This is a genomic window from Tistrella bauzanensis (assembly GCF_014636235.1).
GTDB classification, from domain to species: domain Bacteria; phylum Pseudomonadota; class Alphaproteobacteria; order Tistrellales; family Tistrellaceae; genus Tistrella; species Tistrella bauzanensis.
Genome location: NZ_BMDZ01000050.1, coordinates 1 through 43,006 on the forward strand (window position 1 = coordinate 1; position 43,006 = coordinate 43,006).

A 43,006-nucleotide genomic window follows, 5' to 3' on the forward strand; every position below is an offset into this window, starting at 1 on the left:
CATCGCCTCCATCCGACGCACCGCACGGTTCATCGCAAGGGCTTGAAATCAATGGGTATTAGTTTTGAGTCCGACTCTGAGCCAGACGATCTTGATCCAACCTCGACGTCGCATCGGCCTGCGCGACACGGTCGGCGATCAGATCCTCGACACCGATGAAATCGACACGAAAACCAGGTTCAAATTCAACCTGAGAAATGTAATCTATAGAATCCGCACCATCCAGAAGGCGTGAGCCGACCACCTCAACCCCGATATTCTTTGCATAGTGATGCAGGCCGCGTGTCCCGTCGCATTCTTTGCATAGTGATGCAGGCCGCGTGTCCCGTCGCGCGGTGTCTCGAATCCCATCTCGCGTAGAACGGCTTCGAGTTTGGCTTGACTGGGAATGACGATATCGAAATCGCCCGAGACGAAATGTGAAGCGGTGTAGAACTCCACCGCCGCACCACCAACCAGCACCGGCCGCGCGATGCCTGCCTCTTCCAATCGACGCGATGCATCGGCGAGGACGAGCAAGGCGTCCTGAAAGAACGTCCTGCCGCCCCGCAGCGCATCATCCGTCATGATCACACATCCAGATTGGACACGTTCAGCGCATTGTCCTGAATGAAATTGCGGCGGGGCTCCACCACGTCGCCCATCAGGGTCGTGAAGATCTCGTCGGCCTCGTCGGCATGGTTGACGCGCACCTGAAGCAGGGTGCGGCTGTTGGGGTCCATGGTGGTTTCCCACAACTGGTCGGCGTTCATCTCGCCCAGACCCTTGTAGCGCTGCACCTGAATGCCGCGCCGTCCGGCTTCCAGCACCGCCTCGAAAAGCTGGGTCGGCGTGGCGACACGCACCTCGCGGCCCTTGTCGAAGGCGATGCGGGCCGGGCCGTCGAACACGCCGGCAAGCTCCGCCAGATAGCGGCTGATCAGCCGGGCCTCACCACCGCGCGACAGCGCCGCCTCGATCGTATAGCTCTCCTGCATGCCGCGCAGTTCGCGGCGCACCCGGATGCGGCGCACCTCACCCGCGCGCGGCACCGGGCCGGTGCCGCCGGCCTCGCCTTCCGGCGCGCTGGTCTCCACCGCATAGCTCCAGCCGCGGTCATGCTCGTTCGACCGCGCGTCCAGCCGGGCGATCAGGATCCGGCCAGCCTGTTCGGCCGCGACCGCATCGGCGAAAGAGGCTTCCGACAACGCGCCCGACAATGCCGCTTCCTCCAGCAGCCAGAGCGGCGCCCGCCGTGCGATCGCCTTCAACTGATTGGCGACGTCGCGGGCACGCTCCACCACCGTGCGCAGATCGCCGCCGGCACGCTGGGCGCCCGAATGCAGGGTCAATACGGCATCCTGCAGCGACTGGCCGATCAGGTGGTTTTCAAGCGCCAGCTCGCCCTTCAGATAGACCTCGCTGGTCCCGCGCTTGATGCGGTACAGCGGCGGCTGGGCGATGTACAGATGACCACGCCGGATCAGTTCAGGCATCTGACGATAGAAAAAGGTCAGCAGCAGGGTGCGGATATGGCTTCCGTCCACGTCTGCGTCGGTCATGATGATGATCTTGTGATAGCGCAGCTTGTCGGCGTTAAAATCGTCCCGGCCGATGCCGCAGCCCAGCGCCGAGATCAGCGTGCCGATTTCAGCGGAACTCAACATCTTGTCGAACCGCGCCCGCTCGACATTCAGGATCTTGCCGCGCAGCGGCAGGATCGCCTGATTGGCGCGGTTGCGGCCCTGCTTGGCCGATCCGCCTGCCGAGTCACCCTCGACCAGGAAGATTTCGGATTTGGCGGGGTCGCGTTCCTGACAATCGGCCAGCTTGCCGGGCAGGCTGGTGATGTCCAGCGCGCTCTTGCGCCGGGTCAGTTCGCGGGCCTTGCGCGCGGCCTCACGCGCCACCGCCGCCTCGACCACCTTGCCCACGATCGCGCGGGCGTCCTGGGGATGCTCCTCGAACCACTGGTCGAGCCGTTCGCCGACCAGATTCTCGACCGCCGGCTTCACCTCGGAACTGACCAGCTTGTCCTTGGTCTGCGACGAGAATTTCGGGTCCGGCACCTTCACCGACAGCACGCAGGTCAGCCCCTCGCGCGCATCCTCGCCCGACACCGACACCTTCTCGCGCTTGGCGATACCCGATGACGTGGCATAGGCGTTGATGGTGCGGGTCAGCGCCGCGCGGAACCCGGCCAGATGGGTGCCGCCGTCACGCTGCGGGATGTTGTTGGTGAAACACAGCACGTTCTCGTGATAGCTGTCATTCCACTGCATCGACACTTCGACCATGATGCCGGCGCGCTCGCCGGATACCGTGATCGGGGTGCCATGCATCGGCGATTTGCTGCGGTCCAGATAGCGCACGAAAGCCTCGATGCCGCCGTCGTAATGCATACGGTGGCTGACCGGGGTATCGGTGCGGCTGTCGACGAATTCGATGGTCACGCCCGAATTCAGGAAGGCGAGCTCGCGCAGCCGACGCTCCAGCGTCGCCGCATCGAAATTCACCTGGGTGAAGATCTCGGTCGACGGCATGAAGGTGATTTCACTGCCGGTCTTGTCGCCACTCTGGCCGACAATCTCCAGCGGCTGGACCGCCTCGCCCATCTTGAAGCGCATATAGTGTTCATTGCCGGCGCGCCAGATCCTGAGTTCCAGCCATTCCGACAGCGCGTTCACCACCGACACGCCCACGCCATGCAGGCCGCCCGACACCTTGTAGGAATTCTGGTCGAACTTACCGCCGGCATGCAGCTGGGTCATGATGACCTGAGCCGCCGACACGCCTTCCTCGTCATGGATATCGACCGGGATGCCGCGGCCATTGTCGCGGACCGTCACCGATCCGTCGCCGTTCAGCACCACATGGACCTGATCGCACCAGCCGGCCAACGCCTCGTCGATGGCGTTGTCGACCACCTCATAGACCATGTGGTGCAGGCCCGAGCCGTCGTCGGTGTCGCCGATATACATGCCCGGGCGCTTGCGCACGGCATCCAGGCCACGCAGAACCTTGATCGAGTCGGCACCATAGGACGTGGCTGCGATGGCAGTCTCGGACTGGGAGTGTGCGGGCTGCTCTGTCATCGAACCGGTTCCATCATCCTCGGCCATGGGGCTTCCTCGGTCTGGGGCATGCGCGCGCGTCGCCGGTCATGAACGGGCCTCCGCCGTGGAGACGCCCATGATCCTGCCGGACGGCCGGGAGACCAGCCATCCATGACGCGTGCTCATTCGCGCATCGCCGAGGCATCGGCGATCCGCAAGAATTGAGCCCGTCCCTCCAGCCCCGCAAACAGCGGTCGGTCGGTGCCGGTGAGCCAGGCCTGGGAACCGAGCGTCACCAGCACGTCATAGAGTGCTGTGCGCCGCTCGGCATCGAGATGGGCTGCGACCTCGTCCAGCAGCAGGATCGGGGCCGATCCCTCCACTGTCCGTTTCAGCCGCGCCACCGCCAGCACGATCGCCAGCAGCAGCGCCTTCTGTTCGCCGGTGGAACACCGCGCGGCCGGCATGCCGCCGGCATCATGGGTCACCACCAGATCGCTGCGGTGCGGGCCGACCCGGGTGCCCCCGGCCTCGGCATCCTGACCGCGGCACTCGGCCAGCCTTGCGGCCAGCCGGTCTTCAACCGCCAGGGCGGGTTCCACGGCCAGAGCCGCCTCCACCTCGCCCTCAATCGCAATCCGCGCGCGTGGGAAAGCCCCGTCGCCCGCAGCCAGAACCGCCTTCAACTGGCGCATGAAACCCAGCCGCGCCGCCGCGATCGCAACCCCCTTGGCCGCCATCGTGGCTTCCAGCGCAGCCAGCCATGCCGGGTCGCGGCGGCCGTCGCGCAACAGCCGGGCGCGTTCGCGCATCGCCTGCTCATAGGCGGCGATCCGCCCGGCATGGTCGGGATCCAGGCCATAGACCAGCCGGTCGAAGAACCGCCGCCGGTTGCCGGCGCTATCGATGAACAGTCGGTCCATCAACGGCGTCACCCACAAGACCGACCAGCGCCGGCCGAGTTCCGCGGCACTGGCATTGCGGCCGTCGATCCGCACCACCCGGCGTTCCCGCTCCCCCCCGCCGCCGGCCAGACCGGTGCCGGCCTCGACCGGCCCGTCGCCGGTCCGCACCGTTGCCGCCACCGCCCAACCGGCACCGGTATGGCCCGTTCCGCCCAGATGACCCGTCTCATCCCGATGATCCATCGCGGCCAGACGGTCCATATCGGCCAAGCGGTCCATATCTGCCAACCGGGCACCGCGCAGGCCGCGCCCGGGCGCCAGCATCGACACCGCTTCCAGCAGATTGGTCTTGCCGGCGCCATTGGCGCCGGTCAGCACCACCGGCCGGGGATCGAGCGCCAGCCGCAGCCCGGCATAGTTGCGAAAGCCGGTCAGCACCAGCCGGGTCAGCGCCGGCACAGTATCGCCTGCGCCACCGGGCACTGCGGACCCGCCGGGCTGATATGGGGTGTCGGGAAACGTGGGATCGGACGTGATCAAATCCGCATCGGCATCAGCACATACAGGGCACCGGCATCCGCGGTGTCGCGGATCACCACCGGCGAGGCTCCGTCGGCGATCGCCATCTCCATCAGGTCGCCGTCGATCTGACCGGCCACATCGAGCACATAGCGCGAGTTGAAGCCGATCTCGATGTGCTGCCCCTCGTAATCGACCGTCAGCTCTTCGCTCGCCGAGCCGTGATCGGGGCTGGTCACCGCCAGATCCAGCCGGCCATCGCTGAGCGCGAAACGCACTGCCCGCGACTTCTCGCTGGAAATCGTCGCCACCCGGTCGACCGCGGCCGCGAAGGGCTTGCCGTCGATGCGCACGATCTTGTCGTTGCCGGCCGGGATCACCCGCTCATAATCCGGGAACGACCCGTCGATCAGCTTCGAGGTCAGCACCACGCGGCCGAAGGCGAACCGGATCTTGGTTTCCGACAAGGCCACCGCCACCTCGTCCTCGATCTCGTCGATCAGCTTGCGCAGCTCGCCCACCGCCTTGCGCGGCACGATCACGCCCGGCATGCCGGCCGCACCCTCCGGCACCTCGCTCTCCACCCGCGCCAGACGGTGACCATCGGTCGCCACCGCGCGCAGCCGCCGGCCATCCGGGCTTTCGGCGACATGGAGATAGATGCCGTTCAGGTAATAGCGGGTCTCTTCGGTCGAAATCGCGAACCGGGTCTTGTCGATCAGCCGCTTCAGGTCGGTGGCCGACAGATGGAAGGCAAACGGCAGATTGCCCTCGGCGATCTCAGGGAAGTCTTCGGCCGGCAGCACCGACAGCGCCGAGGCATAGCGCCCCGCCGACAGCTTCATCTGGCCCTTGGCGGCATCGAGCGCCAGCTCGATCTCGGCGCCGTCGGGCAGCTTGCGGACAATGTCGTGAAGGGTATGGGCGGGCACCGTGGTCCGCCCCGCCTGGACCACCGTCGCCGGCACCTCCTCGACCACCGACAGGTCCAGATCGGTCGCGGTCAGGCGCAGCGCGCCCGATGCGTCGGCCTCGAACTGGACATTGGCCAGGATCGGTATGGTGTTGCGGCGCTCGACGACGCTCTGCACGTGAGTGAGCGCACGGAGCAAGGCGGCGCGTTCGATGGAAAGCTTCATGTGCGCTCCCGGTGAGGGCTGTTTCCGCTTGGGTGGCGGGAACGGACGTCAATCGGCTTGGGGCACGCCCGGCCGGCAGGTTCAGGGGTTCGTGGCGGGCCGGAACTCCAGGCCCGCCGGGGCCTGAGAGTATAACTGCAAGCCAGTTGCATCGCCAGCTTTGCGGGCATTCCCCGCGCGCTGCGGTTCAGCTTTCCAGCATCCGCCGCAGCAGCTCGATATCGTCGGCGAAGCTGCTGTCCTGGCTGCCCAGTTCCTCGACCTTTTTCACCGCATGCATCACGGTGGTATGGTCGCGGCCGCCGAATTTTCGGCCGATCTCCGGCAGGCTGGACTGGGTCAATTGCTTGGCCAGATACATCGCCACCTGCCGGGGCCGGGCGATCGCCCGCGAGCGGCGGGCGGAATGCATGTCCGACACCCGGATGTTGAAGTGCTCGGCCACCCGCTTCTGGATGTCCTCGATGGTCAGCCGGCGCTCATTGGCACGCAGCAGATCCTGCAGCACCTCCTGTGTGGTCTCAAGCGTGATCGCGCGGCCGACCAGGGTGGCATGCGCCACCACCCGGTTCAGTGCGCCCTCAAGCTCGCGGACGTTGGAGGCGATCTTGTGGGCCAGGAATTCCAGAACCTTGCCCGGCACCACGGCACCCAGCTGATCGGCCTTCTGCTGCAGGATGCCCAGCCTGAGTTCATAGGTGGTGGGGTGGATATCGGCGACCATGCCCCAGCCGAGGCGCGAGCGCAGCCGCTCCTCCATCCCGTCCAGATCCGATGGCGAGCGGTCGCCCGACACCACGATCTGCCGGTTCTGGTCCACCAGAGCGTTGAAAGTGTGGAAGAATTCCTCCTGAGTCGAATCCTTGCCGCTGATGAACTGCACGTCATCGATCATCAGCACGTCGACCGAGCGGAACTGCTCCTTGAACGCCATCGTATCCTTGTAGCGCAGCGCCCGGATGAATTCGTACATAAACTTCTCGGCCGACATGTACACCACCTTGCGCCGCGGGTTGCGGCCGCGGATATGCCATGCGATGGCATGCATAAGATGGGTCTTGCCAAGGCCGACACCGCCATACAGGAACAGCGGGTTGAACTGTACGGTTTCGCTTTCCGCCACCCGGAGCGCCGCGGCATGGGCCAGTTCGTTCGGCTTGCCGCAGACGAAATTGTCGAAAGTGAAGCGCGGATCCAGACCGGCCGACCACTGATCGATGCGTTCCGCCGCGCGGTGGCTGGCCTCGGCATCGGCTTCGGCCTCGGACATCGGCGCCGCCTGGGCACCACTGCGGCCGTTGCGGCCCGCCCCATAGGCCACGGGACCGGAACCTGTGCCGTCATGGCCGGACGGCCCGCGCCCCGAAGCGTTATGGCCCGTGGACTGGTGACCTCCGGACTGGTGACCTCCGGACTGGTGACTTCCAGGCTGGTGCCCCGGGGGCTGATGGCTGCCCGGCTGATTCGCCGGCCCCCCGCCCGCCCGCGACTGGCCGGCCGGCACCGGCGACGGCTTGCTGCTGCGCGGCGGCAGCGGCGCGCCACCGCCATAGCCGCCGGTCACATAGCCGCCGGAAATGCCGCCACGGCCCTCGCCGTTGTAACCTTCACCGTTATAGATGGCAGCCCCGCCCGAGCGGGGGCCGTTGGCTGCCGGCGGCACAACCGGAGCGACGGCATCATCGTCGGCAGCCTTGGCACCGGCGGCCCTGGCGGCGGCGGCGGCCTTGGCCGATGCCGGATCGGCAGCCCCCCAGGCACCGGCGACCGAGATGTCCACCCGGCGGACCGCCGGATTTTCCCACGACCACAGCACGCGGATACGATCGGCATAATGCGATACGACCCAGTCGCGCATGAACCGCGTCGGCACCGCGATCGTCACGCGGCCCTCGGTCACGGCAGCCAGCGACAGGGGCTTCAGCCAGGAATAAAAGGCGGCGTCGCCGAATTCGCTGCGGAGCGCATCACGAACGCGGCCCCATTGCGCCTCGTATTCGGCAAAGTCGGCGGGATCGGAAACCGGGGTCATGGGCAACGGCAGTCGCAATTGGCGGGGGTCGCCCGGCTTCATGCGGACGAACGGCAACCACGCCGCCCCCTTCCGGACAGCGGCGCGGCGGTGACGGGCGGTGGCGTCAGTTCTGGAACCAGGGCAGCCCCGCCGCCTTCCAGCCGTTCACCGTGCCGCGATGCCCGTCTTCACCCACATCGCCTTCGAAGCCGCCCTCGATGTTGAAGGCCGCGGTATAGCCGGCGCTGGTGGCGGCCATCGCCGCCGCCCGTGACCGCCCGCCGCTGCGGCACAGAAACACCACCGGCTGATCAGGGCCGATACCGGCCTCGGCCAGGGTGCCGGTGAAATCGTGGTTCTGTGCCATCTGCGGCCAGACCTGCCACGAGATCAGCCTTGGTTCCTTGCCCAGAGATTGCAGGGCCGGCAGACCCACGAACATCCACTCCTCACGGGTGCGCACGTCGACCAGAACAGCATCGGGATGCTGCTCAAGAAGCGACCATGCCTCTTCAGGCGTCACGTCGCCGGCGTAGCCGGCATGGGCACCGGTGCGGGCGGCGGCATTCAGGCGGATGTCATCGGTGCTGGCCATGGCGTCGCCTCGTGGCTCCTCTGGCAGATCTGGACGAAAAGGATGAAGGATGGGCCGAACGATGCCGCGACAGCCGGCAACTGGCAATCGGTCTGCGGGCAAAGCGTATCCGGCGAGGCTCAATGCCACTGCATCGAACCGCGAAGCGCCTTCATCCACTTGTGTCTTGGGGAGCAGGTCGGCTTGTGACCGGGCATCCCCGGGCCGGCAGCCGCATGCCGGATGATACCCCGGCTGTGCGCCCGGGCCGCCCGCGACCATAAAGGCCAAGGCTGCCGGCCGCTCAGGGCATCGACGACATCGGAACCAGTGGGCCACACCCGCATCGGTACGGACCTGCATTCGATGAGGCTAGACTAGCCCCCGCCCGTCCGGCTGGCAATGGGACCGAAATGTGAACGCGGTCATTTGCTACAAGACGACGCCCAGACGCGACAACGCACGGCACGCGATGAACGCATGCCGTGCGTTGAACGGCTAGGTCCGGCCTGCAGATTCCAGCCGGCCGCAGGCCTGATTCAACCGGACAACGCCGACGAATCAGATGCCTGGACGACGGGAACCGATGCCGGCCCCGCAGGACAGATCACAGTCTGACGCAAGCTCGAAACCGGACCAGGTCTGCACCCGGCCGGCTCCGGGGCCGGATCAGGCCTGGGCCAGACCCTTCACCCGCGCGCTGAGGCGCGAGATCTTGCGAGACGCGGTATTGGCGTGCAGAACGCCCTTGTTGACGCCACGGCGCAGTTCCGGCTCGGCAACGGCGAAAGCGGCAACGGCTGCATCCTTATCGCCCTGAAGCAGGGCCTTCTCGACCTTCTTCACGAAGGTCCGGATGCGGCTGATACGGTCGCCATTGATTTCGGCCCGGCGCGCGTTGCGGCGGATACGCTTCTTGGCGGAGTCATGATTGGCCATAAGGGGTCGGCCCTTCGGATCGGTCTGGGAACAAAAGGAAACTCAGGCGGCAGACGATAGGTGCGCGCCGGACATGAGTCAAGACGTTATCGGCAAAGCCGAAACCGGCGCCGACGGAGCGGCGCCGATTGTGGCAATGCCACCGCAGCCTTTCAGCATACGGCCGTGGCGGCGGCTCAGCGGTTCCTGAACTGCGGCTCGCGCTTTTCCGAGAAGGCGGTCATGCCCTCGCGGCGGTCGTCGAGGGCGAAGCTGGAATGGAACAGGCGGCGCTCGAACCGCACACCCTGGGTCAGCGTGGTCTCGTAGGCGGCGTTCACCGCCTCCTTCGCCATCATCACCGATGGCAGCGACTTGGCGGCGATGGCCTGGGCCACCTTCAGCGCCTCGTCCATCAGATCGGTCACCGGCACGATCCGGCTGACCAGCCCGGCCCGCTCGGCTTCCTCGGCATCCATCATCCGGCCGGTCAGGCACATTTCCATGGCCTTCGACTTGCCGACGAACCGGGTCAGACGCTGAGTGCCGCCCGATCCGGGAATGGTGCCCAGATTGATTTCGGGCTGGCCGAATTTCGCATTCTCGGCCGCGAGAATGAAATCGCACATCATGGCCAGTTCGCAGCCGCCGCCCAGCGCATAGCCCGACACCGCGGCGATGACCGGCTTCTTGCAGCGGGTGATCCGCTCCCAGCGCGAGATGAAGTCTTCCATATAGACGTCCTGGAACGACTTCGGCAGCATCTCCTTGATATCGGCACCGGCGGCGAATGCCTTCTCGCTGCCGGTGACGATGATCGCGCCGATCTCGGGGTCCGCCTCATAGGCGTCCAGCGCCGCATTCAGTTCCTCGATCAGTTCGGCACACAGCGCGTTCAGCGCCTTGGGCCGGTTCAACTGAACGATGCCCACGGCGCCGCGCGTGTCGACGATGATGGTCTTGTAGGACATGGGGTCTTGCTCCCTCCGCGATCCCGCCTGACGTCTTGAGGAGCGGGGCACGCCCGCAGGCGGCGGCTCCCTCTCGACGGCTGAATTGTCTGGCAAGTCCTGTGGTGCCGGCGCCGTCGATCCACCGCCGTCAATCCACGGGCCGGCCGGCCGGCCCCGTTTCAGGCGCCAGCACGAAATGCACCACCAGCCGGCCCGCCGCCTGTTGGGCGGTCTCGATGGTCAGGCGCTCGGCGCCGCGCAGAAACACGACGCCCGGCCGCGCCGGCACTTCCCGCCAGCCCAGTTGGGGTAGTGCCTCACGATAGAAGCTCATCACCTCGGCACCGGTTACCCGACCAACTGCGTAAGCCTCTACGATACGCCCGTCGGGCTTGTCAAACGTAAAGCCCCCATCGCCCTCGGCGAGACCCGGCGCCAGGGGCAGATCTTCGACCTGGGCCAGGAAGCTGGCATCCGCATCCGCCGCCGATGCCGGCCGCCCCGGGCCGGCGGCGGACAGGGCCACCAGCAGGGCGGCGGTCAACAGCGTCTTCGATCGGGCAGAGATCATACCTGGCACCGGGAACAAAAATAGGTTGCACGGTTGGACTGGACGATCCGGTCGATTCTACCGTCACAATCCGCGCTGGAACAGGGGGCGCCGGCGCGGTCATAGACCCGGAAACTGTGCTGGAAATAGCCCAGTTCCCCCGAGGCGCCCACAAAATCCTTCAGGCTGGACCCGCCGGCCAGGATCGCGCGGTTCAGCGTGGCGCGCACCGCCGTGGCCAGCCGCTCGCAATCGGCGGCGCGAAGGCTGCCGGCCGCGCGCTGCGGCAGGATGCCGGCCTCGAACAGGCTCTCGCTGGCATAGATGTTGCCGACGCCGACCACGATCCGCTGGTCCAGCAGCAGCGCCTTCACCGGCGCGCGCCGCCCCTGGAAGGCCGCCGCCAGATAGGGGCCCGAGAAGCCGTTGCCCAGCGGCTCCGGCCCCAGATGCGCGAACAGGTCATGGGTATCGAGCGCCGCGGTCGCCGCCAGATCCATCAGACCGAAGCGGCGCGGATCGGCGAACAGCACCCGTGTCGCATCGTCCAGGGTGAACACGACATGGGTGTGCGGGGCATCCGCCGTGGCAGTGGCGGGGCCGTGCACGAAGGCGACCGGCGGCGGCGCATCCTCGATCACCAGCCGGCCCGACATGCCCAGATGGATGATCAGGGTCTCGCCGCCATCCAGATGCAGACGCAGATATTTCGCGCGCCGATCGGCGCCCAGCACCATGCGCCCGGTCAGCCGGGCCGCGAAATCCGGCGGCAGCGGCCGGCGCAGGTCAGGGCGCCGCGCCTCCACCCGGGCAAGGCGGCGGCCGATCAGGCGGGGGGCGATCCCCTTCAGCACGGTTTCAACTTCGGGCAACTCTGGCATGGGGGGTGAGGGTAGCGCAATGCCGGTGCCCGCGCTATGTTCCGCAAGCATAGCCCTGCGAAGGACCGCCCGATGCCCGTCCCAGATCCCCGTCATTCCCGTCCCGACGGCGCCGAGCCGGCAAGGCCGCGCGACGATGCCGGCGACGCCCGCCCAGCCGATTTCGGGTTCCGGACCGTCACGGTCGGCGACAAGCGCCGGATGGTGCGCGGCGTGTTCGACAGCGTCGCCACCCGTTATGACCTAATGAACGATCTGATGAGCGGCGGCATCCACCGCTTATGGAAGGATGCGATGATGGACTGGCTGGCCCCCCGGCCGGGCCAGCATCTGCTGGACGTGGCCGGCGGCACCGGCGACATCGCCTTCCGCTTCATCGAACGCAGCCGCCGCAATGGCGGCCACACCCCCGCCGGCATCGCCGCCCCGACCCGGGTCACGGTCTGCGACCTCACCCCCGCCATGCTGGCGGTGGGGCGCGATCGCGGCGTCGACCGCGGATTGGTCGACGGTCTCGACTGGGTGGCGGGCAATGCCGAGATGCTGCCGGTGGCATCGTCCTCGGTGGATGTCTATACCATTGCCTTCGGCATCCGCAACGTGGCCGACATCCCGGCGGCGCTGGCCGAAGCCCGGCGGGTGCTGAAGCCCGGCGGCCGGTTCATGTGCCTGGAGTTCTCGCACGTTCAGGCGCCGGTGCTCGACCGGCTCTATGACCTCTATTCCTTCTCGATCCTGCCCAGGATTGGGCAGGTGGTGGCACGCGATGCCGCGAGCTATCGCTATCTGGCGGAAAGCATCCGCAAGTTTCCCACAGCCGACCGCTTCGCCGGCATGATCGCCGAGGCGGGCTTGCGTCAGGTGAAGGTCCGGCTGCTCTCCGGCGGGATCGCCGCCCTGCATTCGGCCTGGAAGGTCTGACGGCGCCCGCCCGGCCCTGCCGCGTCCCCACCTTGATCCTCTTCCTCTTATCAACCTCTTCCCCTTATCGTCCCTGACGCGATCGGACCCCGATGCTCTCGACCCTGCGCCACCTGCTCCGGCTGTCCCGGATCGGTCTGGTCCTCGCCCGTCACGGGGCGCTGTTTCCGCTGGAGCAGCTGCGCAGCCAGCATCCGGCAGCCGGCTTCGTGGGGCAGGCCGCGCGCCGGCTGATGCGCCGGGATCTGGCCGATATGCGCGACGGCATCCGGCTGGCCACCGCGCTTACCGCCCTCGGCCCCAGTTTCGTCAAGCTGGGCCAGGTGCTGTCGATCCGCGCCGATCTGATCGGCGAGGACGTCGCCCGCGATCTGGCCCGGCTTCAGGACCGGCTGCCGCCGTTTCCCGCCGCGGACGCCCGCCGGATCATCGAGGCCGAATTCGAACAGCCGGTGGACAGCCTGTTCAGCCGGTTCGACGATGTGCCGGTGGCGGCGGCATCGATCGCGCAGGTCCATTTCGCCGAGACCACCGATGGCCGCGAGGTCGCGGTCAAGATCCTGCGTCCGGGGGTCGAGGAGGCGCTGGCCACCGACCTCGCGCTGTTCGGCTGGATCGCCCGCTGGCTGGAACGGCTGCTGCCCGGCAGCCGGCGCCTGAAACCGGTCGAGGTGGTCCGCACGCTGGCCGAGGTGGTGGCGATCGAGACCGATCTGCGAATGGAGGCATCGGCCGGCCAGGAGCTGCGCGAGAACTTTGCCGGCGATGACGGCTTCATGGTGCCGGAAATCGACTGGATGCGGACCTCGGCGCGGGTGATGACGCTGGAGCGGGTGGTGGGCGTGCGCGCCGACGACACCACAGCCCTCGATGCCGCCGGGCTCGACGGCCGGACCATCATGGCCAATGCCGCGCGGTTCTTCTTCCTGCAGGTGTTCCGCGACGGCTTTTTCCACGGCGACATGCATCCGGGCAATCTGTTCATCCTGCCCGACGGCCGGATCGCGGTGATCGATTTCGGTATCATGGGCCGGCTGGACCGCCAGACCCGGCTGTATCTGGCCGAGATGCTGCGCTCGTTCCTGGCACGCGACTATGTGGCGGTGGCCGAGGTGCATTTCGCCGCCGGCTTCGTGCCCGAAAACCAGTCCCGGCCGCTGTTCGCCCAGGCGGCGCGATCGATCGGCGAGCCGATCCTGGGCAAGCCCCAGAACGAGATTTCGATCGGCCGGCTTCTGGCCCAGCTGTTCCAGGTCACCGCCACGTTCCAGATGGAGACCCAGCCCCAGCTGCTGCTGTTGCAGAAGACCATGGTTCAGGCGGAAGGCATGGCCCGTCTGCTCGACCCCGGCGCCAATATGTGGGTGCTGGCGGAACCGCTGGTCCGCGAGTGGATGATCGCCAATCTGGGCCCCCGCGCCCGCGCCGAGTCCGCAGCGCGCGAGGCCGCAGCCTTCCTGCGCCGGCTGCCGGTCGCGCTCGACCGGCTGGAAAAACTGACCGACCCTGAACGGGCCTGGCCGGTGAAGGCCCGTGGCGGACGCACCGCGGCGGCGCTGGGCGGCGCGCTGTGCGTGGCCCTGCTCTGGCTGATCCTGGGCTGACCCGCCGCCATCAGGTTCAACGCTCCCGGTTCAACGCCCCCGGTTCAACGCCCCCGGTTCAACGCCACTTGGCCGGCCATCAACATTCCGGCGAGAGGACTTGCGCCCACGCGTCGGGACGCCTAGTTTAACCACAGCTCAGCCTGCGCAATTGCGCAGGTTCCACATGACGGCCCCCGCACGCCGTCGGACCACAGTCAGGAGGGTCCGGTGCTCACCGGCAAGCGTATCCTGCTCATCGTCACCGGCGGCATCGCCGCCTATAAGGCGCTGGAACTGATCCGCCTGCTGCGCAAGGCGGGCGCGGGGGTGCGGGTGGTGATGACCGCCGCCGCCGGCGAGTTCGTGACGCCCATGTCGCTGGGCGTGCTGTCGGGCGAAGAGGTCCACACCGACCTGTTCTCGTTGAAGGACGAAACCGAGATCGGCCATATTCAGCTGTCGCGCGCGGCCGATCTGGTGGTGGTGGCGCCGGCCACGGCCGATGTCCTGGCCAAGATGGCCGGCGGCATCGCCGACGACCTGGCGACGACCCTGCTGCTGGCCACCGACAAGCGGGTACTGGTGGCGCCGGCGATGAATGTCCGGATGTGGTTCCATCCCGCGACCCAACGCAATCTGCGCCGGCTGGCCGAAGACGGCATTCTGATGGTCGGCCCCGATGAGGGCGACATGGCCTGCGGCGAGTTCGGCCCCGGCCGGATGAGCGAGCCGCCGGCGATCGTCGAGGCCATCATCCGGGCGCTGGCGCCGGAGCCCGGCCAGCGGCTGATCACCGGCGGTCAGCGCCGGCTGGACGGCGACCCCGACATCATCGATGCCGCGCAGATCGACCAGCCGGGACCGCTGTCGGGCCGCCACGCCATCGTCACCAGCGGCCCGACCCACGAGCCGATCGACCCGGTGCGCTATATCGCCAACCGGTCATCCGGCAAACAAGGGCATGCCATCGCCGCCAGCCTGGCGGCTTTGGGGGCGCGGGTGACCCTGGTGTCGGGCCCCACCGGTCTGGCCGATCCGGCCGGTGTCACCACGGTGCATGTCGAGGCGGCGCGCGAGATGCTGGCGGCGGTGGAAGCGGCCCTCCCGGCCGATATCGCGGTCTGTGCCGCCGCGGTCGCCGACTGGCGCCCGGCGCTGGAAGCCGGACAGAAGCTGAAGAAGCAGCAAGGCGGCGCCCTGCCACCCGATATCCGGCTGATCGAGAACCCCGACATCCTGCGCCGGCTGTCGGAGCCAGGGCCGGCGCGCCCGGCCCTGGTGGTGGGCTTCGCGGCCGAGACCGAGTGCGTACTCGACCATGCCGACGCCAAACGGCGGCGCAAGGGCTGCGACTGGATCCTGGCCAACGACGTCGCCACCGGCACCAGCACCTTCGGCGGCGACGACAATGCCGTGCATCTGCTGGACGATCGGGGCGTCGAAAGCTGGCCGGCCATGTCGAAACAAGCGGTGGCCGACCGGCTGGCCCAGCGCATCGCCGATCATTTCGCCGCCCCCGATCCGTCGGGATGCGGCCCTGGTTCAAGGCCCGACCAATGACCCAGCCCCTGTCCATCGCCGTCACCCGACTGGATCACGGCCGCGATCTGCCCCTGCCGCGGTTGGAAACCCAGGCAGCGGCAGGGCTGGATCTTGCCGCCGCCGTGCCGGAAGCCGCGCCGCTGATCCTGGCGCCGGGCGCCCGCGCCCTGGTGCCGACGGGGCTGGCGATCGCCCTGCCCGAGGGGTTCGAGGCGCAGATCCGGCCACGGTCGGGGCTCGCCTTCAAGCATGGCGTCACCGTGCTCAACAGCCCCGGAACCATCGATGCGGATTACCGCGGCGAGGTGAAGGTGCTGCTGATCAATCATGGCGATGCCGCCTTCACCATCACCCGCGGCATGCGGATCGCCCAGATGGTGGTGGCGCCGGTCACGGCGCCGCTGCTGGCTGAGGTGGACGCCCTGCCCGCGACCGTGCGGGGAGCGGGCGGTTTCGGCTCCACCGGGGCCTGACCATCCGCGCGCCGCCGCCGATCGGATGGCCGGATCTTCCACCGGCCGGCCGGCGTGGTTCACGAACAGGATCGAACGGACAACAAGCCCATGCTCAGGCTGTCGAAAAAACTGCTGTTCGCGTTGGAAGCCGTGGTCGACATCGCCCATAACGGCGGCGCCGAACCCGTGCAGAGCAAAGAGATCACCCGCCGCCAGGGCATCCCACAGCGTTATCTGGAACAGGTGATGCAGCAGTTGGTTCACGCCGAGATCCTGGAAGGCGTGCGCGGACCGCGCGGCGGCTATCGGCTGGCGCGCGAGCGGCGCAAGATCACCATCGGCGACATCGCCCGCGTGGTGCGCGCCATGGAGAAGGCCGACGACCCGATGGCCGATCCCGCCGGTTCCGACCTTGGCCACATGGTGGTCCGGCCGGTCTGGCAGGAGGTCCAGGACGAATTGATGGCGCGGCTGGACGGTATCACCGTCGCCGATCTGTGCCAGCGCGCCGTGGAACAGGGCATCCGCAGCGAAGCGATGACCCGGATGGATTTCTCGATCTGAGCTGGCGCGCCGCACCCGCGCGCCACGCCGCGCCCGGGCCTTGAGACCGCGCCCCCCTGACAGGAGAGCCGATCATGACCGATACACCCGCCACCTGGCACCCCACGCCCACCCAGGGCCGCGGCCGGATCTATGACAACATCATCGACACCATCGGCGACACGCCGCTGGTGCGCCTGTCGCGCCTCGGCGCCGAGAAGCAGGTGAAGGGCGAGGTTCTGGCGAAGCTGGAATTCTTCAACCCCCTGGCCTCGGTGAAGGATCGCATCGCCGGCGCGATGATCGCCGCCGCCGAGGCGGAGGGCGCCATCGGCCCCGATACCGTTCTGGTCGAGCCGACATCGGGCAACACCGGCATCGCGCTGGCCTTCGTCTGCGCCGCCAAGGGCTATCGCCTGATCCTGGCCATGCCCGAGAGCATGTCGGTTGAACGGCGCAAGATGCTGAAGCTGCTGGGCGCCGAGCTGGAACTGACCCCCGCCAAGGCCGGCATGAAGGGCGCCATCGCCCGCGCGCAGGAGATTGTCGACAGCAATCCGAACGCGGTCATGCTGCAGCAGTTCCGCAATGCGGCCAACCCGGCCGTGCATCGGGTGACCACGGCCGAAGAGATCTGGGCGGATACCGCGGGCCGCGTCGATGTGGTGGTGGCCGGCGTCGGCACCGGCGGCACCATCACCGGTATCGGCCAGGTGCTGAAGCAGAAGAATCCGGCGATCCGCATGGTCGCGGTCGAACCGGAAGACAGCGCCGTGCTCTCAGGGGGCCTGCCCGGCCCGCACAAGATCCAGGGCATCGGCGCCGGCTTCGTGCCCGAGATCCTGGACCGGTCGGTGATCGACGAGGTGCTGACCATCGCCAACGAAACCGCCTTCGACTATGCCCGCCTGCTGGCGCGCAGCGAAGGCATCCCGTCGGGTATCTCGTCGGGGGCCGCGGTCGCGGCCGCGGTGGAGATCGCCCAGCGGCCCGACATGGCCGGCAAGATCATCGTCGCGATCGTGCCCTCCTTCGCCGAACGCTATCTGTCGACCGACCTGTTCAACGGCCTGGACTGATCCGACGGACCCGGCAGGCGGGCGGCGGGTCATCCCGCCGCCCGCCCCGCGCGCGGCCCCTCTTCCACACAGACCCGACACCTCCACCAAGGCCGATATCACCGCCATGAGCGATGACGACGAGCTTACCGACGCCGAGATCGAGCGTTACAGCCGCCAGCTTGTCCTGCCGGAATTCTCGGAAGCGGCACAGCTGGCGCTGAAGCGCGCCCGCGTGCTGCTGATCGGCGCCGGCGGGCTTGGCGCGCCGCTGGGCCTGTATCTGGCGGCGGCGGGGGTCGGCACCATCGGCATCGTCGATGGCGACCGGGTCGACCTCAGCAATCTTCAGCGCCAGATCATCCACCGCACCAATGATATCGGCGTACCGAAGGTGGACAGCGCCGCCCGCGCGATCCGCGCGCTCAACCCGCTCACCCGGGTGGAAACCCACGACATGCCGATCAGCGCCGCCAATGCCGAGGCCCTGATCGGCGGTTATGATCTGGTTGCCGACGGTTCGGACAATTTCGACACCCGGTTTCTGGTCAACGACGCCTGCCACCTGCTGGGCCGGACGCTGGTGTCGGCGGCGATCCTGCGCTTCGACGGCCAGGTCTATACCTTCGCCTCGCATCGCCACCGCGAGGGTCCGACCGGCGGCCCCCGTCTGCCCTGCTATCGCTGCCTCTATCCGGCGCCGCCGCCGCCGGGGCTGATCCCCAGCTGTTCCAGCGGCGGCATCATCGGCGCGCTGGCCGGCATGGTCGGTTCGCTTCAGGCGCTGGAGGTGGTGAAGGAACTGACCGGCCTCGGCGAGGGGCTGGCCGGGCGGATGCTGATCATCGACGCGCTGTCGAACCGCTTCCGCAGCGTGCGCCTGCCCGCCGATCCCGACTGCCCGCTCTGCGGCAGCCATCCGCGCATCACCCGGATCGGCCAGGAGGCGGGCTGATGCCGGATGGAGAGGTGACGCCAGCCGGCGGGCCGGTCACCGGGCTGATCCTGCAATCCGGTGCCGTCGACCGGGTGCATTACGGGTTGGCGATGGCTGCTGCGGCGCTGGCCCTGTCGACGCCGGTGGTGCTGTTCTTCACGAATGCCGCCCTGCTCAGCCTGCGTGCCGCCGGCCCCGACGGGCGTCCCGGCTGGGCCGATGCGCCGCTGGGCGCCGACTTGATTGCGGCGGGCATCGCCACCGATGCGGCCGGCTATGACGCCGGCCTCACCAGCCGCGGCGCGGCCGGCATCGAGGATCTGATCGAGGCGGTGTCGGAACTGGGCGGCCGGTTCATGATCTGCGAGATGGGCCTGCGCGCCATCGGCCTGGACCGCACGGCGCTGCGCACCGATATCGGCTTCGAAGAGGGCGGTCTGGTCACGCTCTATCGCATCCTTGGCCCCGACGGCCGGCTGGTGGTCATCTGATCCGGCCGGCGCACCGGTCCGGCGCGGGCGGGCGGCGGCGCCCATCCGATCAGTGGCGCCCGATCAGCGGCGCCCATCCGGCGCGCGGCGGCTTTCCTCGAAATCGCGCAGCGCCATGGGCTCGAACGGGCCGGCGCCGTTCTCGGCCTCGTTCGCCTCCCGGCGGCCGGCGGCCCGGCCGGATTTGAAGGTCTGCTCGTTGACGAAATCGATCAGCGCCGCGATCAGCCGGTCGCCCTGAGCTTTGTCGACGATGCCGGTGTCGCGCAGGGCCGCGCGCAGATATTCATCGAAGCGGCGCTTCACCTCGGGCGTGCGCTGTGCCCAGTATTCGACCGAGCCGGTGAGATAGCCCAGCATGAACACCTGTTCGGCATGGACATTGCCGAAATCGGGGTTGGCCAGCGCACGCGCCAGCGCCACCACCCGGCTGACCCGCAGCAGGACGTCGTCGTTCTGGATGGTCGGCGGCCCCTCGGCCAGCTTCAACTGCCGGCTGGCCAGTTCCGCCTGCGGGCGGGCCAGGGCATCACGGGCGGAGGTCAGCACCTCACGCCGGCGTTCGCGGGCATGCGGGGTCTTCGGCCGGGTCCAGAACTCCACCCGCTCGATCAGCTTGGCCAGGCTTTCCGACTTGATAATATAGTCGTCACCGCCGGCTTCCAGGCAGGCACGCACGGTTTCGCGCGTGTCGAGCGAGGACAGGAAGATGATCGGCACCGTGCTGCCCAGAATTTTGCGGATCCGGCCACAGGCCTCGATACCGTCCATGCCCGGCATCATGATGTCGAGGATGAGCAGCTTGGGCGTGTTCGATATGCACAGCTGTATGGCCTGTTCGCCGTTATTGGCGGTGAACACCGAGAATCCATGCGCCTCCAGCACATCGCGATAGAGCTTTCGCAGACTGTCCTGGTCCTCGGCGAGGACGATGAGGCCGCGGCTGGTGACGGTCATGATCTGCCTGTACTGTCGCCGCCGCCTGCTTCCCGTGACAGGGAGACAGAACGCCGGCCGGGATCGAGGGCCGTTCGGATCAGGCGCCGGTACGCCGTCCGGTTCAGAACCGTCCGGATCGGGGCCATCCGGAGTGGGGCCGTCCGGATCGGGGCCATCCGGATCGGGTTCGGGGACGGCCTTGCCTGTGTGACAGGGTGCTGCAACCACCAAGTGTATTCTTGAGGGAGGCACCATCCACACACGTCCGTGGCGGACCTTCATATATGATGTGAGCGTACACCGTGCGATGTTCGCGCACCAAGGAAATCCGCCGCTTCGGCGCTGTGCTGCGCGATTGACAGCACCGGTTCCACACCGGATACTCGCCCCTTTCCGTCGTGTCCGCCACAGTCCGTGTGCGGATATCCAGACGGATCCCCACACGAGGAGCGAGGGACGATGATCCCGGCCGTGATGCCGACCTATGCGCGGACAGATCTGACGTTCGACAAGGGCGAGGGCGCATATCTCTACACGGCGGACGGGCGACGATTCCTCGATTTCGCCAGCGGCATCGCCGTGAATGCTCTGGGGCATTCACATCCGCATCTGGTGTCGGCGCTGACCGGCCAGGCGGCGAAGCTGTGGCATGTATCGAACCTGTATCAGAGCCCCGGCCAGCAGCAGGCCGCCGAAAGGCTGGTCGCCGCAACCTTCGCCGATACGGTGTTCTTCTCCAATTCCGGCGCCGAGGCGATCGAATGCGGCATCAAGATGGTGCGGCGCTATTTCGACCTGTCCAACCAGCCTGGTCGTTACCGGATCATCACCGTTCAGGGCGCCTTCCACGGCCGCACGCTGGCGACGCTGGCAGCGGCGGGCAACCCGAAATATCTCGACGGCTATGATCCGGTGGTCGACGGCTTCGACCATGTGCCCTTCGGCGATCTGGACGCGGCCGCGGCCGCGGTCACGGCCGAGACCGCGGCGATCCTGATCGAGCCGGTTCAGGGCGAGGGCGGCATCCGGCCGGCGGCGCTGGACTATCTGCGCGGCCTGCGCAAGCTTGCCGACGAACATGGCCTGCTGCTGTTCCTAGACGAGGTCCAGTGCGGCTTCGGCCGGACGGGAAAGCTGTTCGCCCATGAATGGGCGGGTATCGCCCCCGATATCATGGCGGTGGCCAAGGGTATCGGCTCGGGCTTCCCGATGGGTGCGTGTCTTGCGACCGAAAAAGTCGCCAATGTCATGGGCCCCGGCAGCCACGGCTCCACCTTTGGCGGCGGACCGCTGGCGATGGCGGTGTGCAACGCCGTGCTGGACGTGATGCTGGAAGACGGCTTCCTCGATCAGGTGCAGCGCGCATCCGACCGCTTGTGGGGCGAGCTGTCGCAACTGGTGCCGAACTATCCAAACGTGCTGACCGAGGTGCGCGGCGCCGGACTGATGCTGGGCCTGAAATGCGCCGCCGCCAACGGCCGCATGGTCGATGCCTTCCGTGCCAACGGGCTGCTGACCGTGCCGGCCGGCGACAATGTCGTGCGCCTGCTGCCGCCGTTGATCATCGGTGATGCCGAGATCGACGAGGCGCTGGACGCCATCCGGCGCGCCTGCGATCAGGTTGCCGCCGAGATCGGAACAGAGGAGGCCGCAGGATGACGGCCGCTGACATGACCACCCTGATCCGGCTGCGGCCGGCCGGGGCGCCACCGCGCCATTTTCTGGACCTGGACGCCATGGCGACCAGCGATCTGCGCGCGATGCTGGATTTCGCCCATGCGCTGAAGGCGCGGCGCAGGGCGGGCATACGCCCGCCGCTGCTGGCCGGGCGTACCCTGGCGATGATCTTCGAAAAGCCGTCGACCCGCACCCGGGTGTCGTTCGAGGTGGGGATGAACGAGCTGGGCGGTTCGGCCCTGATCATCAGCCCGCAGGACAGCCAGCTTGGCCGCGGCGAGACCATTGCCGACACCGCCCGCGTGCTGTCGCAATATGTCGACGCGATCATGATCCGCTGCCATGCGCATGAAACGCTGGAAGATCTGGCGGCCCATGCCACCGTGCCGGTGATCAACGGCCTGACCCGCCATTCGCATCCCTGCCAGCTGATGGCCGACCTGATGACCCTGGAGGAACGCTGGGGCGCCGGCGGGCTGGCCGGACGCCGGATCGCCTGGGTGGGTGACGGCAACAACATGTGCACCACCTTCATGCAGGCGGCGGTGCATTTCGGCTTCGAGCTGACCGTGGCCTGCCCCGCCGCCTATCAGCCGGCGCCGTCGATCGCCGAGGCGGCCCGCGCCCGCGGCGCCCGCATCCAGGTCGGCACCGACATCGCCGATGCGGTGACCGGCGCCGATTGCGTGGTCACCGACACCTGGGTGTCGATGGACAGCAAGGATGCCGAGGCTCGCCAGCGGGATTTCCCCGCCTATCAGGTGAATGATGCGGTGATGGCGATGGCGGCGCCGGGTGCGGTGTTCATGCATTGCCTGCCGGCCCATCGCGGCGAGGAAGTCACCGATGCGGTGATGGACGGCCCGGCATCGGTCGTGTTCGAAGAGGCCGGCAACCGCCTGCACGCCCAGAAGGCGGTGCTGGCGTGGTGCCTGGACGTCATGGAGCCTGTCAATGACTGATCCGCGAACCCGCCCCGGCCCCGATGCGGGGCCGGCCGCGGGCGGCGAGGACGGCGAGACCGGCGAGCGGTCGACTTCGGTCGACCGCTCGTCTGCGTTGCGGCCGGATGTCGACATGTCGCAGCCCTTCCGGCTGGATGTCGACATGTCGCAGCCCTTCCGGCTGCCGTGGGGCCAGGCCCGGGGCCGTCTGGCGCGGATCGGGCCGGCGCTGGACGAGATCGTCACCCGCCATGCCTATCCGGTGGCAGTGTCGATGGTGCTGGCCGAACTGGTGACGCTGGCCGCCATGGTCGCCCATTCGCTGAAGACCGAGGGCGTGTTCACGGTGCAGGTGCGCGGCGACGGGCCGGTGGCGCTGATAGTGGCCGATGCGACCGCGTCAGGCGCCTTGCGTGGCTATGCCCAGTTCGATGCCGATGCGGTGGCGGCACTGGACCAGCCGGTGGCGGGGGTGCGCCACAGCGGCGCACCGTCGATGCCCCGGCTGTTCGGCCGCGCCTATCTGGCCCTGACGCTGGACCCCGGCCAGGGCATGGAGCGCTATCAGGGCATCGTCGAGCTGGATGGCGAGCGGCTGGCCGATGCGGTCCATGGCTATTTCCGGCTGTCGGAGCAGATCGAGAGCGCGGTGCGCTTCGCGGTCGCCCCGCCCGCCGATGGCACCGCCACCGGCTGGCGCGCCGGCGGACTGCTGCTGCAACGCATGCCCGACGAAGGCGGCATCGGTGCCGCCGGCGTCGAGGATGAGGAAGATGGCTGGCGGCGCGCGGTGCTGCTGGCCTCCAGCATCCGCGACGCCGAACTGACCGATCCGGCGCTGCCTCTGGATCAGGTGCTGCTGCGGTTATTCCACGAGGACGGCGTGGTGGTCTATGATCCACTGGCGCTGGCCTTCGCCTGCCGCTGTTCAACCGGCCGCGTGGAAGGGCTGATCCGCAGCCTGCCCGCCGACGATCTGGCCGATCTGACGGTGGAGGGCAAGGTCGACGTGGTCTGCGAGTTCTGCGGGACGTCTTATGTCTATGACGAGGGCGACATCGCGCGGCTGCGCGCCGGCGACCATGATCACGACCACCCCTGACCCGCGCTGAGCAACCGGCCCGGCGACACTGCCGGCCCGCCCAATGATGGACATGCCGATGACATTCCCCGTGTCCCACCTGTCGCGCCGCCGCCTGCTGGGCCTGAGCGCCGCCATTGCCGCCGGCGGGCTGGTGACGGCCTGTGCGTCCGAGCCGCTGCCCGAGGGGCCGAAGCCGATCCGCTTCGACGACAAGCCGAAATTCCGGATGAATGTCGCCCGCGTCCAGCTGCTGGACAATTACCAGCCACCGCGCGCGGCCCCCAATGTCGAGCATCTGTTTCCAACCGCGCCCGCGCGCGCGGCCGGCGACTGGGCCCGCGACCGGCTGGAAGCCGCCGGCGTGTCTGGCACCGCGCGTTTCGTGATCCGGGATGCCAGCGTGGTCGAGGAACCGCTGCCGCAGACCGGCGGCATCCGCGGCACCTTCACCGACGAGCCGACCGACAAATACAATTGCACGCTGATCGTGGCGCTGGAGATCCTGTCGGAGGCCGGCGAGCGCCTGGCTTATGTCGAGGTCGAGGCGCGGCTGACCCGGTCGATCGATGCCGCCGGATCGCCGCTGGCGCGGGAACTCGCCTTCAACCGTATGACTCGCGACCTGATGACGGCTCTCGACCAGAGGTTGGATGAAAACCTGCGCACGACCCTGAAGGACTACGTCCTCTGACGGTATGGCTGCAGGACGTCATGACTTTATCGTTGCCGAATACAAAACCTCTGGTGGTTTGACACCGGCGATCATATCCCATAGGTTCATTCCACCGTCGGCTGACCGGTCGTCACCGGCGGCCGAGGGTGTGGAGGACCGGGGCATGAGCCGGATGACGGGTATCGATGAGGGAACGCGCGTCAGGCGCGACAATGGCACAGCCGTGGCCGCGCCGATGGCCGCGGCCGGGCGCGCCGCACATGAGGGCGGGGCGGTCGCGGACGCCCCGCCGCCGCCCGCCACGCGCCGCACCGCCGATGCCGGCAATGTCCAGAGCGTGGCCCGCGCCGCCGCCATTTTGCGGGTGCTGGCCGGCCATGTCGGCGAAGGCGCACGGCTGTCGGAAATCGCGGTCTCGACCGGGCTGCACAAGGCCACCGCCCACCGGCTGCTGGCCGCGCTGAAGGAACAGGGGCTGGTCGACAAATCGACCGATACCCACCGCTATCATCTGGGGCTGGAACTGTTCCTGCTGGGCTCGTCGGCATCCAACCGTTTCAGCATCCGCGACATCGCCCGGGCCTCGCTGCAACGGCTGGCCGAACAGACCGGCGACACGGTCTATCTGTTCGTGCGCAGCGGCATGGATGCGCTGTGCGTCGACCGGGTGGAGGGCCACTTTCCGATCCGCACGCTCAGCCTGGATATCGGCGGCCGCCGGCCGCTGGGGGTGTCGTCGGGCTCGCTCGCGCTGCTGGCGGCGCTGGGCGACGACGAGGTGGAACAAGTGCTGTCGGCCAACAGCGAGCGCTATGCCCGCTTCGGCTGCCGCCCCGAGGATGTGGGCCGGATGGTCAGCGCCACCCGCCGCGACGGCCACGCGATCAGCGACGGCATGGTGGTGCCGGGAATGTGCGCGGTGGCGGTGGCGGTGCGCGACCGGTCCGGCCTGCCGGTGGCGGCGATCACGGTGGGTGCGATCAGCCAGCGCATGGACGCCGTCCGCCGTGTGCAGATCGTCGCCCAGATGGCGGCCGAGGCCCGGCGGATCGAACAGGCCCTGCAACCCCTGGCAACCCCACAGCGCAAGCGCCGGGCCGCCCGCGCCACCTGAGGCGCCTGCTGCCTGCCCCCTCCGCTGCCTGCCCCCTCCGCTGCCCGCCCCCTCCGCTGCCTGCCCCCCGACCACTGCCTGGCCCACGGGAACCTGCCAGCGCCGGCGCTGCCGGGGCTTGACAGATGGCGGCCAGTGAGTCACAAGCCTGTCTTCGCGTGAAACCGGATGGCTTCGGCCGTTCGGGCCCGGCCATATGGCCTTGCGCGGATCGTCACGCCGGATGATTGTCGAGCGGGAGCCCTGGTGCCCCGGCATGGCGATCGGCCGGCGCTACGCCCGGTCGGGCGGTGGCGCCTTGGGGGAGCGATCCTTCATTGCTGACACCGACCGCCGATGGGAGCATCGACAGGGTCACGATCCCCGTGGCCCCGGCTCCGAGCGAGACGGTGAGACAAAGAGATGTTCGAGAATCTGTCCGGCCGGCTTGGCGAGGTCTTCGATCGCCTGAAGCGCCGTGGTGCGCTGACCGAAGCCGATGTGACCGCCGCCTTGCGTGAAGTGCGCATCGCGCTGCTGGAAGCGGACGTCGCCCTTCCCGTCGTCAAAGATTTCATCAATGGTGTCCGCGAGCGCGCGGTCGGCCAGGACGTTCTGCGTGGCATCAACCCTGCGCAGATGGTCGTCAAGATCGTCCACGACCACCTGACCGAGATGCTGGGCGGCGACGCGGTCGAGATCGACCTGAACGCCGCTCCGCCGGTTGCCATCATGATGGTCGGGCTTCAGGGCTCGGGCAAGACCACCACCTCGGCCAAGCTCGCCCGCCGGCTGCGCCTGCGCGACAAGAAGCGCGTGCTGCTGGCCTCGCTCGACGTCTATCGCCCGGCGGCGCAGCAGCAGCTCGACGTGCTGTCGAAGCAGGCGGAAGTCGGCTGCCTGCCGATCGTGTTCGGCGAGAAGCCGGTGGCGATCGCCCAGCGGGCGATGAAGGTGGCGGCGCGCGAAGGCTATGACGTCGTCATCCTCGACACCGCCGGCCGCCTGCATATCGACGACGTGCTGATGGATGAGGTCGCCGCCGTCAAGGCCGCGACCCGCCCGCACGAGACCATTCTGGTCGCCGATGCCATGACCGGCCAGGACGCGGTGACCATCGCCCGCACCTTCCAGGACCGCGTCGGGCTGACCGGCATCGCGCTGACCCGGGTCGACGGCGATGCCCGCGGCGGTGCCGCACTTGCCATGCGCTCGGTCACCGGCCGGCCGATCAAGCTGCTGGGCGAAGGCGAGAAACTCGATCAGCTTGAGACCTTCCACCCCGAACGGATCGCCTCGCGCATCCTGGGCATGGGTGACGTGGTGTCGCTGGTCGAAAAGGCGGCCGAGACCATCGACCGCGACGAGGCCGAGAAGCTGGCCGCCAAGATCCAGAAGGGCACCGGCTTCGACCTCGACGACATGGCCAAGCAGCTGCGCCAGCTGCGCAAGATGGGCGGCATGAAAGGCATGCTCGGCATGCTGCCCGGCATCGGCAAGATGAAGGCGCAACTGAACGACGCCAAGCTGGACGAAAAGCTTCTGGTGCGGCAGGAGGCGATCATCATGTCGATGACGCCCACTGAACGCCGGACCCCTGAAATCATCAAGGCGTCGCGCAAGAAGCGCATCGCCGCCGGATCGGGGACCAGCGTGCAGGACGTGAACCGCCTGCTGAAGCAGCACCAGGACATGAGCAAGATGATGAAACAGGTCGGCAAGCTCGGCAAGAAGGGCATGATGCGCGGCGGCCTGAGCAACCTTCTGCCGCGGATGTGATGTGCGCCGCCGCCCTTGCGCGCCGCATCACCCGCCGGCGATACCGACCCTGACCCCGATTTCCGAAACACCCAAGCAAGCCAGGACCAGAACCCCATGTCCGTGAAGATCCGCCTGACCCGCCTCGGCGCCAAGAAGAGCCCGGTCTATCGCATCGTGGTCGCCAATTCGCGCAACGCCCGTGACGGCGCCTATATCGAAAAGATCGGCATCTACAATCCGCTGGCCGCGAAGGAAGATCCGTCGCGCGTGGTGCTGAATATCGAGCGCGCCCAGTACTGGGTTGCCTGCGGCGCCCAGCCCACCGATCGCGTCGCCCGCTTCCTGGCCGCCGCCGGCATCGTGACCAAGACCGAGCGCAACAACCCCAAGAAGGGTGCGCCCAAGGCGAAGGCTCAGGAGCGCCTGAAGGAAGCCGCCGCCGCCCGTGCCGCCGCCGAGGCCGCTGCCGCCGAATCGGCCGGCGCCGAGGCCTGATCCGTCTGACCGGCAGGGTTTCCGATGTCTCGCCCTCCCCGCAGCAGCCCACCATCGCGTATGGCCCAGCCGTCGCGCACGGCTCAACCCACCGGCGGTTCCACCGCCGGTGACGCGGTGCTGGTCGATCCGGCCGAGCTGATCTGCGTCGCGGAATTCGCCGCCCCGCAAGGGGTGCGCGGGCAACTGCGGCTCAGACCGTTCACCGAGGATCCTGAGGCGGTGGCGGAATACGGGCCGCTCTATGACCGGACCGGCCGGCGCCAGTTCCGCATCCGCATCATCAGCCCCCACAAAGTGGGGCTGGTGGTGAAGGTGGACGGCGTCGACGACCGCGATGCGGCGGCCGCCCTGACCGGGCTGCAACTCCACGTCCCCCGCGCGGCGCTGCCGCCGATCGAGGATGACGAGGAGGCGTGGTATCACGCCGACCTGATCGGCCTGGACGTCACCGATACCGGTGGCGTCGCGGTCGGCCAGGTGCGGGCGGTGCATGATTTCGGCGCGGGCGACGTGCTGGAGATTGCCCGCCCCGGCGGCGCGGAACCCCTGATGCTGCCCTTCACCCGCGACTATGTGCCCGAGATCGACCTGGACCTGAAGCGGATGGTGATCGATCCGCCAGAGGGCCTGGAATGAGCGGGCCTGGAATGAGCGGCACCGCGCTGAGCGATACCGGCGCGCCCTGGGCTGCAACCGTGCTGACGCTGTATCCGGAGATGTTTCCGGGGCCGCTCGGCACCTCGCTGGCCGGACGCGCGCTGGAGCGGGATCTGTGGCGGCTGGATGTGACGGCGCTGCGCGATTACGGCCTGGGCCGGCATCGCGCGGTCGACGACACGCCGTCGGGCGGCGGCCCCGGCATGGTGATGCGGGCCGATGTGCTGGCGCCCGCGATCGATGCCGCGATCGAAAAATGCCCCGGTCAGGCCTTGATTTACTTGACTCCGCGCGGCCAACCGCTTACCCAATCGCGGATCAGACGTCTGGCCGCCGGGCCTGGCGTCGTTGTCCTGTGCGGCCGGTTCGAAGGCGTCGATCAGCGCCTTCTGGACGCCCGGCCGTTCGAGGAGGTCAGCCTCGGTGATTTCATCCTCTCCGGTGGGGAGCTTGCGGCGTTGGTCTTGATCGACGCCTGCGTGCGCCTGTTGCCGGGTGTCATGGGCGCGCATGCGTCGCAGGCAGAGGAAAGTTTCGAGGGCGATCTGCTGGAATATCCGCACTACACCCGCCCGGACATCTGGGAGGGACGCGCGGTGCCGGAGGTTCTGACCTCGGGCCACCACGAGCGGATCCGGTCCTGGCGACAGGAACGGGCAGAGGCGACGACCCGGGAACGACGGCCCGATCTGTGGGCGCGGCGTGAGGCGCGCCGCCGCAGGGGCGGCGGCGAGACCTGACGCCGTGCGGCCTGGATGCACCGGTCATTCAACCGGCGCCACCGGGTTCCGGACGGACAGAACCATGAAGACCTGGACCACCGGTCCATCCCCGGGATGGGCCGTCACCGAAACTGGCATCGGGATGCGTTGTCCCGCGGCCCATAACAATGCCGGAGGCAGGCGGCCGTCGCCGCCTCGCTGACGTCGAAAAAGGTAGGGTGCGATGAACATCATCCAGCAGCTCGAACAGGAGCAGATCGCGCAGCTGACCGCCGCCCGCCCCGTGCCGGATTTCGAGCCCGGCGACACGGTGCGCGTGAATCTGCGCGTGGTTGAAGGCAACCGCGAGCGCGTGCAGGCCTATGAGGGCGTGTGCATCGCCCGCAAGGGCGGTTCGCTGAACCAGTCGTTCACCGTCCGCAAGATCTCGTATGGCGAGGGCGTGGAACGCGTGTTCCCGCTGTTCAGCCCGCTGATCGAGAGCATCGACGTGGTGCGCCGCGGCCGGGTGCGTCGTGCGAAGCTGTATTACCTGCGCGGCCGGACCGGCAAGTCGGCCCGTATCGCCGAGCGTCGCGACACCCGTCCGGCCAAGGTTGCGGCGAACTGATCTGGCCCGCGACCGCGCGGTCACGACCGATCGCGAACGGACCTCTGACACCGGAACCGCCGGCCACCTTGCACGAGGTGGCCGGCGGTTTTCGTATGGGCCGTGTGCGGGTGCACGGTGGCGTGATTGCGGCAGCCGGCGCCATTTGGCTGTTGCCGGAATGCCCAGTTGGTATACCAAAATGGAGCCCCATCTATTAAGCCTATGATTTAGAACATTTCTTTCCGCTTCCCAAGCGGACGGCAACATATTATTCTTGCCCTCGACGCAGCCGATGTGAAGCAAAGTGTCGCGTTTCATCGCGACCGGCGTGGTCCCCGCGCTGCCCTGGCTGCCACCCGAGTGTGAACGAGGAACCGATGTCCGCCCCACGCACCCTGTATGACAAGATCTGGGACAGCCACATGGTCGAGAGCCGCGAGGACGGCTCGGCCCTGATCTATGTCGACCGCATGCTGATCCACGAGGTCACCAGCCCCCAGGCCTTCGAAGGCCTGCGCGCCGCCGGCCGCACGCCGCGCCGGCTCGACACGCTGCTGGCGGTGGCCGACCATAACGTGCCGACGATCAAGCGCGCCCAGGGCATCACCGACACGGTCTCGCGCACCCAGGTCGAGACGCTGGAGAGCAACTGCGCCGCCTTCGACGTGCCCTATTTCCCGATCATGGACGACCGCCAGGGCATCGTGCATGTGATCGGCCCCGAGCAGGGCTTCACCCTGCCCGGCACGGTCATCGTCTGCGGTGACAGCCACACCTCCACCCACGGCGCCTTCGGTGCCCTGGCCTTCGGCATCGGCACCTCCGAGGTCGAGCATGTGATGGCGACCCAGACCCTGGTGCAGTCGCCGTCGAAGACCATGCGGATCAATGTCGAGGGCACGCTGGCGCCCGGCGTCGGCCCCAAGGACATCGTGCTGGCGATCATCGGCCGCATCGGCACCGGTGGCGCCACCGGCCGGGTGGTGGAATATGCGGGCTCGGCGATCCGCGGCCTGTCGATGGAAGGCCGGATGACGGTCTGCAACATGTCGATCGAGGCTGGCGCCCGTGCCGGCCTGATCGCCGTCGACGAAAAGACCATCGACTATCTGCGCGGCCGGCCGATGTCGCCCAAGGGCGATCTGTTCGAACAGGCCGCCGCCTATTGGGGCGGTCTGGTGTCGGATGACGGCGCGGTCTTCGACAGCGAGATCACCCTCGATGCCGACGATATCGCGCCGCAGGTGACCTGGGGCACCAGCCCGCAGGACGTGGCGCCGATCACCGGTCAGGTGCCGAACCCGGCCGATGTCGCCGACCCGATGCGCCGGGCCGCGATGGAACGGGCGCTGAAATATATGGGCCTGGAGCCGGGCACCGCCCTTGCCACCGTGCCGGTGCAGAAGGTGTTCATCGGCTCGTGCACCAATGGCCGGATCGAGGATCTGCGCGAGGCGGCGGCCGTTGCCCGCGGCCGCATGGTCGCGGCCGGCGTGCAGGCGCTGGTGGTGCCGGGATCGGGTCTGGTGAAGAAGCAGGCCGAGGCGGAGGGTCTCGACAAGGTGTTCGTCGCGGCGGGTTTCGAATGGCGAGATGCCGGCTGCTCGATGTGTCTGGCGATGAATGCCGACCGTCTGGGCGAGGGCGAGCGCTGCGCCTCGACCTCGAACCGCAATTTCGAGGGGCGCCAGGGCCGTGGCGGCCGCACCCATCTGATGAGCCCGGGCATGGCGGCGGCGGCGGCCGTGGCCGGCACGCTCGCCGATGTCCGCAGCCTCTGATCCCGCACCGGGTCCGCCCTTTGGCTCAAGCCCTTCAGAAAGCCCGATCCCATGGACAAGTTCACCACCCTGACCGGCATCGCCGCGTCGTTCCCGCGGGTCAATATCGATACCGATCTGATCATCCCCAAACAGTACCTGACCACCATCAAGCGCACCGGTCTGGGCGTCGGCCTGTTCTCGGATGTCCGCTATGACCGCGACGGCAACGAGACCGGCGATTTCGTGCTGAACCAGGCCCCCTGGCGCGATGCGAAGATCCTGCTGGCCGGCGACAATTTCGGCTGCGGCTCCAGCCGCGAGCATGCCCCCTGGGCGCTGCTCGATTTCGGCATCCGCTGCATCATCGCCCCCAGCTTCGCCGACATCTTCTATAACAACTGCTTCAAGAACGGCATCCTGCCGGTGACGCTGGACGAGGCACAGGTCAACAGCCTGATGCCGGTGGCGGAGAACCCCGAGACGGCGGTGATGACGGTTGATCTGGAGGCGCAGGAGATCCGCGCCGCCGGCCGCGACCCGATCCGCTTCGAGATCGACAGCTTCCGCCGCCATTGCCTGCTGGAAGGGCTGGACGATATCGGCCTGACCCTGAAGTCGGAAGGCCGCATCGGCGATTTCGAGGCCCGCCAGAAGGCCAGCCAGCCCTGGCTGTATGCCTCGTGACCTGCTGAGCTGACAACCAGCCTGCCAACCGGCCGCTGGCCCCCGCCACGGCCGGTTCCCCACCTATAAGATCTGCTCTCCCCCTCTCAGAAAGACGGACGCGACATGGCCGCCAACAAGAAGCTGCTGATCCTGCCGGGCGACGGCATCGGCCCCGAAGTCATGGGCGAGGTGCGCCGCATCATCGGCTGGTTCGAGCGCGAGCGCGGGCTCGGCTTCGACATCGAGGAAGATCTGGTCGGCGGCTGCGCCATCGATGCCTATGGCGTGCCGCTCGCCGACAAGACCCTCGACCTCGCCATGGGCGCCGATGCGGTGCTGCTGGGCGCCGTCGGCGGCCCGAAATGGGAGCCACTGCCCTTCGAGATCCGCCCCGAGCGCGGCCTGCTGAAGCTGCGCAAGGAAATGCAGCTCTATGCCAATCTGCGCCCGGCGATCGTGTTCGACGAGCTGGCCGATGCCTCGACCCTGAAGCATGAGGTGGTGGCCGGGCTCGACATCCTGATCATCCGCGAGCTGACCGGCGATCTGTATTTCGGCACCCCGCGCGGTGTGGAAACCCTGCCCGACGGCACCCGCCGTGGCGTCAACACCATGGTCTACACCTCGCCGGAAGTCCGCCGGGTGGCCAAGATCGCCTTCGATCTGGCCCGCAAGCGCGGCAGCAAGGTGTGCTCGGTCGACAAGGCCAATGTGGTCGAGACCACCGAGATGTGGCGCGAAGAGGTCATCAAGCTCCATGGCGAGGGCTATGAGGACATTCAGCTCAGCCATATGTATGTCGACAATGCCGCCATGCAGCTGGTCCGCAACCCCAAGCAGTTCGACGTGATCGTCACCGGCAACATCTTCGGCGACATCCTGTCGGATGAAGCCGCGATGCTGACCGGCTCGCTGGGCATGCTGCCCTCGGCCTCGCTGGGCGATCCGGATGAGAGCGGCCGCCGCCGCGCGCTCTACGAACCGGTCCATGGCTCGGCGCCCGACATCACCGGCCAGGGCATCGCCAACCCGCTGGCGACGGTGCTGTCCTTCGCGATGATGCTGCGCTATTCCTTCGACATGGACGCCGAGGCGGAGATGGTCGAGCAGGCGGTGCGCAATGTGCTGAAGAGCGGCCTGCGCACCGGCGACATCATGCAGCCGGGCATGGCCCAGGTGTCGACCACGGTGATGGGCGAGGCGATCGTCCGCGAACTGGGCAAGCTCGGCTGACCCTCGCCGGATATCCAGACCGCAGAGGACCAATCGTCGGCCCCTGATCGGGGCGCCCCTTCCCAAACCGGGGCGGGCCGCCCACATCAGCCCCCGACCGACGCATCAGGCGCCCGCAGATCATGGCTTCGGCCGTGGCCTGCGGGCGCCGCCTATTTCGACGTCAAGTTCGACTTCAAGGATAACGTGATGACCGACGTGATCGCGGTGATCGGTGCCACCGGCGCCACCGGACGTGAAGTGCTCCAGGTTCTGGCGGCGCGGGGGCTGGGCACCGACCGGGTGCGGGCACTGGAAACCGAGGTGCAGCGGGGCGAAACGCTGACCTTCGGGGACGATGCCGAGATTTCCGTGACCAGGCTCGCCGATGCCGATTTCTCGACCATCACCATCGCGATCTTTGCGGGCCTGCCCGCCATCGCCAAGGTTCACGGGCCGCGGGTTTCGGCCGCCGGCGCGGTGGTCATCGATCTGACCGGCGCCTATCGCGCCATCGACGGCGTGCCGCAGGCGCTGGTGCCGGTGAACCCGCGCGCGCTCCGCGCCTGGAGCCGGCATCGCGCGGTCGCCTGCCCGCCGGCGGCGGCGGTGATGATCGCCATGGTCCTGAAACCGCTGGACGATCTGGTACCGGTGGCATCGGTCACCGCCACGGTGCTGCAATCGGTATCGGGCGTGGGCCGCGCGGCGATGGACGAGTTGTTCACCCAGACCAAGGACGTCTTCATCGGCAACCGCCGCGACCCCGAGCAATTCACCAAGCAGATCGCCTTCAACGTGCTGGGCGCCGATGCCGAAGACGCCAGCGGCCGCACGCGTGAGGAGCACGAGATCGCCGGCGCCATCGGCGCCGTGGTCGGCCCGGCCATTGCCGCGCGCGTCGTCACCGCGCGGGTGCCGGTGTTCATCGGCGATACCATCGGCCTGTCGGTCACCTTCCGCGACAGCGTCGACGCCGCCGCCGCCTGGAACGCGCTGCATTCGGCACCGGGTCTGGCGGTGACGGCCCCCGCCCCCGGCACCGAGGCCGATGCCGACAGCCCCACCACCCCGATCGAGATCGTGGGCGAGGCCCCGGTCTATGTCGTGCGGCTGATGAGCGACCAGGGCGACCCGAACACGCTTGATCTGTGGCTGGTGGCCGACAACCTGCATCGCGGTCAGGCATTGACGGCGGTGGAGATCGCCGAGGCGCTGCTGCGCGACCACCTGACCCCACGCCTGGGCCATGCCGGGCGGGAAGCCTCCCCGGATACCTCCACCCCCGACGCCTGAACGGAACCGCAGATGGGGCCACCCGCCGCCGACGCCACAATCCCTCCCCCTCCGGCCCCACCCTTGCGCGACGAGGCGGTCTATCCGGCCACCGGCCTGCGCCCGGCCGGGTTCGCAGCGCTCGACAACGTGTTCGACGCGGCCGAGTGCGACGCGCTGATCCGGCTGTTCGAGGCGGAAGGCGGCCACAACGCCGCCCTGGTCCGGGGCGTGCAGTCCGCCGGCATCCGCCGCTCGCGGGTGCTGTGGCTGGATGGCGACACCGGCGGCGCCCCGGCGCTGGTCGCGCGCATCGACCGGCGGATGGCCGAGGCAGTGGCGGTGTTCAACCGCACCCGCTTCGGCTTCGTGCTCGACGGCTTCGACGAGGCCCTGCAGATCGCCCGCTATGACGGCGACGATGCCGGCGGCTATATCCGCCATGTCGATCGCGGCGAGGGCCCCCGCGCCCGGCGCCGCAAGCTAGGCGTGTCGATCCAGCTGTCGGCGCCGGAAGACTATGCCGGCGGCGATCTGGTGCTGGAACCGCAGGCGGTGCCGATCACCGGCCCTCGCCGGCGCGGCACCGCCATCGCCTTCCCATCCTATGTCGTCCACGAGGTGACACCGGTCACCCAGGGCCAGCGCTACAGCCTGGTGGCCTGGATCCATGGCCCCGGCTTCGTCTGACGCCGGCGGCGGCATCTCGCTTGAGCATCCCGACCGCCGGCCGGCAGAATGAATACCCCATGATGAATTGACGTCATCGATGGCTGGCTGAGGGAGGCCGCACACGCCATGGACAATCGCGCCGGCGAGATGAAGGTGGTCATCACAGCGGTCGACCAGGGCGGGTTTTCGGCCGCCGGCCGGCTGCTGGCGATGTCGCCATCGGCTGTCAGCAAGCTGGTCACGCGCCTGGAAGATCGGCTGGGCACGCGGCTGTTCGTGCGTTCCACCCGCGCCTTGCAGCTCACCGCCGAGGGCGAGGTCTATCTGGCCCATGCCCGTCGCATCCTGGCCGATATCGCCGAGGCGGAACGCGCGGTCGCGGGCGGTGCCCGGCTGGCGCCGCGCGGGCGGCTGTATGTCAGCGCCTCGGTCGCCTTCGGCGTCAGCCAGATCGTGCCGCTGGTGCCGCGGTTCATGGCGCGCTATCCGCAGGTCGAACTGGATCTGTCGCTGTCGGATGGCATCATCGATCTGGTCGATGCCCGCACCGATGTGGCGATCCGCTCGGGCCCGCTTGGCGACAGCAGCCTGAAGGCGCGCCGCATCCTCGACAGCCCGCGGATGATCGTGGCGGCGCCCGATTATCTGGCCCGCCATGGCACGCCGCAGACCCCGGCCGATCTGGACCGGCATAACTGCCTGCGGTTCAATTTCCGCCGCAGCACCGATGACTGGCCATTCCGCGACCCGGCCACGGGCGCCCTGTGGTCGCGGCCGGTCGGCGGCAATCTGCTGGTCAACAATGGCGCCACCATGCGCCGGCTGTGCCTGGACGGGGTGGGGCTGGCACGGCTGGGCCGGTTTCATGTCCAGCCCGATATCGATGCCGGCCGGCTGGCGGTGGTGCTCGACGACCACAATCCCGGCGATATCGAGCCGATCCACGCGCTGTATGTGGGCCATGAGCATCTGGCGGCGCGGGTGCGGGCCTTCATCGATTTTCTGGTCGAAGCCCTGCCGGTCCGCCCGTGATCTCGCGGCGCCGGGCATGACGATGGGCCAGCCATCCCAGCCCCGCCAGCACCAGCGGATAGATCAGCGATCCACCCTGAGCCAGGGCCAGGGTCACCACCAGCAGCACCGACAGCCCGGCCAGCAGGCGGCCCGCCCACAGGCCGATCCCGCTGCCATCGGCCAGCCGCAGCAGGGCGGCGGCGGCAACCCCATACAGAATCAGGAAATTCTGGCCGGCAATGGCCAGCAGGGTTTCAACCCCGGTCAGCCCGGCGGCATCGGCGGCGATCACCGCCAGCAGCACCGTCACCAGCACCAGCGCCGCCCGCATCGGCTGGCCCTGGCGCAACCCCGCCAACCCGTGGGGCAGGGTGCGGTCGCGGGCCAGCGCGAAGATCATCCGTGACACACCCCAGATCGCGGCCGCCAGATTGGCCAGAATCATCACCACCACCACAGCGGCGACCGCCCGGCCGCCGATGGCGCCGAAGCGGCCGTCCATGATCGCGGCGAACGGGGTTTCGAACCGGCCGCCAAGGTCGCGGGTCTGGGCGATCCAGGCCATCACCAGATACAGCGCCACCGCCACCGCGAAGGACAGGAACATCGCGCGCGGGAAATCGCGGCGCGGATCACTGAACTCCTCCGACAGGTTGGAGGCGATCTCCCAGCCGGTGAAGGCGAAGAAGATCATCATGAACGGCGCCAGCGCCAGCCCCCAGTCGATCGCCTGAAGCCCGCCTTCAGGCAGCAACGGCAGGGCCGTCGGCGATGGCGGCACCAGCACGGCGCCGGTCACGGCGATCGCGCCCAGCAGCACCAGCAGCACCAGGGCCATCGCCTGATTGACCCGGGCCGCGCGTTCCGCCGACAGCAGGTTCAGCAGCAGCCCGGCCACCACCAACCCCGCCGCCCACAGATGCGGTGCGCCGCCGACAGCACCGGCGGCATAATAACCGCCGGTCAGGGCGATCGACGGCAGGCCGATCGCCACCGCCCCCAGCAGGATGAACGACACCGCCGGCGCCATCGCCGGGCCGAAGGCGCGGGCAGCGAAATGGCCGATGCCGCCGGCATCGGGGAACCGCCGCCCCAGGATGACGAACACCGCCAGCAGCGGCAGCGCCGCCAGTGCGCACAGGCCCCAGGCGATCAGGGCATGATCGCCCGCCCGGCGCACCGCCAGCCCGGGCAGGATCAGCAACCCCGCCCCCAGCACGATGTTCAGCATCACGGCGGCACCCTTCACCGTGCCCAGGCTGCGGTGCAGGTCGGCCGGCGCGGTTTCGGTCCTGGCAGTCATGGGGCCCCCCCTGGTCTGGTCATGCGGCGGCGGCCGGATCCAGCGCCACGATGACCGGGGCGATCAGATATGTCACCCCGGCCGCCAGCGCCTCCGAGCCATGGCGGGTGCCGGCCGGCAGGTGGATCACGTCTCCCGGGCCGCAGAGCCGCTCGCCGTCGGTCCAATAGAACCGCAACCCGCCATCCAGAACGACAAGTGTCTCATCCGTCGGGTGGGCGTGCCAGTCATGGCATTTGCCGGGCTGGTCATGCTGCACCTCCACACTGCCCTGCGCCGGCATCAGCCGGCGGATCAGGGCTGGCAGCGCCGGGGGCGTGATCTGGCTGACATGAATGCGGACCATGGCTCACACCCCCTCCGACATCCTGGCCGACGCCCTGGCGCCGGCGCGATCCTGGCCCCGAAATGGGCAGGCGGGTGCCGGGCGGTTGGCATCGTCGAGGAAATACTGCCGGTGCTCACGGATCCCGGCCGCACCATAGCGGCCCAGATCCGGCGAGGCGGGCAGCATGTCGAAGGCCGCCAGCCGACGGCGGACCTTGGCGAAGGCCATATCGGCCGCGGCATCGGTGCCAAGGATGCGGTCGAACACCCAGCGCGGCTGAAAGGTCAGCATGAAGCTGCTCGCCCGCCGGCTCTGGCGCGCGACATGGGCCGGGGTGTTGCAGACCACGAAGACCGGCTCGCCGGCGAAGCAGAATTCCCACAAGGGATCATCGGGATCGCCCGGCACATCCGCGGGCCAGGGCTGGTCGTCGATCGCGGCCAGACCGTTCAGCACCGTCCACATCCGGCGGCGATAGTCTTCGATGTCGCCCGGCACGTCGGGGCGGAAGAAGGCCACCAGCGAGGTATTGGGGCCGATGCCGCGCGCCTGGGCGATGAAGGCCCGTAGCGCCGTGCCCAACTGGCGAATGCCGTCGGGGCCGGCATCATCGATGAACACATAGCGCAACTGGTCGGCAGCGAAACCGGCAACGCCGAACACACAGGGGAACGGGCGCTGCGGACTGGCGATGGTGGCGGCAAATTCGTCGAACACCACGCGCTGCCAGGGCGCGCAGGCCTCGTCCACCCGGTCGGCCGCAATCTCGGCACGGCTCTGATATGGCATGGGGAACATGGGTCGCAGATCCTGCGATAAGCGGCCGGATCGCGCCGATGTCGGGCGTGATCCGGTGCGTTTCAACCATTGGCTGCAATAGCCGTCTTAACGCCTTATTAACCGCCTGTGGTGATTCTGAACCAGACTCCGAATTGAACAATTTGTACCATAATGAAAGCAAAAAGTTCTAGATGCACCCGAACTGCGTTGTTATGCCCCCGCCTTGTGCACCCAACAGATCATCCCATGCCCATGCCTGATCAGGACAAAGACAGCCCACCCCCGACGACATCCGGCCCGACCAATGCGCCCGCGGCATCGGCGCGTGAACCGGCGCTGACCGATAGCGACCGTCACCTGTTGGACCTGCTGAAGGAAGACGCTCGCCGCAGCATCAGCACACTGGCCGCGATGACCGGCACCTCGCGACCGTCGGTGAAGCGGCGTATGGACCGGCTTCAGGCGCGCGGCATCATCCGCCGCTACACAGTTGAAACAGCCCTTCCCAAACAGGGGCAGGCCGCCGGCGCCGCGCGCGGGGTTGACGCGCTGTTCACGCTGGTTGGCCGCTCGGGCCATTACGGTCCGCTGCTGGCGGCGCTGCGCCAGCGCCCGGAATGCCTCGCCGCCTGGGCGGTGACCGGCTCTCCCGACGTGTTCGTGCTGGTCCATTGCCTGTCGGTCACGGCACTGGATGCCACCCGCGCCCATATGCTCCGTCACCCGGCGGTCAAGTCGGTCTCCACCGCCATCATCCTGGATGGCTGGCGGCGCGAGGATGGCAGGTGATGGCGACCAGAAAACCCCGGCCACGTGCCGCCACCAGCGGCCCATACAAGAGTGACGCCTTCGCCGCGATCCACGAGGTCATGGACGCCCTGTACGACGCCGGGGCGATCGACCGCAGGACCATGCGCGATTTCGATACCGCCTGCCTCGCGCCCGTGCTGCCGATGTCTCCCGACGACATCCGGGCATTGCGGGAGCGCGAGCAGATGTCTCAGCCGGTGTTCGCCCGTCATCTGAATGTCAGCCGCAACCTGATATCCGATTGGGAACGCGGCGTGAAGAAGCCGGGCGGCCCGGCTCTGAAACTGCTGACGATCATACGGAAGAAGGGGGTTCAGGCGCTGGTGTGATCATCCGGGCCACGATGGGCGTGCGACTTCATGACGTCGATGAACGCCCTGAGGGCTGCCGGCATATGCGGCTTGTTGAGATAATACAGATGCAGGCCAGGAAACGGTTTGCACCAGTCATCGAGCATACGGATCAGGTCGCCGCGCCGCAGGTGCGGTGCCACGAGACTTTCCTCAAGATAGGCGATGCCCGCGCCCTGCACGGCGGCGGCAAGCAGCAGGTCGGTTTCGTTGGCGGAGACGATGGTGTCGACCTTTATAGTGACAGGGCCGTCGGCGCCCTCGAACTGCCAGCGCTGCAGGATGCCCGTCTCGCTCCACCGATAGGTGAGACAGGCGTGATGAACCAGATCATGGGGGATCTGGATCGGCGGACGCGCAGCGACATATGCGGGTGCCCCCACAACCGCCATGCGCAGATCGGGCGTGAGCCTGACCGCGATCATGTCCTGCTGGACCAGGCCGCCGGACCTTATGCCGGCATCGAAGCCTTGCGCCACGATATCGGTGATGTCGTCGTCGATCACCAGATCGAGCCGCACATCAGGATAGCGGTGCGTGACGTCTGCCAGCATGGGCGCGATCAACAGACGGGCGGCGATGCGCGGCAGGTTCACCCGCACCACGCCCCGCGGCCGGCTCTGGCGGTCACTGACGTCCTGCACGGCGGCGCCGATCTCGTCCATGGCCGGACGCAGGCGCGCGAACAATGACTGGCCGGCTTCCGTCAACGAGACACTGCGCGTTGTCCGATTGAGCAGCCGCGCGCCCAGACGCTCCTCCAGCGATCTGATCGTATGGCTGAGCGCCGATGGCGACATCGCCAGTCGCGCCGCAGCCCGTCTGAAGCTCCGCTCCTCCGCGACGCTCAGGAACGCCATGAGCTCGACATAATCTCCGCCCCTCATATTGATGCCTCTGAACGCAACAACCAATGCTGATTATAGCGGATTATTATCTACAATTGCCTGTGTCAGCGTGCTCTCCCGAAGATCAGTCAACCCGCTGCTCCCGCCAATCCGACAGGCGGGCGGTCCGCATTCGGAGAGCCTTATCATGAAGACAATGCTGCGTTGGGAGATCGACGCCATCGGCCGCGACCGGCTGGCCCTGAAGGAGGCTGCGATCCCGTCACCGGGGGATCATGACATCCTCGTGAAGGTGAAGGCGGTCGCCCTGAACTATCGCGACAAGATGGTGATCGAGAGCGGGCGGGGCCTGCCGATCAGCTTCCCCTTCACGCCGGGATCGGACCTTGCCGGAGAGGTCGTCGCGCTTGGCCCGAACGTTTCGCGTTTCACACCTGGCGACCGGGTCATCTCGACCTTCATGCCCGACTGGATCGACGGGCTTCGGCCCGGTGACGCGCGAACGCCGGCCTACCGCACGCTTGGCGGCTATTATCCGGGCGTTCTCGCCGAATATGTCGCCATGTCGGAAGACTGGTTCGTGCGCGCCCCGGCGACCCTGAACGACGTGGAAGCGGCTACCCTGCCATGCGCTGGCGTGACCGCCTGGTTCGCCTTGATGGAACGCGCAGGCGTGCGTTCCGGCGACACCGTGCTCATCCCGAGCACCGGCGGCGTGGCCTTGTTCGGCCTGCAGATCGCCAAGGCGAACGGTGCCGAGGTCATCGTCTCCGGCGCTCTGGAGAACGGTCAGCGCGCGCGGGCGCTCGGCGCCGATCATTATATCGACAAAACGCGGGAAGATTGGGTCGAGGCGGTATACGCCGCCACCGGCGATCGCGGTGCCGACCATATCCTTGAGGTGATCGGCGGATCGCATCTGGCCCGGTCGGTGCAGGTGGCCGCCGTGGGCGGGCATATCTGCCAGATCGGCGCGCTTGACGGCTTCGACGTCAGCGCGCCGGCCATGCCATTGATGCTGAAGGACGTCACCATTCACGGGATCGGCACGGGAAGTCGTCGTGCCTTGACGCGTCTTGTCCGCGCGGTCGACCGGACCGGGATCAAGCCGGTGATCGATACCCGCTATCCGTTCGCGGACCTGTCGGCAGCACTCGATCATCTCGATCGGGGCCCGTTCGGCAAGGTCGTGATCGAGCTTCCCTGAGGCGGCCCGGCTGGAACGCGCCGATCCCGCCAGCCGCCGTCTACAGCGGATGAACCGCCACCCCGTCGGGATCGGCGGTGACGATCAGATCCTGGGCGGCGACCAGCGCCAGTTCGGCGCCGCCCATGTTGCGGCTGGCCTCGACCACGGCATAAGTGGCGGCGACCGCGCGGCGGATGGCGCGGGCGAGGTCGCGGTGGGCCAGAAGATCGGCCAGCAGCACGGCCGAGAACATGTCGCCGGTGCCCGAGAAATGCGCCGGCACCAGCGGGGTTTCGATGCGGAAGCGGCCGGCCTGCCCCACCGCGATCACCTCGACCGAGCCGGGCGCGGTTTCAGCCACCCGGACAGATGTCGCCACCGCCATCTCGGGGCCCATCGAGGCCAGCCGGTCCAGCGCCGCGATCACCTCGGCGCGGGTGGTGGTGCGGGCACCGGTCAGGTGGTCGAGTTCATAATGATTGGGCACCACCAGATCGGCGCGGGGCAGAAGCTCGTCGACCATCGCCTCGGCCACACCCGGCTGGACATAGCGGCCGGCGGGATAGTCGCCGATCACCGGATCGAACAGATAGAACGCCCCCGGCACCCGCCGACGTACCCGGTCGACCGCCTCGGCCGCCACCGGCACCTGGGCGGCGCTGCCGAAATAGCCGGTCAGCACCGCACGCACGAAGCCCAGCCCGCCGCCGGCCTCGTCGGGCAGCGCGTCCAGCCCCTCGATCAGCCCGCGCAGCTCCGCCTCGTCGGTGACGGTGCCACGCCAGCCGGCATAACGCGGATTGCTGCTGAAACGAACGGTATCCAGCGCACAGACATCCCGGCCCAGACGTTCGAGCGGCAGGGTTGCGGCACTGTTGCCGACGTAACCGAAGCTCACCCGCGACTGGATGCTGAGGACAGTCATCGGCGTTACTCCTGAAGGGATGCATGATGTGCAGGCCGGTGGATGCTGACACGGCGGCACCCTCCGATTCAACCCCGGCGCACCACCATCGCATGGGCATGGCCCGCGCGGAATTTGCACGAGACATCAGAGGCTGTTGCCGAATGCCCGCTACCCATGGTTTGACGCCGTCTGCTGACGGCTTGGGAGCTTGGCGGGGGTCTCGCGCGG

The 43,006-nt window shown here is 68.0% G+C and carries 42 protein-coding genes and 1 pseudogene; 27 read left to right on the plus strand and 16 right to left on the minus strand.

Annotated features, from left to right (window positions below):
- Positions 1 to 204: 204 nt before the first annotated feature.
- The 10 genes from IEW15_RS18080 to mutM form a co-directional block, all read right to left on the minus strand.
- Positions 205 to 567, minus strand: coding sequence for a hypothetical protein (locus IEW15_RS18080; RefSeq protein ID WP_188580491.1), 363 nt, complete (start codon positions 565 to 567; stop codon positions 205 to 207).
- Between the two features lie 2 nt (positions 568 to 569).
- On the minus strand, positions 570 to 3,074 hold the full coding sequence (gyrB, locus tag IEW15_RS18085) for a DNA topoisomerase (ATP-hydrolyzing) subunit B (protein ID WP_188580493.1): 2,505 nt from the start codon (positions 3,072 to 3,074) through the stop codon (positions 570 to 572).
- A gap of 143 nt (positions 3,075 to 3,217) precedes the next feature.
- Positions 3,218 to 4,423, minus strand: coding sequence for a DNA replication/repair protein RecF (gene recF / locus IEW15_RS18090; protein ID WP_229708264.1), 1,206 nt, complete (start codon positions 4,421 to 4,423; stop codon positions 3,218 to 3,220).
- Between the two features lie 53 nt (positions 4,424 to 4,476).
- The gene (gene dnaN / locus IEW15_RS18095; protein WP_188580497.1) at positions 4,477 to 5,598 is read right to left on the minus strand and encodes a DNA polymerase III subunit beta; all 1,122 of its coding nucleotides are present in this window, start codon (positions 5,596 to 5,598) and stop codon (positions 4,477 to 4,479) included.
- Positions 5,599 to 5,785: 187 nt separating this feature from the next.
- The gene (gene dnaA, locus IEW15_RS26025) at positions 5,786 to 7,630 is read right to left on the minus strand and encodes a chromosomal replication initiator protein DnaA (protein WP_229708265.1); all 1,845 of its coding nucleotides are present in this window, start codon (positions 7,628 to 7,630) and stop codon (positions 5,786 to 5,788) included.
- 106 nt (positions 7,631 to 7,736) lie between these two features.
- Positions 7,737 to 8,207 carry a rhodanese-like domain-containing protein gene (locus tag IEW15_RS18110; protein ID WP_188580499.1) on the minus strand — a complete coding sequence of 157 codons (471 nt, stop codon included), beginning with the start codon at positions 8,205 to 8,207 and terminating at the stop codon, positions 7,737 to 7,739.
- A 648-nt stretch (positions 8,208 to 8,855) separates the two neighbouring features.
- Positions 8,856 to 9,125: a 30S ribosomal protein S20 gene (rpsT, locus tag IEW15_RS18115; protein WP_188580501.1), complete on the minus strand. Its 270-nt coding sequence runs from the start codon at positions 9,123 to 9,125 to the stop codon at positions 8,856 to 8,858.
- Positions 9,126 to 9,301: 176 nt separating this feature from the next.
- Positions 9,302 to 10,075, minus strand: coding sequence for an enoyl-CoA hydratase (locus IEW15_RS18120; protein WP_188580503.1), 774 nt, complete (start codon positions 10,073 to 10,075; stop codon positions 9,302 to 9,304).
- Between the two features lie 130 nt (positions 10,076 to 10,205).
- Positions 10,206 to 10,628, minus strand: coding sequence for a hypothetical protein (locus IEW15_RS18125; protein ID WP_188580504.1), 423 nt, complete (start codon positions 10,626 to 10,628; stop codon positions 10,206 to 10,208).
- Positions 10,625 to 11,488, minus strand: coding sequence for a bifunctional DNA-formamidopyrimidine glycosylase/DNA-(apurinic or apyrimidinic site) lyase (gene mutM, locus IEW15_RS18130; RefSeq protein WP_188580506.1), 864 nt, complete (start codon positions 11,486 to 11,488; stop codon positions 10,625 to 10,627). Before mutM ends, IEW15_RS18125 begins: the two co-directional genes overlap by 4 nt.
- A 72-nt stretch (positions 11,489 to 11,560) precedes the next feature.
- Here mutM and IEW15_RS18135 point away from each other — a divergent pair, with 72 nt between their 5' ends.
- From IEW15_RS18135 to IEW15_RS18170, 8 genes are all read left to right on the plus strand, one after another.
- Positions 11,561 to 12,409, plus strand: a complete 849-nt coding sequence (locus tag IEW15_RS18135; RefSeq protein ID WP_188580509.1) for a class I SAM-dependent methyltransferase — start codon at positions 11,561 to 11,563, stop codon at positions 12,407 to 12,409.
- 92 nt (positions 12,410 to 12,501) lie between these two features.
- Positions 12,502 to 14,013 carry a 2-polyprenylphenol 6-hydroxylase gene (ubiB, locus tag IEW15_RS18140; RefSeq protein WP_188580511.1) on the plus strand — a complete coding sequence of 504 codons (1,512 nt, stop codon included), beginning with the start codon at positions 12,502 to 12,504 and terminating at the stop codon, positions 14,011 to 14,013.
- 210 nt (positions 14,014 to 14,223) lie between these two features.
- Complete coding sequence (locus tag IEW15_RS18145; protein ID WP_188580513.1) at positions 14,224 to 15,555, plus strand: bifunctional phosphopantothenoylcysteine decarboxylase/phosphopantothenate synthase; 1,332 nt, start codon at positions 14,224 to 14,226, stop codon at positions 15,553 to 15,555.
- On the plus strand, positions 15,552 to 16,010 hold the full coding sequence (dut, locus tag IEW15_RS18150) for a dUTP diphosphatase (protein ID WP_188580515.1): 459 nt from the start codon (positions 15,552 to 15,554) through the stop codon (positions 16,008 to 16,010). The genes IEW15_RS18145 and dut overlap by 4 nt, the downstream gene beginning before the upstream one ends.
- Before the next feature lie 90 nt (positions 16,011 to 16,100).
- Positions 16,101 to 16,556, plus strand: a complete 456-nt coding sequence (locus IEW15_RS18155; RefSeq protein WP_188580517.1) for an RrF2 family transcriptional regulator — start codon at positions 16,101 to 16,103, stop codon at positions 16,554 to 16,556.
- A 74-nt stretch (positions 16,557 to 16,630) separates the two neighbouring features.
- Positions 16,631 to 17,614, plus strand: a complete 984-nt coding sequence (cysK, locus tag IEW15_RS18160) for a cysteine synthase A (protein WP_188580519.1) — start codon at positions 16,631 to 16,633, stop codon at positions 17,612 to 17,614.
- 106 nt (positions 17,615 to 17,720) lie between these two features.
- Positions 17,721 to 18,548, plus strand: a complete 828-nt coding sequence (locus IEW15_RS18165; protein WP_188580521.1) for a HesA/MoeB/ThiF family protein — start codon at positions 17,721 to 17,723, stop codon at positions 18,546 to 18,548.
- Positions 18,548 to 19,021: a DsrE family protein gene (locus tag IEW15_RS18170; RefSeq protein ID WP_188580523.1), complete on the plus strand. Its 474-nt coding sequence runs from the start codon at positions 18,548 to 18,550 to the stop codon at positions 19,019 to 19,021. The genes IEW15_RS18165 and IEW15_RS18170 overlap by 1 nt, the downstream gene beginning before the upstream one ends.
- Before the next feature lie 63 nt (positions 19,022 to 19,084).
- Here the strand turns inward: IEW15_RS18170 and IEW15_RS18175 are convergent, their stop codons facing one another.
- On the minus strand, positions 19,085 to 19,978 hold the full coding sequence (locus IEW15_RS18175; RefSeq protein ID WP_188580525.1) for a response regulator: 894 nt from the start codon (positions 19,976 to 19,978) through the stop codon (positions 19,085 to 19,087).
- Positions 19,979 to 20,419: 441 nt separating this feature from the next.
- Here IEW15_RS18175 and IEW15_RS18180 point away from each other — a divergent pair, with 441 nt between their 5' ends.
- From IEW15_RS18180 to IEW15_RS18255, 16 genes and pseudogenes are all read left to right on the plus strand, one after another.
- Entirely contained in the window at positions 20,420 to 21,619 is a 1,200-nt protein-coding gene (locus IEW15_RS18180) for an aspartate aminotransferase family protein (protein WP_188580527.1), read from the plus strand.
- The gene (gene argF / locus IEW15_RS18185) at positions 21,616 to 22,599 is read left to right on the plus strand and encodes an ornithine carbamoyltransferase (protein WP_229708266.1); all 984 of its coding nucleotides are present in this window, start codon (positions 21,616 to 21,618) and stop codon (positions 22,597 to 22,599) included. Before IEW15_RS18180 ends, argF begins: the two co-directional genes overlap by 4 nt.
- Positions 22,592 to 23,683: an Hsp33 family molecular chaperone HslO gene (gene hslO, locus IEW15_RS18190; protein WP_229708267.1), complete on the plus strand. Its 1,092-nt coding sequence runs from the start codon at positions 22,592 to 22,594 to the stop codon at positions 23,681 to 23,683. The genes argF and hslO overlap by 8 nt, the downstream gene beginning before the upstream one ends.
- Positions 23,684 to 23,741: 58 nt before the next feature.
- A complete protein-coding gene (locus IEW15_RS18195; RefSeq protein ID WP_188580529.1) occupies positions 23,742 to 24,356 on the plus strand; it encodes a hypothetical protein in 615 nt (204 codons plus the stop codon).
- 145 nt (positions 24,357 to 24,501) lie between these two features.
- The gene (locus IEW15_RS18200; RefSeq protein WP_229708268.1) at positions 24,502 to 25,452 is read left to right on the plus strand and encodes an IclR family transcriptional regulator; all 951 of its coding nucleotides are present in this window, start codon (positions 24,502 to 24,504) and stop codon (positions 25,450 to 25,452) included.
- A gap of 402 nt (positions 25,453 to 25,854) precedes the next feature.
- Positions 25,855 to 27,210 (plus strand): signal recognition particle protein, encoded by a 1,356-nt coding sequence (gene ffh, locus IEW15_RS18205; RefSeq protein ID WP_188580531.1) that lies wholly within the window; start codon positions 25,855 to 25,857, stop codon positions 27,208 to 27,210.
- Positions 27,211 to 27,306: 96 nt separating this feature from the next.
- Positions 27,307 to 27,687: a 30S ribosomal protein S16 gene (gene rpsP / locus IEW15_RS18210; protein ID WP_188580533.1), complete on the plus strand. Its 381-nt coding sequence runs from the start codon at positions 27,307 to 27,309 to the stop codon at positions 27,685 to 27,687.
- A 60-nt stretch (positions 27,688 to 27,747) separates the two neighbouring features.
- Positions 27,748 to 28,326: a ribosome maturation factor RimM gene (rimM, locus tag IEW15_RS18215; protein WP_188580535.1), complete on the plus strand. Its 579-nt coding sequence runs from the start codon at positions 27,748 to 27,750 to the stop codon at positions 28,324 to 28,326.
- A gap of 11 nt (positions 28,327 to 28,337) precedes the next feature.
- The gene (gene trmD / locus IEW15_RS18220) at positions 28,338 to 29,087 is read left to right on the plus strand and encodes a tRNA (guanosine(37)-N1)-methyltransferase TrmD (protein WP_188580537.1); all 750 of its coding nucleotides are present in this window, start codon (positions 28,338 to 28,340) and stop codon (positions 29,085 to 29,087) included.
- 205 nt (positions 29,088 to 29,292) lie between these two features.
- Positions 29,293 to 29,667 (plus strand): annotated as a pseudogene (gene rplS / locus IEW15_RS18225) (50S ribosomal protein L19); the annotation flags it as partial.
- A 371-nt stretch (positions 29,668 to 30,038) separates the two neighbouring features.
- Complete coding sequence (gene leuC, locus IEW15_RS18230) at positions 30,039 to 31,442, plus strand: 3-isopropylmalate dehydratase large subunit (protein WP_188580541.1); 1,404 nt, start codon at positions 30,039 to 30,041, stop codon at positions 31,440 to 31,442.
- A 51-nt stretch (positions 31,443 to 31,493) separates the two neighbouring features.
- Positions 31,494 to 32,108, plus strand: coding sequence for a 3-isopropylmalate dehydratase small subunit (gene leuD / locus IEW15_RS18235; protein ID WP_188580543.1), 615 nt, complete (start codon positions 31,494 to 31,496; stop codon positions 32,106 to 32,108).
- 105 nt (positions 32,109 to 32,213) lie between these two features.
- Positions 32,214 to 33,323 (plus strand): 3-isopropylmalate dehydrogenase, encoded by a 1,110-nt coding sequence (leuB, locus tag IEW15_RS18240; protein ID WP_188580545.1) that lies wholly within the window; start codon positions 32,214 to 32,216, stop codon positions 33,321 to 33,323.
- 189 nt (positions 33,324 to 33,512) lie between these two features.
- Positions 33,513 to 34,598: an aspartate-semialdehyde dehydrogenase gene (locus IEW15_RS18245; protein ID WP_188580547.1), complete on the plus strand. Its 1,086-nt coding sequence runs from the start codon at positions 33,513 to 33,515 to the stop codon at positions 34,596 to 34,598.
- A gap of 12 nt (positions 34,599 to 34,610) precedes the next feature.
- Positions 34,611 to 35,267: a 2OG-Fe(II) oxygenase family protein gene (locus IEW15_RS18250; RefSeq protein WP_188580549.1), complete on the plus strand. Its 657-nt coding sequence runs from the start codon at positions 34,611 to 34,613 to the stop codon at positions 35,265 to 35,267.
- 108 nt (positions 35,268 to 35,375) lie between these two features.
- A complete protein-coding gene (locus tag IEW15_RS18255; protein ID WP_188580551.1) occupies positions 35,376 to 36,281 on the plus strand; it encodes a LysR family transcriptional regulator in 906 nt (301 codons plus the stop codon).
- On the opposite strand, the gene IEW15_RS18260 is transcribed toward IEW15_RS18255, so the two are convergent.
- Genes IEW15_RS18260 through IEW15_RS18270 form a run of 3 tightly spaced genes read right to left on the minus strand, consistent with a single transcriptional unit; the run spans position 36,241 to position 38,692 of the window.
- Positions 36,241 to 37,566 carry an APC family permease gene (locus tag IEW15_RS18260; protein ID WP_188580553.1) on the minus strand — a complete coding sequence of 442 codons (1,326 nt, stop codon included), beginning with the start codon at positions 37,564 to 37,566 and terminating at the stop codon, positions 36,241 to 36,243. The two genes, IEW15_RS18255 and IEW15_RS18260, sit on opposite strands and share 41 nt — an antisense overlap.
- 19 nt (positions 37,567 to 37,585) lie before the next feature.
- Positions 37,586 to 37,912, minus strand: coding sequence for a cupin domain-containing protein (locus IEW15_RS18265; RefSeq protein WP_188580555.1), 327 nt, complete (start codon positions 37,910 to 37,912; stop codon positions 37,586 to 37,588).
- Positions 37,913 to 37,915: 3 nt separating this feature from the next.
- Entirely contained in the window at positions 37,916 to 38,692 is a 777-nt protein-coding gene (locus IEW15_RS18270; protein WP_188580558.1) for a YqcI/YcgG family protein, read from the minus strand.
- A 228-nt stretch (positions 38,693 to 38,920) separates the two neighbouring features.
- On the opposite strand from IEW15_RS18270, the gene IEW15_RS18275 reads away from it, so the two are divergent.
- Together IEW15_RS18275 and IEW15_RS18280 are read left to right on the plus strand one after the other, a co-directional pair.
- A complete protein-coding gene (locus tag IEW15_RS18275; protein WP_188580560.1) occupies positions 38,921 to 39,463 on the plus strand; it encodes an Lrp/AsnC family transcriptional regulator in 543 nt (180 codons plus the stop codon).
- Positions 39,463 to 39,813: a helix-turn-helix domain-containing protein gene (locus IEW15_RS18280; protein ID WP_188580562.1), complete on the plus strand. Its 351-nt coding sequence runs from the start codon at positions 39,463 to 39,465 to the stop codon at positions 39,811 to 39,813. The genes IEW15_RS18275 and IEW15_RS18280 overlap by 1 nt, the downstream gene beginning before the upstream one ends.
- Here IEW15_RS18280 and IEW15_RS18285 read toward each other — a convergent pair.
- Positions 39,798 to 40,694: a LysR family transcriptional regulator gene (locus IEW15_RS18285; protein ID WP_229708269.1), complete on the minus strand. Its 897-nt coding sequence runs from the start codon at positions 40,692 to 40,694 to the stop codon at positions 39,798 to 39,800. The genes IEW15_RS18280 and IEW15_RS18285 overlap by 16 nt on opposite strands.
- Positions 40,695 to 40,869: 175 nt before the next feature.
- Here IEW15_RS18285 and IEW15_RS18290 point away from each other — a divergent pair, with 175 nt between their 5' ends.
- Positions 40,870 to 41,889 (plus strand): zinc-dependent alcohol dehydrogenase family protein, encoded by a 1,020-nt coding sequence (locus IEW15_RS18290; protein ID WP_229708270.1) that lies wholly within the window; start codon positions 40,870 to 40,872, stop codon positions 41,887 to 41,889.
- A gap of 40 nt (positions 41,890 to 41,929) precedes the next feature.
- Here the strand turns inward: IEW15_RS18290 and pdxY are convergent, their stop codons facing one another.
- Positions 41,930 to 42,796 (minus strand): pyridoxal kinase, encoded by an 867-nt coding sequence (pdxY, locus tag IEW15_RS18295; protein WP_188580566.1) that lies wholly within the window; start codon positions 42,794 to 42,796, stop codon positions 41,930 to 41,932.
- Positions 42,797 to 43,006: the final 210 nt, after the last annotated feature.

Bases quoted from the DNA above. Each gene is read 5' to 3' on its own strand.
- IEW15_RS18080 (WP_188580491.1), bottom strand. From the start codon at position 567: ATGACGGATGATGCGCTGCGGGGCGGCAGGACGTTCTTTCAGGACGCC.
- gyrB (WP_188580493.1), bottom strand. From the start codon at position 3,074: ATGACAGAGCAGCCCGCACACTCCCAGTCCGAGACTGCCATCGCAGCC.
- dnaN (WP_188580497.1), bottom strand. From the start codon at position 5,598: ATGAAGCTTTCCATCGAACGCGCCGCCTTGCTCCGTGCGCTCACTCAC.
- dnaA (WP_229708265.1), bottom strand. From the start codon at position 7,630: ATGACCCCGGTTTCCGATCCCGCCGACTTTGCCGAATACGAGGCGCAA.
- IEW15_RS18110 (WP_188580499.1), bottom strand. From the start codon at position 8,207: ATGGCCAGCACCGATGACATCCGCCTGAATGCCGCCGCCCGCACCGGT.
- rpsT (WP_188580501.1), bottom strand. From the start codon at position 9,125: ATGGCCAATCATGACTCCGCCAAGAAGCGTATCCGCCGCAACGCGCGC.
- IEW15_RS18120 (WP_188580503.1), bottom strand. From the start codon at position 10,075: ATGTCCTACAAGACCATCATCGTCGACACGCGCGGCGCCGTGGGCATC.
- IEW15_RS18125 (WP_188580504.1), bottom strand. From the start codon at position 10,628: ATGATCTCTGCCCGATCGAAGACGCTGTTGACCGCCGCCCTGCTGGTG.
- mutM (WP_188580506.1), bottom strand. From the start codon at position 11,488: ATGCCAGAGTTGCCCGAAGTTGAAACCGTGCTGAAGGGGATCGCCCCC.
- IEW15_RS18135 (WP_188580509.1), top strand. From the start codon at position 11,561: ATGCCCGTCCCAGATCCCCGTCATTCCCGTCCCGACGGCGCCGAGCCG.
- ubiB (WP_188580511.1), top strand. From the start codon at position 12,502: ATGCTCTCGACCCTGCGCCACCTGCTCCGGCTGTCCCGGATCGGTCTG.
- dut (WP_188580515.1), top strand. From the start codon at position 15,552: ATGACCCAGCCCCTGTCCATCGCCGTCACCCGACTGGATCACGGCCGC.
- IEW15_RS18155 (WP_188580517.1), top strand. From the start codon at position 16,101: ATGCTCAGGCTGTCGAAAAAACTGCTGTTCGCGTTGGAAGCCGTGGTC.
- cysK (WP_188580519.1), top strand. From the start codon at position 16,631: ATGACCGATACACCCGCCACCTGGCACCCCACGCCCACCCAGGGCCGC.
- IEW15_RS18165 (WP_188580521.1), top strand. From the start codon at position 17,721: ATGAGCGATGACGACGAGCTTACCGACGCCGAGATCGAGCGTTACAGC.
- IEW15_RS18170 (WP_188580523.1), top strand. From the start codon at position 18,548: ATGCCGGATGGAGAGGTGACGCCAGCCGGCGGGCCGGTCACCGGGCTG.
- IEW15_RS18175 (WP_188580525.1), bottom strand. From the start codon at position 19,978: ATGACCGTCACCAGCCGCGGCCTCATCGTCCTCGCCGAGGACCAGGAC.
- IEW15_RS18180 (WP_188580527.1), top strand. From the start codon at position 20,420: ATGATCCCGGCCGTGATGCCGACCTATGCGCGGACAGATCTGACGTTC.
- argF (WP_229708266.1), top strand. From the start codon at position 21,616: ATGACGGCCGCTGACATGACCACCCTGATCCGGCTGCGGCCGGCCGGG.
- hslO (WP_229708267.1), top strand. From the start codon at position 22,592: ATGACTGATCCGCGAACCCGCCCCGGCCCCGATGCGGGGCCGGCCGCG.
- IEW15_RS18195 (WP_188580529.1), top strand. From the start codon at position 23,742: ATGACATTCCCCGTGTCCCACCTGTCGCGCCGCCGCCTGCTGGGCCTG.
- IEW15_RS18200 (WP_229708268.1), top strand. From the start codon at position 24,502: ATGAGCCGGATGACGGGTATCGATGAGGGAACGCGCGTCAGGCGCGAC.
- ffh (WP_188580531.1), top strand. From the start codon at position 25,855: ATGTTCGAGAATCTGTCCGGCCGGCTTGGCGAGGTCTTCGATCGCCTG.
- rpsP (WP_188580533.1), top strand. From the start codon at position 27,307: ATGTCCGTGAAGATCCGCCTGACCCGCCTCGGCGCCAAGAAGAGCCCG.
- rimM (WP_188580535.1), top strand. From the start codon at position 27,748: ATGGCCCAGCCGTCGCGCACGGCTCAACCCACCGGCGGTTCCACCGCC.
- trmD (WP_188580537.1), top strand. From the start codon at position 28,338: ATGAGCGGCACCGCGCTGAGCGATACCGGCGCGCCCTGGGCTGCAACC.
- leuC (WP_188580541.1), top strand. From the start codon at position 30,039: ATGTCCGCCCCACGCACCCTGTATGACAAGATCTGGGACAGCCACATG.
- leuD (WP_188580543.1), top strand. From the start codon at position 31,494: ATGGACAAGTTCACCACCCTGACCGGCATCGCCGCGTCGTTCCCGCGG.
- leuB (WP_188580545.1), top strand. From the start codon at position 32,214: ATGGCCGCCAACAAGAAGCTGCTGATCCTGCCGGGCGACGGCATCGGC.
- IEW15_RS18245 (WP_188580547.1), top strand. From the start codon at position 33,513: ATGACCGACGTGATCGCGGTGATCGGTGCCACCGGCGCCACCGGACGT.
- IEW15_RS18250 (WP_188580549.1), top strand. From the start codon at position 34,611: ATGGGGCCACCCGCCGCCGACGCCACAATCCCTCCCCCTCCGGCCCCA.
- IEW15_RS18255 (WP_188580551.1), top strand. From the start codon at position 35,376: ATGGACAATCGCGCCGGCGAGATGAAGGTGGTCATCACAGCGGTCGAC.
- IEW15_RS18260 (WP_188580553.1), bottom strand. From the start codon at position 37,566: ATGACTGCCAGGACCGAAACCGCGCCGGCCGACCTGCACCGCAGCCTG.
- IEW15_RS18265 (WP_188580555.1), bottom strand. From the start codon at position 37,912: ATGGTCCGCATTCATGTCAGCCAGATCACGCCCCCGGCGCTGCCAGCC.
- IEW15_RS18270 (WP_188580558.1), bottom strand. From the start codon at position 38,692: ATGTTCCCCATGCCATATCAGAGCCGTGCCGAGATTGCGGCCGACCGG.
- IEW15_RS18275 (WP_188580560.1), top strand. From the start codon at position 38,921: ATGCCCATGCCTGATCAGGACAAAGACAGCCCACCCCCGACGACATCC.
- IEW15_RS18280 (WP_188580562.1), top strand. From the start codon at position 39,463: ATGGCGACCAGAAAACCCCGGCCACGTGCCGCCACCAGCGGCCCATAC.
- IEW15_RS18285 (WP_229708269.1), bottom strand. From the start codon at position 40,694: ATGGCGTTCCTGAGCGTCGCGGAGGAGCGGAGCTTCAGACGGGCTGCG.
- IEW15_RS18290 (WP_229708270.1), top strand. From the start codon at position 40,870: ATGAAGACAATGCTGCGTTGGGAGATCGACGCCATCGGCCGCGACCGG.
- pdxY (WP_188580566.1), bottom strand. From the start codon at position 42,796: ATGACTGTCCTCAGCATCCAGTCGCGGGTGAGCTTCGGTTACGTCGGC.